This is a genomic window from Chryseobacterium arthrosphaerae (genome assembly GCF_001684965.1).
Lineage (GTDB): Bacteria > Bacteroidota > Bacteroidia > Flavobacteriales > Weeksellaceae > Chryseobacterium > Chryseobacterium arthrosphaerae.
The window spans coordinates 3343661-3401331 of record NZ_MAYG01000001.1 but is presented as its reverse complement, the minus strand read 5'-3'; the positions used below and the strand labels follow the sequence as shown (position 1 = coordinate 3401331).

Sequence of the window (57671 nt, the reverse complement as noted above, 5' to 3'; positions counted from 1 at the left end):
GGCGTTATTGGCAAAGGTATACCTGTTTATGAAAGACTGGAAGAATGCAGAATACTGGGCGAATGAAGTAATGACGAAAGGAAACAGAAACCTGCTGAATAACTATGCTGATGTTTTCAAAGCTGAAAATAATTATAGTTCAGAATATATCTGGTCTATACCAAGTACTCCGAAATTTAACGCCGTGGGCAGTATCCTTCCGGGGGTAATGCTTGAAAATAAAGGATGGGGAGAGTACAATGGCTGGGGATATTTTCAGCCTACAAAAGAATTATATGATGAATATGAAACCGGAGATCAGAGAAGAAGCACGACCATTCTTAAAATTGGAGACAAGTTTACCTTTAACGGAAAGGAAAGAACATATGCTTCTACCAATTCCCTTACCGGATATCAGTTTAACAAATATATGGATGCCTTCAAATATCAGCTGAACAGCGGCCACGTAAGCGCCAATGGTGATTATCCGTGTACAGATCTTGCAGTTCCTATCATGCGTTATGCTGAGGTGATCCTGATCAAGGCAGAAGCTTTACTGATGCAGGGGAAACCGGCTGACCAGGAAATCAATATGATCAGAACCCGTGCAGGCTTGTCTCCGAAAAACGGATGTACAATGGCAGACCTGAAACATGAAAGACGTTGCGAGCTGGCAGGTGAGTGGGCAGACAGACACAGGGATCTTGTACGTTGGGGAGATGCACAGGCAACGTATGCGAAGCCTCTGCATGGTATCAACGGACAGGTGGTCTGGGCAGCAAGAAACTTTAATCCGGCCATACATAATGTCTGGGCAGTTCCACAGGCTGAAATCGTCAACAGTCATGGAGTTATTAAACAAAATGAAGGCTGGTAAAATTTAATCTTATAGATAATCCATCATATCATCGCAGGAATTTCTGCGGTGATATGGTTTTTTCAAAGGTAGTATGAGCAGATTGTAAAGCGTTGTATTCTACCTGTAAACAAAAGATCAACAAAATGAAACTATCAAAAATATTGGCTGTAATGGCCTTAGCTGTTTTTTCTCAGAATCAGGCACAGAATTATCTGAATTATAATGTGGGAAATGCACATTCACATAATGATTACATGCAGGAAATTCCTTTCTGGCAGGCTTATTATGCAAATTTCGGTTCCATTGAAGCAGATGTGTACCCGGTAAAAGGTAAACTTTGGGTAGCCCACACGGAAAAAGAACTGTCATCAGACAGAACACTGGAAAATCTTTATCTTGACAATATTTCAAAACAGATTAAGCTGAATAAAGGAAACATTTATCCCGATGCCGGTAAAAAGCTGCAACTGCTGATTGATATCAAACAGGACTATAAGACAGCGCTGAGTATTTTAGTCAATACCTTGAAAAAATACCCGGAAATTACCGGAAATTCAGGTATTAAAATTGTGATCACAGGAGGAAGACCTCAGCCGGCAGATTTTAAAAACTATCCGAGTTATCTTTATTTCGATGGCGATCTGGATCAAAACTATTCAACAGATCAGCTGAAAAGAATCGGAATGTTCAGTGCAGATCTCCCGGGACTGGTAAAGTGGAATGGAAAAGGAATTCCAAGAGATGAAGAAACAGAAAAAATAAAACAGGCAGTGGAGAAAGCGCACACCCAACAGAAGCCAATGCGCTTCTACGGAGCTCCGGATTTTCCTAATGCATGGGTAAACCTTATGGATCTTGGAGTAGACTATATCAATACAGACCATATTCCTGATCTTAAAAAATTCATGAATGCCATTCCGAAAAATTTCTATAAAAATACAAAGGAGTATCCTGTGTATACCCCAACCTATAAAACAGACGGCGTCAGCAAAAAAGTAAAGAATGTCATCCTTCTGATACCGGATGGAACCTCTTTACCCCAATATTACGCTGCTTTTACAGCCAATAAAGGAAAGCTGAATGTTTTCAACATGAAATCTACAGGCTTATCCAAAACCAATTCTTCCAATGCTTACATTACCGATTCAGCACCGGGATCTACCGCATTTGCAACCGGAGTAAAAACCAAAAATACATTTGTAGGAGTTGATCATATGGGGAAGGCGCTGGCACAGATTCCGGACATCATTGCAGATAAAGGATTGGTTTCAGGGTTGATTTCGACTGGAGATGTAACAGATGCTACTCCGGCAGATTTCTATGCCCATTCTGATAACAGAAACAGCTCTGAGCCCATCCTGAAAGATTTTGCAGCTTCCAAAACGAAAATTCTGATCGGTGGACCCACAAGCGGCCTTACCCAGGAGAACCTGCTGAAATTTAAAGAGACCAAAATAGATTTATATCAGGATCTGAAATCGGTGAATAAAATCACTAACCGTACGCTGATCATCGATCCGCTGGCTTCACAACGGGTGTCTCAAAGAGGAAACTGGCTGGCTGATGCCTTTGATCTTACATTAAATGATCTGAAAAATAATAAAAAAGGATTTTTTATGATGGTGGAAGCTTCCCAGACAGATGGCGGAGGCCATAGCAACAATATTGAGCAGCTGGTAACAGAGCTTCTGGATTTTGATCATGTGGTAGGAAAAGCGATGAAGTTTGCTGATGAAAATAAAGAAACCTTAGTGATTGTTGTGGGTGATCATGAAACCGGAGGGTTGACCCTTCTGGACGGAAACCTTAAAGAAGGATGGATATTCGGAAATTTCAGTACCAATGATCATACTTCCATTCCGTCAAGTGTTTTTGCTTATGGTCCTAATTCTAAAGAGTTCACCGGATTGTTTGAAAATACAGAGATCTTCAATAAAATTATGGAGGCTTACGGAATCCGGAAATAATGTATTGAGTATTAGTTTAAACTCTCGCAGATTTTGGAGATTACGCAGATCATGTGCTTTAAAAAATCTGATCAATCAGTAAGCGAAAATCTACTATTTTTAAAAGCCGGATATTTAAAATTAAAAATAAAAAGGCTGTCTCTCGTTGGGGAGACAGCCTTTAAATATATCTAACAAAAATTGATCAGAAATTGGTCTTTACAATCAGCTCAGACAGTTCGGCATTGACAAAATCCATCGGCATAATTCCGTAAGTCCCTTTGGTATTGTTTTGAAAGAATGTTTTCAGCTTAGGATTAATGCTGTTGGAAACGGTAGGAATACTTGGGATTCCAAAAATTCCAGGTTTGTAACCACTTGTGAAGTTGATGAAAAGCTTCCCGGTGGTATCATTTTTTGCTTCATTCAGAAGGTTCAGTATTCCGTTCCATTTATCATCATTATTGGTTACCTTGTAATAATCCTGAACTTTAAGCTGTGCCGCAGAATTATTAATTTCAAAAGTGGTATTATCTGCCCATGATGTAGCATTGATTCCTTTAGCCGTGTTCGCAGAAAATCTCCTTAATAATTTGATCTTTCCTCTTACATCGCCAAGGTTGGGAATGGTAGTGCCCAGGTCCCATTTGGCAGAATTTTTCTGAACATAGGAATCAAAAGTCTGCTCAAAACTTCTTGTCGTATTGGAAGCGTCATACTCTTCTTTTACAGACATGATAATTGTTTCAGACGGATGGCTGTTCAGGAAAGCATAACAGGCATTAAGTACATCATCAAAATTCAGTTTTTGGTAAATTGCTCCGTGATGGATGGTAAAAGAGTTGTCGATATGCCTGCAGCGGATATCCAGAAAACGGACTCCCGCATCCAGCTGTTCAGCAATGCTGAGGTCTTGTGTTTTTGCCGTACCTGATACAACAGGGGCATCTACACGAGCTCCTGAATCATGCGTTCCGGGAATGGAAATTTTTGAAATGGAAATATTGTCCTGAAGATTAGCCATCCAGCTGTTCATGGCAACAGGAACCAAAGCCGCTTTAAGATTTGCTTTTCCTGAAGCTATAACCGTTTCATTGGAATCTCTTTCAAGAATGTTGTCGTTGGAACAGGAAAGTAACAGACTTGCAGCAGCAATACCAAGGCTGATTGCTGTTAAACGTCTCATGCTGTGTTTAAACATAGTTTTATTTTATTTTTATTGTCACTTAAAAATAAGAATATATCAAGTTATGAGGAGTTAATTTAACTTTAAGGGAAGATTAACTTGTTTTAAAAGACAGCGTGAAGCTATTTAGAAAATAAAAGACCGCTTTGAACCGGGAACAGGAAACTCATTTTCACCGGTTTTGAAGTCAGTCATTCTTATAAGATGCTTAAATTTATGAGTAAAAGCTTTGTAGAAATTTTCCTGAGGCGCTTTATCTCCCTCGAAGCATGGGTAATATTGTTCATCCACAATAGCTTTTCCTGTTGAGAAATTCACTTCATGAAGGATGTTGAATTCACAGGTGTCATCAAAATTTTCCTGTGAACCGATCAGGTAAAAATCATTATTCTGAAATCTGAAAGTATGCCTGTAAGCCAGGGTATGTCTGGAATTGGTATCCAATTCCTGGCGTATTGCCAAAACGTTGTTTTTTATGGAAATTTCGGGAGGCCCGTTGTATTCAGGACTGAAGCCCATTCCACTGGAAATGAGAAATCCGGAAGCTTCTTTCCATACCTTAAGGCCGTTGGCTGTATTTTTAAGAATATAGAGCACCCTTTTGTAATCTGCTTCAGGATATTCTTCTTTGGAAGCTCTTATATCAGTATTGAATACCATTACTGTTTCATCCCTGCCATCTTTATCAAGATCGCCCTTTGCTTCAGAAATTTTCTTATATCCTTTCGGAACTGAAAAATCTTTCAGGGTCTGGGCATGAGAACTAATGATCAGTGTGAAAGCAATGAACGAAAACAGCTTTTTCATATGGGTGATCAAGGTAAATTATAATCCCGTATCTTCTTTGAGAATCAGGTGAGAATCATCCAGACGGCACAGGCAGCCTTTTATTGTCTTGTATATTCCGTCAATATCTGTTTCTTTACCTTTGGCATCCGTTACGGTAACTCCCGTAGAATAAGATTCATCTTCCGCCTGATACGTTTTGAATATTTGATATTGATAACCATTGTTGGTAAATGTCAGATAATTGAGAGACATTCCTGCATTCTGTTTTCCGCCTCCTCGGTAATAGGAATTGTATTTGAATTTTTTCCAGCTTTCTTCTGTCCTTTCCGAAGGATATTCCATTTCTACACGATTCTTGCTCCCGAAACGCTACTGAATATATGCCTCTTTTTTATCTTTTACCAGGGTCATTTTCTTTCCATTTTTGGTTTCAAAAGAATAGATGATTTCTTCATTGGGAAACAGGTATTGTGCCCAAAGGGACAATGGAAATACAAAAGCAGACAGAAGAAGGTATTTTTTCATGATTGGGTTGGGTGTATGGAAGATAATACAGTAATCTGAAAAGATGCATTTCAGATTACCATATCATCAGCTTTTTATATTAATTCGTCATTATATCGGCAAGATCATTCCAGAACATAGGATATGATTTTTCCACCACATCCTCATCCTCGATATTGAGCTCCCCGATCAGGCAGTACGGAGCAAAGCTCATCGCCATTCTGTGATCCTGATACGTTTTGATTGAAATATTATCTTCCGGTTCTCCGAAGCTCACAGATTCTATGGTCAGATCAGTGATTTTTGTTTCAGCTCCCAGTTTTTTCAGTTCATTATATAAAGCCTGAAGCCTGTCGGTTTCTTTTACCCTTAAAGTTCCCAGTCCTGAAATCTCAAAAGGAATTTTTAATGCCGCAGCAGTTACACATAATGTCTGGGCAATATCCGGACAGTTGTTCATATCCAGAACGATCTTTTCAGGAAATGAAAAATCCTGCTGAGGTTCCAGTGTTATTTTATGCTCATCTTCGGAGAAAACAGTTTTGATCCCGAAGAAATCTTCATAAATTTTTGCAATGGCTGAATCTCCCTGGGTAGATTCTCTGTAAAAGCTTTTCAGGTGAATGGTTTCCCTTCCCAAAGCACAGATGGAGTAGAAGTAAGAGGCCGAGCTCCAGTCACTTTCCACTTCATAGCTGACTGGTGATGAATGATCATCCATAAACGGTTCTACTCTGATCGTATTTCCTTCAAAGCTGTTTCTGATCCCGAATCTGGTCAGAATATCAAGCGTCATTTCAATATAAGATCTGGAAGTCACTTCTCCCACAAGATTAATTTCCAGTCCGTTTTCAAGTTTACCTGCAATCAGAAGCAGGGAAGTGATAAACTGGCTTGAAATATTCGCAGGAACATGTACTGATGTCTCTGTAATCTTTTTTCCTGTAATTTTCAAAGGCGGAAAGCCTTCATTTTCCATATATTCGATTTCAGCACCAAGATCTTTCAGGGCGCTTACCAGATTTTTGATCGGTCTTTCCTTCATTCTTCCGGAGCCTGTAAGCACTGTTGTTTTTCCTTCCTGAATAGAATAATAGGAGGTAAGGAAACGCATGGCAGTTCCGGCGTGGTGAATATCTACAACATCTGTAGTCTCAGATAATGCTTTCTTTAGCAATTGGGTATCCTGAGAATTGGATAAATTCCCGATTTTTATAGTACTGAACAGACTTTCCAGAATCAATAAACGATTCGAAATACTCTTCGAACCGCTGATCTGTACTGTTTTATTTCCGATTAATGTTGATTTTTCCAGCTTCTTCATTATTTCATTTCTATTTTTAAAGACCTGCAGTCTGTTAAAGTTGTATTATTTTAATTCTTCCTTCAATTTTGGGGGAAGAGCCATCTGAACAGAACAAGAGTTCTTTTCATCGTATTTTTTAATTCTGAATTCCACCAATGCCTTTTAGCATCTTCCTAAATAAAAAACGGCCAATACAGGCAGACCCAGCTTTATGATTATTTCAATTTTTCATTATTCTGATGCCGGTCCTTATCACGATCCGTTTTGATCTTCATTTTTCTGTCAAAGGCATCCTGCAGATTCACTCCTGTCTGATTGGCTAAGCATAAGGTTACAAAAAGCACATCAGCAAGCTCCTCTCCAAGGTCTTTGTTTTTGTCGCTTTCCTTTTCGCTCTGCTCGCCATATCTTCTGGCAATAATTCTGGCCACTTCACCTACTTCTTCCGTCAGCATGGCCATATTGGTCAGCTCATTGAAATATCTTACGCCGATGGTTTTGATCCACTCATCGACCTGCTGCTGTAATTGGGTAATTTCCATTATTGATAAGCTCCAAGGGTAGGACTGGCAGTTCTGGATACATTCACGATATCAAAAGGTACGCTTCCGGCTACAGTGGTATTTCCTTTTCCTTTTGCCGGCGAAGTTGTTTTTACCCTTAGGTTCATTTTAGCCATAAAGTAATTGACAAACTGCGGATCTTCGTTTTTGATGCTCTGTACTACATTTACATTATTGTCAAAAGGGAAACCGGCTTCAGATGTTCCTGAATATTTTAACAGACAGTTCTGGATGAGAAACTCAAACTGCTGGCCCGGCGTCTGTTCAAAATGAATAGCGTTGTCCCTGTCAGAGTAAACAATACTGTTTCTTATATTAAGCTGCTGTAGAGCGCCCTGTTCCGTTTGTCCTGCATCATTCTTCCATTCATTGGTTGCAAAGATGCCTTTTCTGTCAAATGAGTTCATCGTCTTGGAATAATTGGCAATCGTAGCATGGGTATAGCTATGTTTCCCTCCTTTGAAGATTCCCACGCATGATAATCCGCAATTGTTCATCACAAGATTGCTGGCATTCACTGTAGAACCTACGGCATAAATTCCGTATTCAAAGAAAGTATGAATGAATGAGTTGCTGATATTGGCAGTATTCTGTCTCATATCAAGTCCTCTTGTTCCGCCGAAAAGTCTTGCATGGGTCATATTAAGAATAGAATTGCTTTCCATTCTGATGGCATTCCAGTTTTTGGAAATCGTATCATAATAAGGATCATTTCTGTCTCCACGGATGATCACCTGCTTATCCAGAGTTCCGTTGATATTTAAGACCGCTCCGGAAGAAACCTTCATTCCGCTGTTTTTATGGAAGTATACCTTGGTGCCGGGATCAATGTCCAGTGTCACACTAGGATTGATGGTAAGGTCCCCGTAGATGATCTTTGCCTTATTGTCACTCCATGTCGTAGAGCTGGAAATCACATTCGGATTGGTAGGAGTCTGGATAAAAAACTCAGCATCCTGTACTACAGAGAATAAAGTCACATGCTGCTGCCCGGCAGGACCTGTGAAAATAACTTTATCTTCAGCAATAGCTTCAGGCCCGGTAGCTTCAGGCGCTATTTCAACAAAAATATAAAGACTGTCTTTTTTTCTCAGAGGAACATTCTTAAAATCATATCCCGGTTTTCCGTCTACATTGATTCTGTATAATGAAGTAGCTCCCTTCTCAAGATTCACTCTTGGGATCAGAATATCCTTATCCTCATTATTATATACTTTTACAACATAGGTCTCTGAACGTACCTGATGATAAACCGTATCACAGAATACCGTGTCTTTTGAAAAACTCAATTGCTGTGAAGGCGCATCAAAAGTAATATCATCCTTATTACATGATACTGCTACCAGGAGCATCCAGAAAGAAAAAGCCAGTAATAATTTGAATTTCATTGAAATTAAAGTTTAAGTAGGTTTCAAATTTAACGAAAATACTTTAAATTTCTTATCAATAAAAAAATATTGAATAGGGTATTTGGAAATTAGAAAAAATGTTGTACTTTTGCAACCTAAAATTAGCAGAGAAATATCCATTACTATTTCGAAAGCAAACTTTAATTTTTTTAAAAATTGTATTATGAAAAACGGAATTCACCCAGAAAATTATAGACTTGTTGTTTTCAAAGATATGAGTAACGACGAGGTGTTTCTTTGCAAGTCTACTGCAGAAACAAAAGACACTATCGAGTTCGAAGGACAGGAGTACCCACTAATCAAAATGGAAATCTCTTCAACTTCTCACCCTTTCTACACTGGTAAAGTGAAACTAGTTGACACTGCAGGTAGAGTTGATAAGTTCATGAACAAATACAAAAAATTTGCTAAGTAATTTTTTGTACAATTAAAATATTAAAGTCTTCCAATTTTTGGGAGACTTTTTTTATTGTAAATTTGTTAACCTTGAATTTTAAACCTTAAACTTAAAACTGAATCATGCAGTTAGTATTTTCAGATGCACAATATTGGGAAGATTTTCTTCCGCTTACCTTTACCCGCCCGGTTGCAGCCATGAGATGCGGAATCCTTACCTTTTCCGAAAGATGGCAGAAAATTCTGGAAAATACCGAGGTGACTTATTTTACAGAAATGTATCTTCAGGATAAATTTAAAAGTCCGGAAGATAAAGAAAGCCTTTTCCTGGTACCGAATTTCCTCCCGACAGAGACTGTGATTCAGCAGATCAAAGACCTTAAAATGGGAGAAGCTCTGGTATATGAAGATGAGCTGATTGCTGCCCGAATCAATATGAAAGGATTTTCTCTGAACCAGATTGAGAAAATGACGGATATCAAAGAAGAGCTTGTGTTCTTTAAAAGACCAAAAGATCTGTTTACCTATAATCATCATGCCATTGATTTTGATTTTGATTTACTGACTAAAGGCAGGACTTCACAGGAATTATCCTCCACCAACGGCTTTATAGGAGATAAGAAAGACCTTTTCATTGAAGAAGGAGCTTATATTGAGTTTTCAACCATCAATACCAGGACCGGTAAAATATATATCGGCAAAAATACTGAAGTGATGGAAGGCTGTCATCTTCGCGGGCCTATTGCATTGTGTGATGATTCCAAATTTAACCTGGGAGCAAAGATCTATGGAGCCACTACAGTAGGGCCACACTGTAAAGTAGGAGGTGAAGTGAATAATATTATCATTTTCGGATATTCCAGTAAAGGGCATGAAGGTTTTGTTGGAAACTCAGTAATCGGGGAATGGTGTAACTTCGGTGCGGACAGTAATTCTTCAAACATGAAAAATAATTACGGAAATGTAAAATTCTGGAATTACAGAACCAAGGCCTTTGAAGACACCGGTTTACAGTTTGCAGGACTTATAATGGGAGATCATTCCAAAACGGCGATCAATACACAACTGAATACAGGAACCGTAGTAGGCGTAGCCTCCAATATTTTCAAGCCGGGATTTCCTCCTAACCTTGTAGAAAATTTCTCATGGGGCGGGATGAAAGATGATGAAAGATTCAAGCTGGATAAAGTATATGAAGTGGCAGAAAGAGCAATGGCCAGAAGAAAAGTAGTACTGACAGAGCAGGATAAAGCTGTTCTGAAGCATATTTTTGACACGTATTAATCTACTTATAATAAAAAACTTCAAATTTTTTGAAGTTTTTTTATTTTTGATGTAATAGATTATAAAGACAAGTTGTCTTACCTATAAGAAACAAAACTCATGACCCAGGAAACCTTCAAGAATACGGTGTTTATTCTCAAAGACGAGATGTATCGTTTTGCGAAACGGTTCGTCATGAGCAGTGATGAAGCAGAAGATGTGGTACAGGATCTCATGATGAAGTTTTGGCAGAAGAGAGACGAGCTTGGGCAATTTGGAAATTTCAGGTCCTATGCGCTGAAGTCTGTCCGGAACGAATGTCTCAACCGGCTGAAGCATCACGATGTAAAGATCGGTTTTGCGGATATGCAGCTGCATCGCTCGGAGCTCTATAGCATGGAGGTGGATAATCTTAAGGAACATATTGTAGGATTCATCAATCAGCTCCCGGAAAAACAAAAGATGGTGATCCACCTGAAAGATGTAGAAGAGTATGATATTTCTGAAATTTCTGAAATGCTGGAAATGGAAGAAAATGCGGTAAGGGTAAACCTTATGCGGGCAAGACAAAAAGTAAAAGAACAAATCTCACAACTGATGAGCTATGAAAAAAGATCAATTACAAGATAAATACGACGAAATCTTCCGGGATATCCGGGAAGAAAAAATGGACTGGAGCTTTGAAGATTTTCTTCAGAAGGCAGAAGGTGAAGAGCCTGAGAAAGATGCTGCTCCTATTATTCCGTTAGGAGAAAAGAAAAAACCTTCTTTTCCCAAATGGTTCTGGATGGCCGCCAGTGTAATGCTGATTTTCGGGATAGGATTCTTTTTTAATAATAAAAATACCGGTACAGATGTGCAGGACAGAGAAACCTTGGTGAAAAACGAAATTCTGAAACAGAAATCAGGATTTTTGGAAGAGAACAGTGACCATCAGGAACAGGTAGCAGTGAACCATACAGACTCTATTTCCGGAACCAAAAAAGATTCTGTTTTTCAGGAAAACCAGGTTGCAGAAAAAGATGTACTGGATGAAATTCTGCCCAAAAGAGGAAGACTTAAAAAAGAAACAAGGCCGAGATATGTTGACAACACCTCTGCTAAAAATAATAAAAACCTGAATGATTCTACAGCTTATGATGATTCTTATGTCATTGTAAACGGTAAAAGAATCAGCAGCGAAAAAGAAGCCATTGATGTTACGAAATACTCCTTCATGAAATTGGGAAGTGAGTTTAAAAAAACAGTAGCATCTTCTCAAAAAAATGAAAACTTTGACAGCGAATACTAAAAATCAAATCAATCCCATGAAAAAAATATTTTTTATAATAGCCATAATTTTAAGCGGTTTTGTAACTTCTTCGGCGCAGACTGATAAATTAAATAAACTTTTTCAGGATTTTGAAAAAAATGGCGGAGTTACATCCATCAACATAAAGAAGCCCATGTTCAAGCTGTTGAATACCATTGATGTGAACGATGCCTATGTAGGAAAAATAAAACCCATATTGAATGAGGTGGATGGTCTTAAAATTCTGATTATTCCCAAAGCAACATTCCCGGAGGATCTTGAAGATGATAATGTGGAAAATATTAAGCTGAACGAAGAGAAATCTGAAAAGGTAAACAGAGCATTGAAATCCCTTAATTTCAATGAGCTGATGACGATGAACAATGACGGTACTTCTATGAAGTTCTTAGCTGAAGAAGAAAAAGATAATTACCTGGAAAATTTAGTCTTCAACGTTGATTCTAAAGAAGAGAACATTATCTTTATTCTCAATGGGAAAATGAAAATGTCCGATGTGAATAAAATCATCAACTCAAGTGAGCTTAAAACCAATTCTGTTACAACTTCTGTGAGAAATGATCTTACTTCAGACAATACCTCTTCTTACCTGAATGGAGACAACAGAAATGTAGGCGAATTCTCAAGAATAGAAGCCAGTGTAGGAGTGAATGTGATCTTTAAGCAGGAGAATAACAGAAATGTAAAAGTAATTGCTGATGCAGATAAACTGCAGTATGTGATCACCAAAGTGGAAAACGGAGTACTGAAAATATATATTGATAACAAAGGGCAGCGAAATGTGAGGTTTAAAAATCTGAGCATCAATGTTTCTTCGCCACATATTTACGGGGTTAAAACTTCGTCGGGAAGTATCTTTACGGTACTTGATACTGTAGTGGAAAACAATATGGATATTGAAGCTGAGGCAGGGTCTGTTATTAAAGGGAACTTCAATATAAAGCAGGATGCTGCGGTGAATGTCAGTTCAGGCTCTGTTTTGAAAGCAGATCTTACAGCATCAAAACTGGCATTGAATATTTCAAGCGGAGCCAATGTTAACTTATCCGGCCAGGCAGCATCAGCAGTGATCGACGTGAATAGCGGATCTTCTACTAAACTGGAAGACCTTAAAATTGCTTCAGCAGTAGCAGAATCTACATCAGGAGCAAGCCTGTCCCTTTTCGTTACAGATAAGCTGAAAATAAAAGTCTCTTCAGGAGCAGCTGTCAAATTGAAAGGAAACCCTGAACTGGATGCTAAAGTGGATAAAATTTCAGGAGGCACCCTCAGACAAGTTAAATAAAAAAACAATCATGAAAACTCTTACCAACATTTTTCTGACCATTCTAACAATGGTGCTGCTTCAGTCCTGTATTGTTTCAGAAAAGCCCAATATGGAATTTTTCTCCAATTCAGCATACGATTTTAAAGGAGCAAAATTTACGAGTATCAATGTACCAATGGTTCTGGCCAAATCGTATATTAAAAAAGCTTTACGGAAAGAAGGTGAAAGTGAAGAGACGATCAACCTGGTGAAGAAAGCATCCAAAATAAAAGTTCTTACCGTATCCAACGGAAGCAAAGAAATACTTGATGATTACAGCCAATATCTGCATGACAACCGTTATGAAGACTGGGCAACTATACAGCATGACGGAGATCATATTAATATCCGGGTAAAGCAGGATGGTGATGCCATTAAAAATATGCTGATCACTTTGGGTTCCCGTACTGACGATCTTGTATTTGTAGATGTAAAGGGAAATTTTACCCCTGATGATCTCTCAAAAATGATCAGTTCTGTTACAGACAAATAATAAGAAATATTTAACCTCTAAACTACCTGGGCATGGAAAAGCTAATAAAAGAAGTCCGTATCCTTAAAATCTATGCTGTTTCGCTTACGGCTGTATGTATAGTATTTTTCTTTCTTGCATTCAAAAGTCAGTATGCTAACGAACGTTTTAAGGAAATCGATGTGGAACGCATCAATATTATTGAAAAAGACGGAACCTTAAAAATGGTGATCAGTAATAAAGAACGGCAACATCCGGGAATGGTGAACCATAAAAACATGAAGCAGAGAGAAAGAGAAGCGGGGATGATTTTCTTTAATTCGCTGGGAGATGAGTGTGGCGGACTTGTATATGATGGGAATAAAGAAGGGTCCGGAATGGTATACTCTGTAGATCAGAGAAATACAGACCAGATTATGCAGCTGCAATATTCCGAAGAAGCGGGCAAAGATAAAAAAAGAGTATATGGTTTAAAGCTCTGGGACCGTCCGGATGACTTTCCGTTAGAAGCCATTATAAAGTTTGAAGACTCCCTGAAAAAACTCAATGATCCTGTAGCCAGCAAAAAAGCATATGCAAAACTCAGGGAAGAAGGGAAATTAACCAATGAACGGTTTTTTGCCGGCAAAACAGCAAACGGAGATGTGGGAATCTTTATCCGGGATACTAAAGGGAAAGTAAGATTAAAATTATATATTGATAAAAATAACAATACCCATATCGAAAATTTAGACGAAAATGGAAATCCCATTAAATAGGATGTTTACCATTGAAAAATTAATATTCAACAAGTAGTTTCATACTTATCAATTATTTTGTACCGTAACCGTTCTTGAAAAAAGAGCGGTTTTTTGATTTAAGTTATTGATTATTAATTTTTATTTAAACTATCAAAAAGGATTTTCATATGTCATCAAAATAACCTAATTTTGCAAAGAAAGTAAAGATGTCTATTCATAACAAAATTGTAGAGACAGCCATCACTTTCGATGACGTTCTTCTAGTCCCTTCTTATTCAGAAGTTTTACCTAACCAGGTTTCATTAAAATCAAGACTTACCGACAAAATCACGCTGAATGTTCCGATAGTTTCCGCTGCGATGGACACTGTTACTGAAGCTGATCTCGCTATTGCCCTGGCAAGAGTAGGTGGTTTGGGCTTTATTCACAAAAACATGACGATCGCTGAGCAGGCAGCACAGGTAAACCGTGTAAAACGTTCCGAAAACGGAATGATTTCCGATCCGGTTACCCTTTCTAAGGACCACACTCTAGGTGAGGCTAAAGAGATGATGTCAAGATATAAAATCTCAGGACTTCCTGTAGTAGATGCAGATAATGTTCTGATCGGGATTATTACCAACAGAGATGTAAAATATCAGGAAAATCTTGGGATGAAAGTAGAGGAGATCATGACCAAAGAAAACCTGATCACTTCAGACAAAGATACCAACCTTGAAAAGGCAAAAGAAATCCTTCTTAAGAACAGGGTAGAGAAACTTCCGATCGTAGATAAAGACAATAAGCTTGTAGGTTTGATTACAATCAAAGATATCGACAACCAGCTTGAATATCCGAATGCCAATAAAGACCAGAACGGCCGCCTTATTGTAGGTGCCGGAGTAGGAGTAGGTGAAGATACCTTAGACAGAATTGAAGCTTTGGTACAGGCCGGAGTTGATATTGTTGCCATCGATTCTGCACACGGACATTCCAAAGGAGTTCTGGATAAAATTTCTGAGATCAGAAAAGCCTATCCTCATCTTGATATCGTAGGAGGAAATATTGTAACAGCTGAAGCGGCAGAAGACCTTATCAAGGCCGGTGCCAACGTTCTTAAAGTAGGAGTAGGGCCAGGTTCTATCTGTACAACCAGAGTTGTTGCCGGAGTAGGGGTTCCTCAGCTATCTGCAATCTATAACGTATACGAATATGCGAAGTCTCAGAATGTAACCGTAATTGCTGACGGAGGGATCAAACTTTCAGGAGATATTGTAAAAGCTATTGCAAGTGGCGCCGGAGCAGTAATGTTGGGGTCACTATTAGCCGGTACAGATGAAGCTCCGGGTGAAGAAATTATCTTCCAGGGAAGAAAATTCAAATCCTATCAGGGAATGGGAAGCCTTTCTGCCATGAAGAGAGGAGGAAAAGAAAGATATTTCCAGAGTGAAGCTAAAAAATTCGTTCCGGAAGGAATTGAAGGAAGAGTACCTCATAAAGGGAAATTAGAAGATGTGATCTTCCAGTTGACCGGAGGTTTAAGAGCAGGTATGGGATATTGCGGAGCAAAAGATATTGAAGCTTTACAAAAAGATTCCAAACTGGTAATGATCACAGGAAGCGGATTGAAAGAATCTCACCCGCATGATGTCATCATCACACAGGAAGCTCCTAACTATTCACTATAAGAATTAAAAATATTAATAAAAATGCCTTCGGAAACGGAGGCATTCTTTATTTAACCTTGATAAATTTAAATTTTGGTTTAATCACTGCGTTCAGAAAAGTCCCTTTAGATCTTGCCTTTCCGAATTTTTCGACAATACCGGGAGGTACCCGGAGATAATCATATACCGCCCCCGACTGATATATAATTCTCAATATTTCAGTTTCCGGAAAATATATGAAATGATGTACAACACTTGAAGGCATATGATAGACGTGCAAAAAATATTCCTAATTCATTGATGAATCTTTTAGACAGTAATAATAAAAAAACCATCGCAGAAGCAATGGTCTTATAGATACAAGTGGTATTGTCATTATAAAATAGAACAAGAGCCTGGCGGCAGATCTGCTATTCTTCTGCATCCTCCGGGGCCACAGCAAAAAATTTCAGCATCACCACATCCGAAATTCGGTAATTCGCTGTTGCACATTTTAAATCCACCCTTAATACTTTTTAAGCTTTCTCTTGAAACTTTTTTTAAATTTTTCATAATAATTGATTTTTTGATTTTTGCTTTATAGCTGTTTCTCAAATTTATATTTTTTTATCACAACTTATCAATGTTTTCAGGAAAAGTTTAAAATTATTTAAATGGAGATTTTTAGCAAGTCATCAATTAAAAACCTTCCCGAAAAACAGGAAGGTAAGTTGTATTATGTTTTGAACAGATCAAAAATATGATCCGGTTAATTTTAATCCGGTTAGGGAAACAGTACTTATGTATACTTCCAGCATCAATAAACTATTTATCCAGATTATCCTTAAAATCTTCGATCCGGAAATCGGTCAGGGCATTTCCTTTTTCAATTTTTTCTTTAGAATACAATCTGAAATCATTTTCTGTTTTCTCTAAAAGATAATCATAAGGTCCTACATGGGAAATCAGCTTTACTAAAACCGGGGAAATCTCGAGACAGATAAAAAGACCCATGATAAATGCTGCTGCCAGTCCGATAATGGCTGAATTTTTACCAAGCTCATCCAGTGCCTGAAGTCTGGCTGCAAAACCATTGAACTTGTCTTCAAAGGTTTCTGTGGATTTTCTTTCAGTTTCCAGATTGGTATATACCTTGGAAATTTCTTTGTCTAAATATTCCAGCCTTGGTGCAGCCTGCTTCTGATAATTCTCGAGGTCCTGTCTGCGCTGTTCTTTTAATTCCTGCTTACGTTTGGCATTAGGTCCGTAGCCTTCTTTTCCACTGGTAAGCCCCGATTGTTTTCCCAATATCTCCTTTTCAAGTTCTACAGAGGCGGAATCATAAGATTTCTGGTATTGCGCAATTTTCTCTGAGATCTGTTGTTTTTCCGTTTCAAATGGCCCGCTCTGCTGGAGAATTCTTCCGCTCATTTCACCCTGCAGCTGTTTTTTATTTCTCTGAATAATGGTATTCAGCTGTTTATTGACCTCCTTTTCAAAAATTTTAAGCTCAAGTGGTTTGGAAATAATGATTCCTAAAAATGTAGCAAGGATCAAGCGGGGAATAGCCATAAGAATCTGATTCCACCAGGTTCCTGTTTTTTTGATGGAAGAGACAATATAACGGTCAAGATTGAAGATCATCAGCCCCCAGAGAACTCCGAATCCTATAGCAGTCCAGACATCATCAAAGACTGTATACATGGCATAGCCTGCAGACAGAGTAGCAAATACTGCAGTGAAAAGTACGATCCCTCCGATCCCTGAAAATTTATTCCATTCACTCGGAGTTTTTCTTAAAATATGAATATTCCCGCCGGAACATATCATAAGAAAATGCTGGAACCAGTTTATTTTATGATCCCCCTGATTTATAGTTTGTTGTTTTGTTTTCATACCTGAAAATTTATACAAATGTAATACTAAAAATCATACCAATGTAAAAGATAGTATTATGTTTTACCAAGTAATTATTTAATTATTTGTAATATACTGAAAACAAACTAGTTGACTTTACTGTTCATACAGTATATTGCTGAGATAGCATTAATTGATATTTTTTTAATTAATTGATTGTCTAATTAAAAATACGACAAGTTTGACGTCGTTCTGAAATACTTTTACAGCAAATAGAAATATTTAATTTAAAATACACATAAATGTGATAAAATTCATATTAAATCATCTTAATGTGAGTCAGATATTGCGTTAAAAAATGTTAAATTTGGAAAGTTTTAAAAACTAATTGTTAACTCATAAAAAACACGGGAATGAAAAAAAAGCATCTCTGTGCATTTACCTTATGCACAATCCTTGGGCTATCCGCCCAGGAAGTGGTATGGCAGAAAGACATTCAATCCTCCACCCAGGATTTTCTCAGCCAGGTTACCACCACCATTGATCAGCAATACCTTATCACGGGAAGCTCTATCCAGTCCAAAAGCCAGTCGCCAGAAGCTAACAGCCAAAAGCAGAATAATGGTTACGATTTCCATCTTGTAAAACTCAACCAGCAGGGAGATCAGGTCTGGGAAAAATATTTCTCGGGGCAGAATCATGACTATCTGTCAGCCACCGTTACCACCCAGGACGGAGGCTTCCTTTTGACCGGAACCTCTTATTCTGGGAAAGGACTCGATAAGAAAGAGGATTCCAGAGGAGGATCCGATATCTGGTTGATCAGGCTTAATGAATTTGGGGATGAACTATGGCAGAAAACATTAGGAACTTCCTCAGATGAAGAAGCCCGATCAGTCATTCAAGCCACCGATTTAGGATTCTTTGTTGCCGGCAATGTCCAGAACTCATCCAAAGGCTACGGTTCCAAAGACGCTTGGATCACAAGATTAGATAAAGATGGAAAAGAACTCTCACAACTTATTTTAGGTGGAAAAGGTCTGGATGAAGTAGAAAAAATGATTCCCACGAAAGATGGCGGAGCCTTACTGGGAATTTATTCCAGAAGCTCCGAGGTCCGTGATTCAGGTTCCGGTATCAGAAACCCTGAAAGCAAATCATCAACGATAAGTACTGCTACCCGCAACCTTTCATCTGCCACCTCTACAGCCATTAGCCAGATGCCAAAAGCCAGCAGCAATTTCGGTGAAGGTGACTACTGGATTGTAAAACTGGACAAGAACGGAAAAGTAGAATGGGAAAAGAACTATGGCGGGAAAGGAGATGACCATATCAGAACTTTAGCTTTGACATCCACAGGTTATATCATTGGTGGCGAATCCAGATCCGAAAGATCAGGAAACAAAACAGTAGGTACCCAAGAAGGTACTGACTTATGGTTAATCGCGCTAAACGAAAGAGGTGATGAGCAGTGGCAAAAATCCTACACCTTCAAGAACCGAGATGTATTAATGGGAATGAGTGTGATTACAAAGAGCCAGGAATCAAGAACCAAGAGTCAAGATGTTACAACAGGAATATTGCTGGGAGGCTACACTCAGGCTGAAGGCAGAATAGAAAAAGATGATGAAACCTTCTGGATGCTGTACCTGGATCAGAATGGCAATGAGCAGTGGCGAAAACATGTGGCAGGAGAATCAAGGCAGAGAGAAGAAAGACTTTCAGATTTGAAACTGAACCGGGATGGTTCTATTATCCTGGCCGGGACCAGCGCCAAAGAACTGGGGAAAGAGAACTGGAAGATTGTGAAGCTGGGAGACAAGCAGGTCAGCCAATTGATCGAAAAACAGGATATCAAGATTTATCCGAACCCCGTATCTGATTATGCTTATGTAGAAATCGGCTTTGATTTCAAAGAAGCTGAAATTCTGTTGTATGATATGAGCGGAAGGCAGCTTCAGAGTCTGAAGACAAAGAATAATGTGACCAAGATCAATACGCAGAACCTTGTACAGGGCGCTTATCTGGTGACCATCAAAACGGATAATAACAAAACAGCGAATGCTAAGCTGATAAAAAAATAAACAAAAATGAAAAAAAATAGATTTAAGATTATTCTATTACTGTCATTATTTTCTATCTCAAAGTATCAATCACAGTCTAATATATCAGATAAACAAATATATAATATTGCTACTCCTGAGGTAGCAAATATGATGAGATATGTTGACTTTCCTGAACCTGATTTTATTGGGAAAAATAATATTTCAGTACCAATTTATACAATTGGGTTCGAAAAGTTGAACATTCCTATAGGACTTTCATATACTACAAAGGGAAATAGAGCTGCTGATATTGCTACGGCGGTGGGGCTGGGCTGGAATTTAAATGCTGGAGGAAATTTAACGGTTAAAGTTAATGATATGAATGATCTTACAGAGACATATGCCTACTATACTACTCCTGGTTTTGAGCCGGAGCAGTCATATGCCTGGCATCGACAGTCAAGAGGTTATCTGTCAACAGATTATCCGCAGGCTTTGAGTGATACACAGGATTTTAACTCTCAGTTGTGCATCAACCATAGAATATGGGAAAATGATGATAGATTAATTGATTCGGCTCCCGACTTTTACTATGTTGAAGCACCTGGGTTTAAAGATAGATTTTATTTTACAAGAATAAGTAATACTCAATTAAAGGCAAATTTTTTTATTTCAAATGCTAAGCTCAATAATAACGTGAATCTGAATATTAAAAGAGCATGTGGTTTCTTTGAAAGCACTAGCTTTGGTAATGTAGGGGGTGCCACTGTTTTCTATCAGCCGGATAAATTTGAAATAACAGGAGATAATGGATATCTATACACATTTATTGATTATGAATATTCAAATATTGTAGATTATCCACAGGATTTATCAAGTCATAGTATTCAGAAAGTTAACAGTTGGTATCTTGCCAAAATTAAAGACCCATTCTCAGGAAAGGAAATAAACTTTGAATACGAAAGTTATACTAATAATTATGAACATTTATCCTTACTCACCTTATTCAACTATATAAATTTTGGTAATTATGGAGTTTCCTTTCTTGACTTAAAACGACCTGTACGTGATCCTTTTCCTGATCAGGTTTTTAACAGACTGATATCATCGAAATTAGTTGCAAAGAGACTCAAAAAAATTATAACGGAAAAAGAAACTATTGATTTTAATTATGATATTACAAGACTTGATTATGGAGGCAATGCTTTGAGCAGTATTTTGGTGAAAAATAAAAATGGTAATACGATCAAGCAAGCCAATTTCAGTTATTCATATTTTGATTCCGGTAATTGTTCATCCGGAGATTATTATTGTAAAAGACTTAAACTTGAAAAAGTAGTTGATTCTTCTTTGGGTACTTATTCTTTTTATTATGATAATAATGTATTTCCTCCAAGAAATACGTCTAAAGTTGATTTTTTAGGTTATTTTAATAATAATACTTCTAATGTTGTTTTTTCAAAAAATGATTATCATCCTAATGATTTACGTTATTATCCAAATACAAAATTTTATTTCTATCCTGATCTGCCTAAAGATAATATCTTACCATTTCAACTAAGAAACAAAACTGCCTTTGCTACTTCATTTCAGATAGATAGAACTCCATCTTCTGTATCAAAATTAGGCTTGTTAAAGAAAATGATTTATCCTACTGGAGGTTCTTTAGAACTGGATTATGAGAATGATGATTTTATGTATGAAGGAGAAAAGTATATATTGGGAAGTACGAGAGTTAATATGATGAGATTATATGATTCTCAAAACACAATAAGTAAAGAAATTAAATATAAATATATTAATGAAGATAACACTTCTTCGGGACAGATCAACTTTATGACAACTCCTGATGAAACTATTAATATTGAGACTCCTTCTGGTATTGGATTTAATACAGGAGCTATTATTGGTTATTCCAGAATTATTGAAGAAACTACAGGTAAAGGGTATATTGAAAAAAAGTATTCTAACTTTAATGATCACCCTGATCAGATTATGAGTCCTGATCAGAATATTTCGACTCAGGAACAGAAAAATTTTATAAAATTTATGAAGTTTCCAAGTTCCTATATACAATCATTTGATGACAGAAGGGGCAAGCTGTTATCTGTTAATTATTATAAAGAGGGGCAGGTTACTCCCTTGAAAAAAGAAGAATATTCCTATGATTATCAAATCAGAAATTCTTTGAAAGTTACTAAACCTTTTTATTTTGCTAAAAGCATTGGATATGATGAATATTCAGCGTCTAACTATGTATTAACTTATTTTAGTAATCTTAAAAGTAGTACTAAAGAAGATTTTTTTCCGGGAGGTAGCATAAAAGAAGAAAATACTTTCAATTATGATGATGCACGATTAGTCTCAAAAAAAACAATAACAGCAGGGGATACCACGGAAGAATTTTACAGAAATGCAAAAGATAAGAATATAGCAAAATTGGTCAGTGCTAACGTTTTAGATACCCCAGTTGAAATTGAGAAAAAGAAAAATGGAAAATTAATAGATAAGCAGGAAACCAAATATGATATTCCTGTCTCAATTCTTCCAAGCTCTAAAATATCTTATGACCTGGAAAGTAATACTGTTATTACAGACATCAAATATGATAAATATGATGATAAAGGAAATCTCATCCAATATACCAATAGAAATGGAAGCACTGTTGGAATTATATGGGGATATAATAAAACTCTACCTATTGCTAAAATAGAAGGTAAAGGTACTGATCATTTTATGACAATGTTATCTGATGAAAGTAATGCATTAAGTATTGCTTCTGACAAAGATATTGATGTTGCTACTGAGGATCAGTTTAGAACAAAGCTTGACCTTTTCCAAAGCAGACAGCATAGTTTTGATGTTGCTATTACTACATATACTTATGATCCATTGGTAGGAATGACAAGTATGTCTCCTCCTTCAAAAATTAGATCATTTTATAAATATGATGCAGGAAATAGACTGGAAAAGGTGGTTGATGTCAATAATAATATTATACAGGATTATAAATATAACTATGCACCAATTAAGTATTATAGTAGCGAAAAAACTAAAAGTTTTATTAAGGATTGTGGATCTGGCAGTTTAGGCAGTACTTATACGTATATCGTCCCAGCTTACAAGTATTCCTCAACAATAAGTCAGGCAGATGCAGATCAGAGAGCGCAGGAGGATATTAATATTAATGGACAAAGTGCTGCTAATCTCAACGGAATATGTACTCCTGTGTCTTGCAGTCTTAATTTTAATTCATCAATTGGAATAGCTGGTGGCGGAAGCGTTTCTGTTTCTCCAAATTCTTATTATAAGGCATCTTTTGGATTTTCTTCAGGACCTAATTCTACAAATTTGCCGTGGACAACAGGTGTTAAAATAGCTACTATATATGGACCTTGTAAGCCAATAGCAGATTATTCTTCATATAATGGACAAGTCTTTTATACAATTAAATCTGATGGTGATGTTATTTTGAAGACGCATTCAGGTACTTCTAGACCGAATAATACATCATACAATTACGAATTATTTTTTCCAATAAACTAAAAACATATGAAAAAAATATTTATATTAATCTGTACGTTTTTTGTGAAAAATGTGGTATGTGCACAAATAACTGAGACTGAAAACTATATTCATAAACGAACTTATCTCGAGTCAGTAACTACTACAAGTACGACTGCCAAGCAAATTGAATCTATACAGTATTTTGATGGATTAGGCAGGTCAAAGCAAATTACTAACGTAAAGGCTTCTCCGCAAGGAAAAGATGTTGTTACTCATATTGAATATGATCAATTTGGAAGACAGATCAAAAATTATCTGCCGGTTCCACAAAATGGAACTTTAAATGGAGGAATTGTTTCCGATCCACTTGGAAATGCATCATCTGTGTATGGGGGAGAAAAGATCTATTCAGAAAAAATCCTGGAAAATTCGCCTTTAGACAGAATCCAACAACAAATTCGGGAGGGAAATGACTGGAGCAATAAGCCCGTGAAGTACGAATATAATACTGCTTCTGTTGCTGATGAAGTAAGAAAATTCACAGTAGTTACTACCTGGGAAAATGGTGCAACAAAATCGGTACTTGGGGAGAACTGGTTGTATACAGATAATCAGTTGTATAAAAATACAATAATAGATGAAGATGGAAACAAGAAAATAGAATTTAAAAATAGGAAGGGGCAGCTTATTATGGTTAGAAAAGATGGTGGAGCAAGCACCTATTATGTTTATAATGAATATGATCAGTTGGCTTGGATATTACCTCCTATAGCCAGTATGAGAGGAGATATTGTTTCTAACATTGTCAAACATGATGAATTGTGTTATCAATACCGTTACGATGGTAGAGGCCGCTTGGTTGAAAAAAAGCTTCCAGGAAAAGGATGGGAATATGTGGTGTATGATAAACAGGATAGATTGGTTGCCACTCAGGATGCCGAATTAAGGAAAAAAGGACAATGGCTGTATACTAAATATGATCCATTGGGAAGAGTTGCAATTACCGGAATATGTACTGGAGGTGAAAGACTACAGGAGCAAGGGCTTGCTAACGGATATGGCTTAAACAACGTTAATAGAATTAACACAGCTTTTTTCGAAAGGCAAGGTATGAATGTATATTATGATAATCCGGATAGTACTTACCCTAACTCCACAAAATGGGTAACATTATTATCTTTAAACTATTATGATACCTATCCTGCCTATAATTTTAATCCTGCATTCCCTGACAATACTCCTGAAATGACTGTTCTAACAGGCTCTCCTTCTTCGGATGGAAGAAGCACCAAAGGACTTTCTTTAATGAATCTTGTAAAGAATATTGAAGATGACAACTGGACAAAAAATTATACTTATTATGACATAAAAGGGAGAGTTGTCGGAACGCACTCTATTAACCATTTAGGAGGATACACAAGGGTATTATCTGATTTGGATTTTTCAGGCATGCCTAAAGTAACCATAACTAAGCATAAAAGAATTACTACGGATATAGAGAAAGTAATCACAGAAACATTTGATTATGATCATCAGAATAGATTACTTGTTCATAAACATCAAATCGATAATAATCCTGTAGAGATACTTACGCAGAATAAATATAATGAGTTATCTCAACTTGAGACCAAAAAAGTTGGTGGGATAAATATAGCAGCTCCATTACAGACTATAGGTTATAAATACAATATCAGAGGATGGCTTACTCAGATCAATGATCCTGATAATTTAGGAACAGATTTATTTGGGTACAAGATTAACTATAATAAAATAGAAGGATTAGAAATTCCTAATCAGGATTATCCGGATTTGAAAGTTAAAGCAAAATACAATGGTAATATTGCAGAAATATCTTGGAAAACATTAACAGAAGAGAATGAACCATTGAAAAGATATGGATATTCCTATGATAATCTCAATAGACTTTCTGCAGGATTCTATCAAAAGACAGGTCAAGAAAATTTTAAAGAATTTTTTGAGATCATTGATTATGATTTAAACGGGAATATCCAAAGACTCAAAAGATCAGACTTTGCTTTAGCTGGGACTAATATTGCAAGGGTAATAGATAACTTAAAATATGATTATACAGGAAATAAATTGGTGAAAATAACTGATGAACAGCAAAACCCATCAGGATATCCATATTTGGCAAATCCCAATACTCTTTTATATGATGATAATGGAAATATGACATCACATCCTGATAAAGATATTTCTTCTATTGAATATAATTATTTAAATTTACCTAAACAGATTACCCGAAGCTCAGATATTACTAAGTATGTGTATCGGGCAGATGGTACAAAGATTAAAAAGTTCTTTGGAAATAAGCTCGAAGTAGATTATTTAAACGGGTTTCAGTATAAGTCTACATTTGATTTTGAATCATGGAGTGGTGATGGAACATACAATCCTGATCCGAATGAAATACCTGTTGTAAAGCTGAGAATTATTCCTACAGATGAAGGGTATTTTGATGCACTTAAAGGGCAATATGTTTACAATTTTACAGATCACTTAGGAAATGTAAGGGTAAGTTATTCGGATACCAATAAAGATGGAATTATCCAGCCAAGAAGCTATATTGTGACTGAATGCAAACCTAAAATGGGATGTATGGACAATTGGAAAGATGGGGAAATTTTGGATATAAACAATTATTATCCATTTGGGTTGATACACAATTATAATGGAACTACACAGAATGCTTATCAATACAAGTACAACGGGAAGGAACTTCAGGAGACAGGAATGTATGACTATGGGGCAAGATTCTACATGCCTGATTTAGGCAGATGGGGGGGGATTGACCCAAAGAGCCAATATACTCATGAAACATACAGTTATGTTTGGAATAACCCAATACAGTTCATTGATCCTACAGGAATGATGGCTGAAACTTTTGGGATTATTGCCTATCCAAATCGTGATGGAGCTTTTAATGGAGAAATAGTGAAAGATAGTGATGGGGAGTTTATATGGAACGGAACAAACTGGATTGATACAAAAGATGGGAGCTCCTTAAGTACAACAGTTACTTTGATTGGAAAGGCAAAAAGTAGCGATTCTGGTCCTGGAAGTTTAGCATTGTCGGCTCTAATGGTTTCTCAATTTGATTCGCCGGCTCCAGGTCCTGCGGATGTTGTTGGTGCTTTTATGCTATTAGGTGCAGGAGTTTGGTGGACAGTCAACCAGTTTACAATTCCTAGCACAGGTTACACTACCATTGCAGACCCAGGTGCCGGAATGAGAAATCTGAATTCTGAATCTGATGCAGAAGATACGGATGTAAATGGTGTGAAAGTGCCTAAAGAAGAAAAAGATTTTGATGATGTGTGGAATGATGCAAAAGATGGAGACCCAACAAAAGGGAAATCTACCCAAAAAGAAAAAGATATAAGCGATTGGGAACAAGATTCGAAAATAAAGCTACAGAATGAAAAAGAAATAAATACTAAATTTGGGAAAGGAAGAACAGGTTTAGATTCAAATGGAAACAGGGTAAATGTAAGACCAGGAAGTAAAGGTGCAAATGGAGGAAACCCAACAATCGAACGAATTAAAAATGGAAGGTATCAAAAAATTAGATATAAATAATGAAAAATATTTTTGAGAAATGGAATTTTATTGATGATAGTGAGAATTTTTACATTGATACAATAGTCAACAATTCTGAAGGATTACATATAACAATATGTAGAGATAATATCTCATACAAGGTTATTTTCGAAAGTTATTTTTCTTACAGAATTTCTGATGAAAGTATACTTTTTAGAATTATAGAAAATAATTCTGAAATAATGGATAATAATATTTTTTATATTGTTGAAAATTCCAGCTATATTGATTTTTTAAAAGAAACAGGTGCTTTTTATGATGAAGTTGAAATGATACACTATGCAATATATACTGAAAATGAATGTGTTGATATAGTTGTAGACATTGGTAATATCCCAAAGTTTATAAAAGTATAAATAAAAAACTCCTCGCATTTTGCGAGGTTTTTTTATACTATAAAACTGCAACATTTTATTAAAGAAGTCTTTAAATTTTTTGGTGGTGAGCATTTTGTCAATGATTTTAAAGACGGTCGTTTTGTCTTCCTCGTCCAACTGCTGTATAAGTATTCTATATCGAGAAAACCTAATAAAACAAAAGAAGATAATAAATTAAAAGCCCAACTAGAAAAGCAGGTAAAACATTGGAAAGCAAAAGCGCAGGAAACAGGAGAAAAACCATAGTAGAAACGCAAAAGGAAATAGGTAAGAAGCGATGAATTTATATACAATTATTTTTGAATTTATGGGAGGCACATATTACAGGCGAAAAAAGCAATATTAAATGTTATAAAAAACAACATCGAAAATAAAGAACTTATAGATTTTAAAGAAGATCTTTTAGATGAATTTAATTTTTGAATAGAAGAGATTGGTATATCACCTTTAGATAAGTTAAGAAATGTTTGGTATTTTTCTTTTTCATATGAAGATGAATCATATCATTGTCATATAATTAAAACTGTTAATCTATAAGGAGCCCACTGGTTCGAGCGCCTTGCTCATTCCATAATAAACAACAAGCCCTTACTTTTTGTATGGGCTTGTTAGATTTAAAAAATAAAATAATATGGAAGAATATTTTTTGAAGAACCGAAATGAAAGTATTATTGGCAGCAGTTTCAATAAAGGTAAGGCTATTACAGGTATCATTTTTAATCCGGTAGATTACGTCTTAGATGGATTGAAATTCATCAATAATGCAAAAATTGAAAATGTAACTATAGAAACAAATGACTTTAAAAGTAAAGTTATGAAGGGAAAGATTCAGTCATATTTTGATGGTTCAAAGGATATAATCACAGGAAGAGTACCTGATAACTTTGAAGAATTATTTAAAATTATTAAGTCTTCAGATCTGTTATGTGAATTATCACTCAGTGAAGAAGAGATAGTTTATATTGGTAAAGTCATTGAGGTTTATGAAGATTCTATCGATATTGATTTTTTGGATACTGAATGTAAGCTAATGGACCATGCATATGTAGAATATGAGGATATTACTACTGTAGCAATATTTTCTGACTATTTAAATACACTTTCTACAGTGACAGAAAATAGAGAAATAAACTGAATGATTGATTACAGGTATATTCCTTGTCACTGATTAAAAACAAAACCACTGCATTTGCAGTGGTTTTCTATATTCTAAGAGGTAAATTACTTCAACCGGTCCGGATTCTGTTTCAAAAAACTTTCCCATCCGGAATAAGACTTGGTATCGGCAACCGTTCCGGAATTAAAATGGTGACATACCGCAACGGCGAGACCATCGGAGGCATCCAGGTATTTCGTAGGAAATTCCTTTAAATTAAGAAGATTTTGCAGCATCCCGGCTACCTGTTCCTTACTGGCATTACCGTTTCCGGTGATGGCCATTTTGATTTTTTTGGGTGAATATTCTGTGATAGGAATATTTCTGTAAAGGCTGGCAGCCATGGCAACACCCTGTGCACGGCCCAGTTTCAGCATACTTTGTACATTTTTTCCAAAGAATGGAGCTTCCAGCGCAACTTCATCAGGATGGAATTCGTCGATAAGAGACAGCGTCCTTTCAAAAATATATTTGAGTTTGGTTTCGTGATTGGGGTATTTTTTTAAGATCAGTTCATGGATAGAAACCATCTCCATTTTACCTTTCTTTACGGAGATAATACCAAATCCCATAACCGTTGTTCCCGGGTCAATCCCTAAAATTATTTTCTCTGAAATCATTGCTGCAAAGATATGATTTTCCAACTTCTTACGGGATGGAAAATTATCCGGAAAACATCCCGTGTTATCTTAAACTTTCTTAACTTTAATATCTGACAGGAAATTGAAAAATGAAGCCGGGAGTTACTACAGGATATGTCAATTGCTGATTTTTTTAAAAAAAACTGTTTTCATCGGGTTTAAAAGGATCATAAGAATTAACATAAAGCCGTTCCTTAAGGCTCATAACTTCCTTACTCCATCTTCATACCTCTTTCCTTTAAAATGAAACCTTAAATAAATGAAATATGAAAAATGCACTTAATTTATTAATCATTCCCGTCTTTCTGCTTTGTAGCTTTCAGAAGGAAAATATGGAACTGCAACGGACCGAAAAAGAATCTCTGTCTGCTCCGGCCAAAAGTGAGCGCATCATTTATCTTTTCTTTACAACAGATAAAGATCAGTCAGGTCATGAAAAAGTAATTCTTCAACACAGTAAAGTTTCAGAGGGAAAACTGAAATTGCAGCCCTCTTTTGACCGGAATGATGCCCGGAAAGGAGATTATATCATTACCGTTGCAGAGGCCGGAGGTAAAGAATTGAGCAGACAGCTTATCAAAGACCCTTTGAATCCTGTAATGGAAGTATATGAAAAAGAGGGGATTTCCAGACATAAAGCTTCCCTTCAAAGCACGGAATTCAGCGCCAGATTTTCTTATTCTGAAAATGTTCAGCTTGTAAAAGTAGAAAAAGTAACAGATGCAGGCGTACAGTTATTATTCACTCAAAAACTATAATCATGAAAAAAGCTTTATTATCACTTCTTATAAGCAGCAGTTGTTGGGCCCAGGTATTTGAAAAAGTACCGCTTTTACAGACCGGTGACAATAGCAAACGGGTTGTTATTGCTGTTTTAGGAGACGGTTTTACCGATACCCAGCAGGATGCATTTGTTACCTCTGCACAGGCAACCGTAAATTACCTGTTTACCAAAAGTCCGTATACACAATATAAAAATTATTTTAATGCGTATGCCGTGAAAGTTATTTCAGCCGAATCCGGGGTAAAACACCCGGGAACTGCAACAGACGTTACAGAGCCTGTAATCCCGGTGACCAATCCTAATAATTTTCTCGGATCTACTTTTGACGTGAATGTTCACAGATGCCTCTACAGCAATACCACCAATAAAGTAGGGCAGGTTTTGGCAGCTAATATACCTGATTATGACATTACCTATGTATTAGGGAATTCTACTGAATATGGCGGTTGTGGCGGAACATATGCCTTTGCATCCTTACATGCATCTGCCAATGAAATAGTTGTTCATGAAATGGGGCACTCATTCGGAAAACTCGCAGATGAATACTGGTTTGCCGGATCCCTTGAATCAGCTAATAAAACACAGAATTCAGATCCTGCTACCATAAAATGGAAAAACTGGGTAGGATTGAACGGAGTCGGAATATATGCCCATGCAGAAAGCCCTACATGGTTCAGACCGCATCAAAGCTGTGAGATGAGGTATCTTAACCAGCAGTTTTGTTCCGTGTGTAAAGAAGCTATTATTGAAAGAATCCATTCACTGGTATCCCCTGTAGATTCTTATACCCCTGCGAATGCTTCCTCTGTGGACGCTACGGCCAATGTTACCTTTACAGTCAATGAAATCTTACCCATTCCAAATACATTACTCAATTCCTGGAAACTGAACGGGACAGCGCTTACTGAAACAGGTAATACCATTACGGTCACCCCTTCTCAACTGAATAATGGTAACAATACCCTGCTTTTTTCGGTAACGGATAATAATCCACTTTTGAAAGTAGACAACCATAGTACGGTTCATTTTACCAATATCACCTGGACACTGACGAAATCTACCCTTAAAGTGTCAGAAGTAAAGGCAGAAGAGAGAAGATACAGCATCTATCCGAATCCTGCAGATGGAGAATTCTTTGTTAAAGGAAAACAGAACTTTTCAAAAAATATAAAAGTTGAGATTTATGATGCTTCCGGAAAACTGATTTCCGGCAGATATGAATTAAAAGACCCGGAAACCTTAAAGGTTGATATTAAAAATGCACCGGCAGGCAATTATCTGCTGAATGTCACAGATGATAAAACGCTCCTGATCTCACAGAAAATTATTAAAGAATAAACTTAGAAATAAGACCGGTGATTGCAGCCGGTTTTATTTTTTTACAATTCTCCAAGTTTTTTCTCAGCAATAGGAACCCAGTGGCCATCATGACGCAGTAGCAGTATTTTATCGACTAAGAATTTAGTTTTGTATTCCTTGTTTTGATACACTTCCCAGGCCCGGAGATAATTTTCCCATGTCAGGTTCCGGTAACCTACAGTCATGTGTGGAGTAAATGAATAGGCCATGAAGCTAAACTGTTTCTTCACCTGATGATAAAGAGCTGTTAAATGTTCATTCGGTTCAGGCTTTACGAAAATCACCGGGTTTTTCGGATTGGGGAAATTTCCAAAACCGTTCATCTCCATCTCAAAAGGAGACATTTCCGTATTAATCTTCCGGAACGCAGTATGGATGTCATTTTCCAGTTCGGCTTCTCTGGAAAAAGGAGGAAAAAGAGTAATATGGGCTTCATTACTTAAAGCTTTGGAATTATCATAGACTGTTGCCAGATCTCTTTTAAAAACCTTTATCTCTTCAATGATGTTATCAGGAGGGTAGATGGCAATGAAATACATCTTTTTCATAAAGCAATTTAATTTTTTTTTAAATAAATTTATATACATAAGAAAATTATGCATAAGTTTGTAATGTATAAAACGATTCCATGAAAAAGAACAGCCTATATAAAGGAACCTTACAGAATATTATTTTGAAACTGCTTTCAAAAGAGGTTAAAATGTATGGCTACCAGATTACCCAGCGGGCAAAAGAACTTACCCGGGGAGAGCTTGAAATGACGGAAGGAGCCCTTTATCCTCTGCTCCACAAACTGGAAGGCGATGGGATGATTACTTCTGAAATGCAGAAGATCAATGGCAGGGACCGGAAGTACTATCTGCTGACCGAAAAAGGGAAAAAACAGCAGGCAGATCAGGAAAGTGAAATGAAAAGTTATCTGGTTAACCTTCAAACCATCTTCAGCATATGATCACCCAGGCTCAGGAAAACACAATTACAGATTATCTTGTTTCAAAGAATCTTTCGCTGGATCTTTTAGTGGAGATCAGGGAACATATCATTCATCAGATTTTAGATTTGCAGTGGGACGAAAATCTCAGTTTTGAAGAGGCATTTTCAAAAGCAAAAGAATCATGGAATGGAGAGTTTAAGATGGTCAATTACTGGCTGTTTTTTCCAACAAAACTTCCTTTGATTGCCAGAAGAATCATCAGTGCGAAATATAATAGGATGCTTAGGAACTCTTTAGTGATCGGTGTATTCTCCTTAGGAATTAATATACTGCTGATGTATCTTTTAAAGAGTGAAGAAATGTATACGGTCATTTTCAGGATATTGAATGGTTTGTTTCTGCTAGCCCTTGCAGCTAGCTGGATTCTAAATTTTAAGATCTGGAAATACATGCGGACAGATTTTAAATACAGTGGAAAGTGCTTTTATACCTTGTATCAGAAAAATATGGGGTTAATGATCAGCTGTGCGGTAGGTTTGTCGCAAATTGTGACGAGAAGTGGAAGTGATGGCTATAATTTTTTCAGAAATGCGGATTATACTGACATTTCAATGGTTCTCTCCAGTTTACCTTTTTCCTTTATCATGCAGACAGCGACTGTTTTTGCGCTTTTAAATTTTTACGGCCATAAAAGAAACCTGTCAAAAATGCAGGAATTTCTTGGCTCTGCTGCTGATTAGAATTGAATAACACCTAAAATTACAAATAAAAACTACCATCCATGATTTTATATGCTATGGCTGCTAAAATCCAGCTTCTTTACTTCAATGCAAAGAAAACTAATGTGCTGATCTGAGTTGATTCAGTGTATTTTCAAGATGATCCGTAATCTTTTTCACTTCAATGTGTGGTTTGAAGATCATACTTTTACCTTTAGCCTCATCCGCTATATTGGAAAGGATAATGACAGATGTTTTCGTATCAGGATAATAGATATTTAAAGATGGAGATCCCTTGATATATCCGCTGTGAAAATAAGAATTGGGTTTGCCGATGTTCAGCATGATTCCATAGGCATAGCCCATTTTTCCAAAAATAGCATGGCGTCTTTCTGCACTTTTGGCCATAAACAGCTTGAGTGTTTCAGGTTTTAAAATTTTACCGCCATAAAGGGCATTGTTCCATATATGAAGATCCTGAATGGTAGAAAGTACACCGCCGGCAGGGGTTCCGATTTCTTTTCCGCCCAGTCTTTTAGGCATATTCGGGACTTCTTCGGAAGCATTGGCGTTCCCCAGATAGGCACTCGCAAAATGAGCTCCTTTAAAAATATCTCCGGTAGAAGAATGAGTCATACCCGCCTTTTTAAAAAGCTCCTGAACATTGTCATCATAAGATTTGCCGGAAACCTTTTCCACAATTTTTCCAAGCGCATTAAACCCGTCATTCGAATAAAAGAAATCCGAACCGCTTTTGAACATCAGTTTTCCACCCATCAGGTTCAGTCCCGATGTATGGTTAAGAAGTTGGTGAATCGTTATATTTTCATATTCTTTGTTCTGGAATTCCTTCAGGTATTTTGAAGCCTTATCCGTAACGTTCAGTTTACCCTGTTCCATCTGAAGTAAGATCAGAACTGCCGTGAATTGTTTACTTACCGATCCGATGGCAAAGACAGTATTGCTGTCGATCTTGGTTTTTCTTTTAAAATCAGAATATCCGCTTTCTTTTCTGTAAAGCGGTAAAGAGTCTTTAAAAACGGCAATGCTTCCATTGAAATGATACTTTTTGAAAACAGAATCAATCTGTTGTTCCAGCAAGGTCTTTTGAAAGGCTGTTATGGTAGAATCAACAATAGCTTTCTTATCCAAAGGAGGCTGGGGAGTTTCTGTCTTACAGGAAAATACAATGAAGATGAGGGAAAGGAATACTAAATTTCTGATCACGGGTGTTTTATTTTTTAAGATTGTTAATGGTATACCTAAAGATACGAAAATCTTCAGAAAGGCTTAAGGGAAGCAAAATGTGTGCTAAGATGCCTAAATACCGGAAAAATCTCCCTTTTTCTATCGGATATTATGAATGAATTACATTTAAAATGAAACTTTCATGACAGCAGTTACGGTGTACGATTACTTAATTATAATCCCCACAAATTCACGAATAATTTTTATATGATCCTCTTACAGAAAAAGAAATTCGTGAATTGGCAGCGAAAAGAGGTTTGTGGGATTATTTTGAAACCAGGTCACAGAACCAGAAAGTATACGCTCCATCCTCTTCCCCGGCTTCTGCTTTCGGTTTAGGATATGTTTTCTTTACTGTTTCCCCAATTTCAAACATGACCGGACTTTTGAAAACAGGTCCGTCAAAAGTAAACGTATGAAATTCTCCGTTTTCCCCACAAGGATCTACATTTTCAGGAAGGTCGTCAAGGAATTTTTCGTCAATAATCCTGCCTGCAAAACTTTTATCAAGATAGGTTCCGTTCACACAGGTCACAATGGTTTTAAAGCCGAGATGTAAAAACTCACGGATGAGGTCGGAAGTATGCTCTTTCCAAAGGGGAAATACAGCCTGCATGCCGATGGTGTTCAACTGGTCTTCCCTGTATTTACGCAGGTCTTCCAGGAAAATATCCCCGAAAACAGAATGAGTAATGCCCTGTGATTTTATTTCTGTCATTGTTTTGTTCATGATGTCCTGATATTCCTCCATAGAAGGCTCTTTCGGAAGTTCCATTTTTACAAGGGGAATACCAAGTGCTGTGGCTTGCTGTTCCAGAAGAGATACATGTACACCATGCATGGAAATTCTCTGGAATTCGTGATTGATGCTCGTCAGCAGGGTGGTAATTTCATATTGATCTTCCTGCAGTATTCTGTAAAGGGCAAGGGCAGAATCTTTTCCGCTGCTCCAGTTGAAAAGGGCTTTCGGTTTCATAGAACAAACATAGATATTTAATATTTTAAACAAAAAAACCTCAAAGGATTTCTTTGAGGTTTTTAATTTATAAAAAATGTACGACTACATATTTCTTCTGTACTTACCACCCACTTCAAACAAAGCGTTGGTGATTTGTCCTAGAGAGCAGTATTTCACAGCATCCATCATCACTTCGAAAAGGTTTTGCTGGTTGATGGCAGCATGTTGTAATGTTCTCAGTGCTTCTTCAGATTTGCTTTCATTCGCTTTCTGGAAGTTATGAAGAAACTCTATCTGAGCCTGCTTTTCTTCTTCGGTAGAACGGATGACCTCGCCTGGAAGTACAGTTGGAGAACCATCTTTTCCTAAGAAAGTATTTACCCCGATGATCGGATATTCTCCCGTATGCTTCAGCCATTCGTAATGCATAGATTCTTCCTGGATTTTCGAACGCTGGTACATGGTTTCCATTGCACCCAGAACTCCGCCTCTTTCAGTGATTCTGTCGAATTCAGTGTATACGGCCTCTTCTACAAGATCTGTTAATTCTTCAATGATGAATGATCCCTGAAGCGGATTCTCGTTTTTAGCCAATCCTAACTCTTTGTTGATAATAAGCTGGATCGCCATTGCTCTTCTTACCGATTGCTCGGTAGGAGTTGTGATCGCCTCGTCATAAGCATTCGTGTGAAGGGAATTACAGTTGTCATAGATCGCATACAGCGCCTGAAGCGTTGTTCTGATATCATTGAAATCAATTTCCTGGGCGTGAAGAGAACGTCCTGAAGTCTGGATATGGTATTTCAGCATCTGGCTTCTTTCGTCAGCACCGTATTTCAGTTTCATGGCTTTTGCCCAGATTCTTCGTGCTACACGTCCGATCACTGAATATTCAGGGTCGATACCGTTGGAGAAGAAGAAAGATAAGTTAGGGGCAAAATCATTGATATCCATTCCTCTTGACAAATAGTATTCCACATAGGTGAAACCATTGGCCAATGTAAATGCCAGCTGGGAAACAGGGTTGGCACCGGCTTCAGCAATGTGATATCCGGAAATGGAAACAGAGTAGAAGTTTCTTACTTTTTCTTTGATGAAATATTCCTGAACGTCACCCATTAATCTTAGAGCAAATTCAGTAGAGAAGATACAGGTGTTCTGAGCCTGGTCCTCCTTTAAAATATCAGCCTGAACGGTACCACGTACAGTAGCTATGGTTTTGGCTTTGATTTCAGCATATACATCAGCAGGAATTACTTCATCACCGGTAAGTCCTAAAAGCTGTAGTCCCAAACCATTGTTGGATGGAGGAAGTTCACCGTTATATTTCGGTCTTTCCAAACCTTTATCGTCAAATTTTTCCTTAAGTTTAGCTTCTACCTTAGCTTCTAAGCCATTCTCTTTAATGTATTTTTCCACATTCTGATCGATGGCCGCATTCATAAAGAAAGCCAATAGCATCGGTGCAGGGCCGTTGATCGTCATGGAAACGGATGTCAATGCATTTACCAGATCAAATCCCGAGTACAGTTTTTTTGCATCATCTAAAGTGGCAATAGAAACTCCCGCATTTCCGATCTTACCATAAATATCCGGTGGTAAAGCCGGATCCTGGCCATATAATGTCACAGAATCAAATGCTGTAGACAGACGTTTTGCAGGCATTTCTGCAGAAACGTAGTGGAATCTTCTGTTGGTTCTTTCCGGGCCTCCTTCTCCTGCAAACATCCTTGTAGGATCTTCACCGGTTCTTTTGAACGGATAGATTCCTGCCGTATAAGGGAAGCTTCCCGGAAGGTTTTCCTGGCCTTTCCATTTGATCAGGTCACCCCAGTCGTTATATTTTGGCAGTGCAATTTTCGGAATTCTCAAATGGGATAGAGATTCTGTTGATGTCTCCACTTTAATTTCTTTTCCTCTTACGAAATAAGAATAGAACTCTGCATGGAAAGCCTTTTTGGTATCATCCCATGTTTTAAGGAAATCAATATTTTCCTGCTGAAGTTCTTTTTCTGCCTTCTGATATTCAGCTTCTAAAACTTCATTGGAAATGATAGCCTTTACCCCTTCAATATGGTACATTTTTCTGGCCAGTTCAGCCTGCTTTTCAATGTTGGCATCATATTGTTTGTTGTTTTCTACAATTTCAGAAAGGTAGCGGACTCTTTTCGGAGGAATAATCGTTACTTCTTCCGTAACTTCCTGTTCTACAAAAGTCTTTAGGCTTAATTCCGGGAATTTTTCATTGACTTTTGAAACAAGTCTGTTGTACAGTTCAGTTGTTCCATGATCATTAAACTGAGATGCCTTGGTTGCATATACCGGCATATCGTCTAACGGGCTTTCCCATAAAAGGTGGTTTCTCTGGAACTGTTTTCTTACCGCCTGAAGGGCATCAAGTGCCCCTCTTTTGTCTGATTTATTTAAAGCGACAAGATCTGCATAGTCCAGCATGTCAATTTTTTCCAGCTGCGTAGATGCTCCATATTCAGGAGTCATTACATACATAGATACATCAGCAAAATCAGAAACCTCTGATCCGGACTGTCCGATCCCGGAAGTCTCAAGAATGATCACGTCTGGGTGGGCAAGTTTCAACACATTCAATGCGGAATGGATGAACGGAGAAACCGAAACGTTATTCTCCCTGGTTGCCATAGAACGCATATAGACTCTCGGGTCATTGATCGCATTCATACGGATTCTGTCTCCTAAAAGTGCTCCTCCGGTCTTCTTTTTGGAAGGGTCAATGGAAATAATGGCTATTTTTTTATCTGTATTGGAACGTAAGAAACGTCTCACCAATTCATCTGTCAAAGAAGATTTCCCAGCTCCTCCGGTACCTGTGATACCAATAATAGGGATGTTCAGGTGCTTTGATTCTTCATCGATGGCTTTTACCAATTCAGGTTTTTCTTCTGAAAAGTTTTCAACGGCGGAGATAATCTGTGCGATGCTTGAAGGGTTTTCAAAACTGATATCATCCAGATCTTTTGCTGTAACATCTTTTCCTGTTGCAAAATCCGATCTGTGTACCAGATCATCGATCATTCCCTGAAGGCCCAGCTCACGGCCGTCATCCGGAGAATAAATCCTGTCGATCCCATAAGACATCAGATCTTTGATTTCTTCCGGAAGGATTACACCGCCGCCGCCGCCGAAAATTTTGATCTGTGGCGAATTTTTTTCCCTAAGCAGGTCATAGATATATTTAAAATATTCATTGTGACCACCCTGATAGGAAGTTAATGCAATAGCGTTGGCATCCTCCTGGATCGCTGTGTTTACAACTTCTTCTGCTGATTTGTCATGTCCTAAATGGATCACTTCGCATCCTGTGCCCTGGATGACACGACGCATAATATTGATCGCAGCATCATGCCCGTCAAATAAAGACGCAGCTGTTACGATTCTTACCTTATTGGTTGGAGTATATTTTTGGGTTTCCATAAAAATTTTAGAAAGTTTCTAAGTTTTCAAATATAATAATAAAAAAACAACCCTGTGTTTGAATTTATTTTTATGATTTTCAATTGTTTATGTTGGGTTATTTAATAATATATCTCCAATTTCAGGTTTAGGAATTTCAAAGTCCTCAGGTTCGGCAGTTACAGAATTAAAAAGACTTGCAGGATTTTGTTTACGAATCGGCAGATCCTCCTTTACTCAAATTAAAATCTTTATTTTTGCACCATATTTTACAGACATGCAAAAAGCTTTGATATATTTCGCATTGGGAACAGTAGTGAGTTTCCTGATCAATTATTTCTTTTTAAGTTCAGAGAATATCGGACTGGAACTTTACTATGCAGTAGCCTTTGGTGCTGCCTGGGGTGTTGCGTATTACCTGGATACTCCGGATTTTACATTACCGAAAAAATTGGGACTGTCTTTTGTAGTGATGGGAATTCTGGTTCTGGTGGGAACTTTGATCTTTAAGCTTGAGTTGGCTATTCCATCCATTCTGAAATTTTCAATGGTCTTTGTAGCCTACTATCTTATTGCAAGCTTTAGAGGCAGTAAATCATTAAGGAAATAAAAATTAAAAAAAATAAGGCTGTCCAGTGTGACAGCCTTATTTTTTATTTAATGAATCATCATGAAACTGATCAGAGCCAGACCTACAAGCAAGAACATAAAAGCGAAGAAATTGATCATCAGTAATATCATTCCAACAAAAAAGCTTACAATTCCGTGTGCATGATAAACCCGCCTGTGAGCGATGAAGAAATATCCCATGCTATATATTATAAGTGCTGTCATTGCTAAATACAAAACAGCATTAATCACTTTAATTTCCGTTAACGCAGCCAGTTTTCCCAGCAGGAATATCAACAAAATAGTGAGGAGCAAAAAAGAGAAATAATGGAGTGTAAAGATTCCATGATCAAAATACCACCATTTTTTCTTACTGTGGAATATCCAAAGAAAGAATGCAAACAGGGGAAGATAAATGAAAAGTGCTTTGGGCAGGTTGTGAAAGGATTTTTCGATCATACCGTTCATAATCTCCTTTTTTGTGATTCCATGATCTCTGAGTTCATAGAATTTATGAACTACAGGTGTCTGGATAAAATCAAAAAAGCCCGGATTTTTTGCCGTAGCAGAATCATAGGATTTTTTTGTATTATACATTCCGTCTCCGGTCTCTATTGTTTTGTCCATATCCATCATTTCTTCCAGATCGGCAGAATCAGGAATTGCCTTGAGACTTTTAATCGCAAGAGAATCTTGTTTGGTCAGGATTTTTTTGGCCTGTATGCTATCTATCACCTTTTGTGTCCCAATAGGTTTTGCTATTTTTAAATGGGCGGCTTTGCTATGTTCTTCACTTTTCCGGTCTGAAGAACCCATATTCACCATAGGAAACAGGGCAAATACAAAAAACGTAATAAAACTGACGAAAATATACAGTTTAACGGGAGGTACAAATATCTGTCTTTTCCCCTGCAGATAAGTGTTGGTAAGCTTTCCCGGTTTGAACAGCAGGTTTTTTACGGTTCCCCAAAACTGGCCGTCATAATGCGTGAAGTCTTCAATAAAATGGGTAAACAGAAAGTGGAATGGCTGACGCCTTTCGATATTTTCCTGCCCGCAGTGGGGGCAGAAGCGTTCTTCCACCTGGTGTCCGCAGTTCAGGCAGGTCTTATCTTCTCGGATTTTTCCGTGGCTCATGGGTAAAACGTTTGGCGCAAATATAATTATTTCAGTATATAAAATAATGATATCATTAAGCTTTTGCGGAAATCTTTAAAGTATATGTAACAGAGAGAAGTTGGGAGTATAAAAAAAGAGTTGAGGGAACAAACTCTTTATTTACCATTTGTATTTTTAGAATCTTCTAAACGTTTTTTTTCATCGCACAACATTTTACAAGATTTATGCCAAAAGCTTAATTAATGTTAAAATCTATTGCTAGAGGGCTGAATAGCAGATATTCTATAGATTAAATAAAATATGTTTTTTCATTACAAAAATAATTTGTACCTTTGCACACCCTTTTAGGGGTAAATTATGTTTAATCTTTAACTAAAACGTGTGAATACATTAAGTTACAAAACTGTTTCAGCGAACAAAGCTACTGCTAATAAAGAATGGGTTGTGGTAGACGCTGAAGGACAGCCGTTAGGAAGACTAGCTTCTACGGTTGCAAAGATTTTGAGAGGTAAGCACAAAACGAACTTTACACCTCACGTAGATTGTGGTGATAACGTAATCGTTTTGAATGCTGGGAAAATTACACTTTCCGGAAACAAGTGGGCTGATAAGACTTACATCTGGCATACAGGATATCCTGGAGGACAGAAGTCTATGACTGCGGCTGAACTTCAAAAGAAAGATTCTTTAAAGGTATTGGAGAAGTCTGTAAAAGGGATGTTACCTAAAAACAGATTAGGAGCTGCTATCCTTAAGAACCTTTATTTATATGAAGGAACTGAGCACAAACATGAAGCTCAACAGCCTAAAACAATTAATGTTAACGAATTTAAATAATTAATTATGTCTATAGTTCACAAAATCGGAAGAAGAAAAACTTCTGTAGCAAGAGTTTATGTAAGACCAGGTTCTGGAAACATTACAGTAAACGGTAAAGATGCTAAAGAATATTTCTCTACAGACGTGATGGTTTACAAATTAAACCAACCGTTCATCCTTTCTGAGACTGTTGGTCAGTATGACGTTACCGTAAACGTATTCGGTGGTGGAAATACAGGTCAGGCAGAGGCTATCAGATTAGGTATTTCAAGAGCTTTATGCGAAATCAACGCTGAGTTCAGATTAGCATTGAAGCCTGCTGGTTTACTTACAAGAGACGCAAGAATGGTGGAAAGAAAGAAGCCAGGTCAGAAAAAAGCAAGAAAGAGATTCCAATTCTCAAAACGTTAAGATTTGCTGTTGGCGAATGGCTATTAGCTATTGGCTACAGAAATGTACTACATTTTATTTAAACTTAATCTCGGCGCAAAGCCAATTGCCAAAAGCAGGAAGCAGACCGCCAATTGCCCGTTACGTTTAGCATCCAAACGCTTCTCCCATCTAAAGAAGTTGTTGATTGTTTAAAAGACGGAAAGTAAACTAACAAAAACAGAAAACATGGCAAAAGCAAATGTAAAAGACCTTTTAGAGGCTGGCGTACACTTCGGTCACATGACTAGAAAGTGGAACCCAAATATGGCTCCATACATTTTTATGGAGAAAAACGGTATTCACATTGTAGACTTACATAAAACAGCAGTTAAATTGGATGAAGCGTGCAGCGCTTTAGAAAAATTAACTTCTGCAGGTAAAAAAGTTCTTTTCGTAGCAACTAAAAAGCAAGCGAAAGAAGTAGTTGCAAAACACGCTTCTGAACTTAATATGCCTTATATTACAGAAAGATGGCCAGGTGGTATGCTAACGAACTTCGTTACTATCAGAAAGGCTGTAAAGAAGATGAATGCTATCGACAAAATGAAAAAAGACGGTACATTCGAAACTTTATCTAAAAAAGAAAGATTACAGGTTGACAGACAAAGAGCTAACCTTGAGAAGAACTTAGGTTCTATCGCTGACATGGTGAGACTTCCATCTGCTGTATTTGTAGTTGATATCTTAAGAGAACACATCGCAGTAACTGAAGCTAAGAAACTAGGTATTCCAGTTTTCGGTATTGTTGATACAAACTCTGACCCAAGAAAAGTTGACTTCGTTATCCCAGGAAACGATGATGCTTCCAAGTCTATTGATATGATCCTTAGCGTAGTTTCTGAATCTATCAAAGAAGGTCAGTCTCAAAGAAAAGCTGATAAAGAAAAATCTAAAGAAGAAGGAGAAAAAGTATCTGCTGATACAGATGCTGATTTCGATGCAGAATAATTAAAGATTTTCTTTAATATAGGAAAAACGCTGGATTTAGGTCCAGCGTTTTTTTATTTGCTTATTATGAAGAAGACTCATTTATTTTTTATATGTATAGTTTCTTCTCAAATGTGTTCACAACTTGTAAAACAGGCTGAAATAAGGGCAAAAGAAAACCCACAATGTCTCAATGTGGATCTGTATTTAATTGCTTAGTTTAATAGAATAGGAGGTTGTAATAAATTTGGTAGACTGGTAAGAAGAATTGCACAGCATACCGGATAATCTGTAATTCTGGTTTTTGGTTACCATTGTATAACCTATCTTTCCGGCGCCTATGGGAATCTTTTTAAAGAATCCGTTTCCGCTTACGGTAAGTACCATATTGCATGGAGATCTGTTCTCTACAGAAATAGATGTTCTGGGATTACCAGGGTCATCACTATTCAAAAGATCGTTAAGTACCTCAGCAGTTTCAGGTTTATAGGTCTTCATCAGTTCATTATACTCTCTTGCTGTATTAGCTGCACTCCCGGAATTTCCGGCAGGATAGGAGGTTCTGACCGGATACCCGCCATAATTCACATTACAGCTGGCAAGGACTAATGAAACTCCGGCAAAGACTAATAGCTTTTTCATACCCATTTTATTTTTTTACTTTACTTTTTTTCAAAGGCTTTTTCCTGACAGTTTCCTTCTGTACAGGTTTTGGTTCTGTTTCAGGCAGCTTGGGATTGTCAATCGTCACAAAGATACTTTTTTTAATATCTTTCTGGGAGCTATACTTCATATCGCAGACATTACTGCTAAGACTGTATGCCCCTTTATTGATGACGATGAAATTTTCTCCGTGAGCAGGCACGGCAAGGTTATAATAATCTTTTCCTTCTATCCTGAGTACAATGTTGCAGTCTGAATTATTTTTGAATAAAAGGATGGCCTCTTTGCGGGTAATATCCTCATTGAACATCGCGTTCAGAAGCTTGACTGTTTTTTCCTTGTGTTCAGCAGATGATTCTACAATAAGCCGTTTAAACTCTTCTGCATCATCAGAACCGGGATTTCTCATGATACTTTTAGGAATATCTGAGATGATGGGTCTTGCTTCCATAGGCCTGGCTGTACGGGCCCCTTTTGTCCATTCAGCATTTTTCAGGGCGATAAGCTTAGGCTTCAGTACACTTCTCTTCGGATCATCCGGATGTGCGTTCTTTAAATATTCTTCAATTTCCCTGATATTTGTGCTTTTTAAGATGTCTTTACTGCTTTTTTGGGCATATGTAAAGCCTGGGAGTAGAAATGCGAAGAATATAATGGTTAAAAATTTTTTTTTCATCAATGTAGTTTATCTCATCAGCTTATCCGGAATTTTATATAGGTAATTGTTTTTCCTTTCGCTGAAAATAGTTCCTCGTAATACGTTTTGATATCTCTCAGATGTTCCGTGTCCGGATCATATTCGGGTGCTCCATAGATGTCGTGATGGGCTGATATAATTTCGTAACCTGCCCCCTGCAGATATCCCAGTGTGTAACCGTGCAGGAATTCTGAATCGGTTTTCAGATGAATGATTCCTCCGGGCTTCAGGAACTTTTTATACCGGTTCAAAAAGTCAGGATGCGTTAATCTATGTTTGGTTCTCTTGTATTTGATTTGGGGATCCGGGAATGTAATCCAGATTTCATCCACTTCATTTTCGGCGAAGAAATAATCAACAAGTTCGATCTGTGTTCTCAGAAAAGCAACGTTATTCATGTTGTTTTCTACGGCTTCCTTAGCCCCGAACCAGAATCTTGCTCCTTTAATATCAATCCCGATAAAGTTTTTTTCAGGAAATGCTTTGGCAAGTCCTACAGAATACTCTCCTTTTCCACAACCTAATTCCAGAACGACAGGATTGTCATTTTTAAAGAAATTTTCTCTCCATTTTCCTTTAAGATCAAAACCGTTTAAGGCATCTTCTCTTGTAGGTTGGATTACATTTGGTAATATTTTGTTTTCTGCAAATCTTGCTAATTTATTCTTGCCCATTGAGTTATAAAATGAGTGCAAAAATAGTAAATTTTACACAAAAAACTCTGCCTTTTACTTCAAAAGACAGAGATATGATGGGTTTTCTATAGAGGCTACTGGCTTCCCAGCGCTACAACGATGGCTCCCTGTATGGTTTTTTGAGAAGCATACTGTGCCCCGCAAACCAGGCTGGTGAAAAGATATTGCCCTTTTTGTATCACAATTGAACCATCTCCGTGTGCAGGTACAGCCAGTCTGTATTTTGTGGTACCTACACCTTCCATCCTTACAATAATGTTGCAGTCCGATTTGTTCTGGATCATCACAATAGATTCCTTGGCATTGGGATCATTATCGAAGAGGGAATTGAGGATTTTTACAGTTCTGTTCTGATGTTCTACAGGAGATACCGCCATCAGCATATTGAATTCTTCGGCTTCAGCATTAGGGATAGCAGCATTGGCAGAAGTATTTACAACGAAAGTGTTCTGAGCATTGCTGGGCGTGTAAACAGTGGTCGGCTGTTTTGCGGCCAACTCTGCCTTATATTTGGCGATCTGCTTCTGCTTGATGATGGCATTCATTTCATCAAAAGTAATTTTTGTAGAAGGTCTTCTTCGCAGCAAAGCAAGCATTTCCTGCATATCTTTTACTTTCTGATCTGCCGGATGAGCATTTTTGATGTATTCTTTCATCATTTCCATGACCCGTGGTTTCAGAACAGATCTTCGGGGATCATCAGGATGGGCATCCCTTAGAAAAGCATTGATCTCGTAGATGTTATTACTTTTTAAAATGTTGCTGTAGTCTTTCCCTCTTTTTTGGGCAGACAGGCTAAAAAACAAAACCGAGGCAAGAAGTAAAAGTATTTTTTTCATTAATTAATATTAGTTGTCAGTCTGTACTTCTCTTAATTTGTGTTTGGTCAATTAGTTTTATAGATAACGGAATACTGTGTTTTTTATTTTAAACACATGATTGTGATATAAAAATAAACATATTTTTGAATATTACGGAAATATATACTGTGAAAATTAAAAATCAAACAGAGTAGTGTTGAAAAACTTTTAGGAGGTACAATAATAAAGAACCATGCAATATTGCATGGTTCTTTATATATGTTTGTAAAGCCGGTCTTTTTATTTATTGTTGATGACTTCCTGAAGATGAGAATTTTTAAGTCTTCTCTGATAGATCGGAAGATACTTTTCAATAGGCACCTTGATGGCTTCAAAGTTTCCTGCCAAGACGTAAGGCTGAATATTTTCAGAAGTATACACAAACTGAAGGAAGTTGTCAATTAAATTTTCAGGAATCTTAAATTTCAGGAAATAATCCTTACCTAAATAATTTTTGATCTGGGCTACAGAACTGTTCATTCTTTCATAAGCCTGGTAACGTTGTTTTTTCTTTCTCTCCCCTGAAAGCATATCGTAGATACTCTCCAGACTGAAGGTAAGACCTCCGTCTCTGAACCCGGCTACTGGCAGTTCCGGAGGAGTTCCGTCACCTTTAGGTTCAGGAAGTCCGATGACTTTTTTAAGCGCATAGGCTTTATCTTCTTTCCTTAAAGAATTGACGTCATAACGGAGATTTCCCGTAGGCTTGAATCTGCTGAGTACAATTTCCTGGATCTCATAATAAGCAATTTTAAGTTCTACCAGGTTTTTCTGCTGCATCAGCTCAGGAGTAAGTTTGATGTCCTTTCTTTCAGTAACGATAGAGGTAAAGCGGACAACATCTCCCGGATTGGCAGGAATCGTAAAATTACCGTTGAAATCCGTAAGAACGGTTTTCTGAGTATTCAGATTGGTAACATATACCTGATTAAGATATAAAATCGAATGGTCTCTCAGGAATACCTCACCGGAATATGTTTGTGCATTAATTTTTGCCAGAAAAACCAATAGCAGCAGAGTAAACAGTTTCTTCATATAATGCGCAAAATTACATAGAAATACAGCAATTTCTGACTATTTGGATAAAGAATAGAGGTTAAAGTTATATTAAACTTTAGCATTAAATTGTTAATGAGTGTTATAAAGCAGGAACAGGCTTAAAAAATAGGGTAATTAAGTATAAAAAACGGAAGAAAGAAGGCTGAAAATTACATAAGGCTTTTTCCGCCTTTCTTCCGTTTTATTTACCGGTGCTTTACCAGCAGCCAGCTTGAATGTTTTATTGAAAGAGTAGATCCATATTCCGTCCAGGTGATGAAATACCAGTAAGTAGCGGTAGGTACATATCGGCCGCCCACTCTTCCGTCCCAGGTATATTGATTTTCAGGAGTACCTCTGAAAACTTCGGCTCCGTATCGGTCAAAAATCCGGAATACCAGATTATCATTGGCCATCAGGGCAGAATAGTTGATCACTTCATTATATCCGTCTCCATTCGGAGTAATAGTGTTGATCAGGTTGATGATCGCAAATGGTTTCTTCACGACCTCGCAAAACTTGGAGTCTCTTACAAATACAGTATGGGCACCTCTCGGTACATTGTAAAATACGTTTGAGCTTTGCCATACCACACCATCCAAAGAGTATTCATAAGGAGGAGTACCGCCCGTTACTCCAACTTTTACAGTGATTCCTTCTATCTCAATGGAACTGATTACAGGACTGGGTAATTCAGTAACATTCACATACTGTTTGTAAACACATCCGTTAGAGGTTAATTCTACCCAATAACTTCCGACAGGAACATTGGTGATCGAAGGTGTTGTAGCTCCGGTACTCCATAGGTATCTGTCAAATCCAGGACCGGCATCCAGTGTTGTTGTGGTTTTCGGGCATATTGCCTGATCTTTCAGCAGGTCAGATTTTTTAGGAACTTTAATCGTAATTTTGATTGTACCCACTTCCGGACAAACTCCATTTTTTTCAAAACGGATATAATAGGTCTGGGAAGCTGTAATATTGACTGTTGCGGCAATCGCATTCACATCATTTTGAGCATCTGCTAAAGTTCCATGGAATGTAGACGTGATGTTCGGATCTAAGGTAAACTGAGGAATAAACTGAGCCAGATTTACTGTTTTGATGCCATCCAGATCATCGTCACATACACTTTCCGTAACGGATTTGGTGATTAATGTAAGCCTGTTTCCGATGCTGAACTGTAATGGTTTAATAACTGTAGCACATCCGTCAGGAGAATCTACTCTGATATAGATAGTGGTTGTTGCGGTATAGCTCCAGCTGTTAGGAAGTGTATTGGTATTTCCGGCATTGGCATCCGTAAGATTGGCATAATACCTTACATTGGTAAAATAGGCAGGATTATTAAGAACGATCCCGGTAATATTGGATAGGATGACAGTAACGGTTCCGTCCAGATTATCATCACAGAAAACTCCATTGTAATTGTCCAGCACAATAGCTTTGTTGAAAAGTGACAGGGTTATCTGGGCAATACTTTTACAGCCGATATTGTTTTTTACAACAGCGTAGATGATTGTGCCGTTCGGAGCAGTATAGGTATTCGGCGTATTGATCAGTGCTGCAGGATTTTCAGCCTGTGCATCTGCTAATGTAGGGTAATAGGTGATGGTAACAGGACTGTTGTTGGTTACATTGGCCGTAGTGAGGTTAAATGTTCCCTGACCGTTAATATCACAGGCATGTAATGTTGCATTGGTTACGGTAAGAGCTAAAATATTAATGGTTACGGTTACCGTTTCGCAATCAGGGAAATCAGGATCATTTCCGCAGAATGTATAGGTAAATGTATCAGTTGCTGCAGTACCCGGAGTATTGGCGGTATAGGTGATAACTCCTGTGGCAGGGTTGATCACTGCAGTCCCAAGGGTAGGGGGAGTAGTGATGGCAACGGTACCTGGAACCGGAGTTTGTGTGGAATTGCTGAAGGCTGGTGTTATCGTCTGTGAAGTACATATGTTATAAGAGGCTGTACTCAGTTTTGTACAGCTTTGTACTTTAAACTGCTCCGTCACTAGAGGTGCACAGCTTCCCATTGTCACGGAACAGGTATAATATCCGGATTGGGTAGGGCTGAAGGATGAAGAGGTGGCACCGCTGATAAGGATGCCATTTCTGTACCATTGATAGGTATCATAGATGATAGGATCTACCGTAAGTACTATTCCGGGAGCACAGTCTCCACCTGATTTCAGGATAACCGGCTGGGTAGGAAATCCTGCAAAGAAACCTCCGTATCCTACAGCGTCACTTCCTGCAGTGATACCCGCAGTGATTGCTTTATTGGAAACAACTGTGATGGTACCGGTTACATTGGGAATTCCATAAGTAACCCAGTTTGTGGTTCCCGTCATATCATAAGGTCCTGTGATGGCCGGAGGTGTTGCCCCATTTACCGTAACAGTGGCTCCTCTTTCTGTAATCAGGTTAAGTTTTGTGGGAATATTAAGAATTCCGCCGGGGTTCCCGTTGGAATGAACAAAATTTTCATTGATGAATCCCAGCTCATTGATCTGTTTGGGAAGATAGCAGTTCAAAGCAGGAATAAAATTAAAACCTCCGGTAGCCACTTCGTTTCCTGATCCTGAATCACCGGCTAAAATCTGATAGACATAAGCATTTTTGGTGGTTTTGATGTACAGATTATAATGGCCGTTCCCCTGCAGGCTGTATTTCGTGTCAGGGATTACAAAATATTTTCCTGTATTCAGCGTAGCAACGGGCAAAACCTCATTATTGACAAATACCTGGGTATTATCTTCAGTAGCAATGACGACAGCGCCTTCCATATTGGCACCAATGCCTCCGTTACCTTTAACCAGAGCAAATTCGCTTCCGAGCCTGTTGACCGGAACAGCCTGATCCATTAAAATATCAGAGCTTGTAGGGTAATTTCCTGCATATTGTCCGTTAAAATTTCCGTTCGTCACATTCACGGGTTTGTCTGAAATAATTTTCGAACCAATAAAACCATTGAAGTTTCCGGCAATATCACCGATTCCGTCAATGATATAAGATTGCCCTTTGTTAAGAGTAAAGGTCATGGTTGGATTAGCAGCGCCGGTGGTCCCGTTTGAAAACTGTACCGCTGGACTGTACCCGGAAATGGTTACCGTTGTATTGTCTTCTGTAGCCAGTACACTGGTCATAAAGTTCAGAATGCTGTTGCTCACAGAGATAGGAACTGAAGCGGCAAAAAAGCTTTTTCCTGTAGAGGGAATTCCTTTTGAAGTAATAATTTCCGCATGATTGAATACTGAAAATCTCAGGTTGGCATAAAACGGAAACTCAGCCTTCAGGTACAATCCCTTTGTAGTAGGAGTAAACAGGTCTGTCTGCTGGGTCGTGATGATATAATTTCTTAATACATCAAATTTCTGGGGATTATTTTTACTGATATTCACCGTTCCGATCAGGACATTATTGTTGAAAATACTGACCGGGAAGGGAGTGGTTCTATTGGTAGATAAATAAAGTTTCTGGTATGGATTGGGCGCTCCACTCCTGTCAATCATCGGGGCAAACCAATGTTCCCTGTCCAGTTGGGCGAAAGCAGAGGTGAAAATATAAAATATAAGTAAAAAAGATAGAATTTTCTTCATTCAGTATTAGTCTTTATCACAAATTTAATAATAAAAAGCATTGTACGCTTGAAAATATGATAAAAAAACCACGATTTCAAAATCGTGGTTTTAAAAGTATAGGATTTAAATACTACTCTCTGTTTTTCACCATAATCCAGCCGGTGTATTTTACAGCAGTATGTTTATTATTGGGCTCGTTCCATCCTATTTCATACCAGTAGTTTCCTGTAGGAATTCTTTTACCTCCGGAAGTTCCGTCCCATTTGTAGCCATTGGTTTTATCAGCCTGGAATATTTTGCTTCCGTAGCGGTCAAAAATATTACAGACCAGATTGTTTTTCACAGCCAGGGCTGAGTAATCGATAAAATCATTCTTACCATCTTCATTAGGCGTAATGACGTTGATCAGATTAGGAACGGTAATGTCCACTTTGATCGGTTCACAGTTATAATTATCCTTTACATATACACTTACATTTCCTCTCGCCACATTCGTGAACACATTGGAATCCTGCCAGTTGATATGATCAATGGAATATTTATAGGGTGGGGTACCTCCTATTACATTAACGGTTATGGTATTGTTTGAAATATCAATATCCGAAATAACAGGCTGTTCAGAAGCATAGACTTTTACTGTCTGCATCGTTACACATTCCCCGGTCTTCAGTTTTACCCAATAAACCCCGACTCCTACGTTATTGATCATCTGAGTAGTTGCTCCCGTGCTCCATTCATAGCTTTTAAAGCCAGGCCCGGCGTCAAGGGTTGTTGTATCTTCCATACAGATGATTTTATCTTTAAGAACATCGGATTGTACCGGAGGGAGTACAACAAGTGTTATCACTGCAACGCTATAGCATCCGTTTGCATTGATTACTTTTACATAAACCACTCCGTTAGGGGCAACATAATTGGCCGGAGTTAAAATTTCATTTGTTCCTGCGTGGGCATCTGTAAGCGATGGATAATATTTTTTAGTAACTCCTGTTGCTGTGGTGACATTTACATTGGTAAGGTTAAATAAACCTGTTGCAATATTAGAATCAAGGAAACAGGTTCTTACAGTGGCATCATTTACTTTAGGATTTTCAGAAACTGTAAGGTTAAGGGTTATCTGTTCACAATCTGTAAAATCAGGATTATTTCCGCAGAACTGATACACGATGGTGTCTGTCCCGAAATAGCCGGAATTAGGTGCATAGCTTATAACCCCTGTAGTAGGATCAAGAACCGCATTGCCATGAGCGGGAGGAGTAAGAATTGTTACTGTTCCCGGAACGACGGTTTGAGTAGAGCTGGTGAAAGTAGGTACAATTTGTTTAACCCCGTTACATACCGTGTCATTCATCGTTGTTTTTTTAAGACAGGTATATACTTTATATACAGGAGTAATAACCGGAGGACATGACCCAACGGTGATTTTTACAGAATAATTTCCTGATTGTGTAGGAGTATAACTGTTGGCATTGGCACCTGGAATAGGAATGTTTTCTCTATACCACTGGTAGGTGTCAAAACTGTCATCCACTTCCAGAACAATTCCCGGAATACATTCCCCATTTTGTTTGGCAATAACAGGAATAGAAGAGAATCCTGAGAAATATCCGCCGTATCCTACCACACCACTTCCTCCGGAGATCCCGGCGGTTACAGCTTTGGTAGAGGCTATGGTAACATTCCCAGTAATATCCGGTACGGAATAAGATACCCAATTCGGAGTACCTGTTACCGGATAAGGTCCCTGTGCTGCGGGTAATGGAGCTCCGTTTACAGTAACTGCGGCCCCTGTTTCTGTTAAAATATTCAGCTTTACAATATGTCCGCTGAGGGTAGTAGAATAGGGAAGGTCTTTGATTTTTCCGATCTCATCAATCTTTCTTGGAAGATAGCAGTTCAATGGAGGAATATAGTTAAAGCCCAATGTGGCATTACTGGCTGCTACTCCGGCCATCAGCTGGTATACATATACATTTTTAGTGGTTCTGATGTACATGTTATAATGATTGTTCCCCTGATTGATGTAATTGGTATTATTAATTTTGTTGACCCGGTAGCTTTCACCTTCTGCCAATGTAGCAACCGGGGTTGTACCGTTATTGATGTATACCTGAGTGCCTCCTTCTGTGGCCACAATCAGGGCATCTTCCATTCTCCGGCTGATGTCTCCGTTTCCTTTTACCACTACAAATTCATTCCCAAGACGGTCTACCGGAACAGACTGGTCCATGATAATATCAGACCCCTGGTAAGAGCCGCCGGCTGCCATGGCAAATTGGCCATTGAAATTTCCGTTGGTTACTGATATGGGTTTGTCGGATTCAATCTTAGCACCGATAAAAGCTTCTTTGTTGACCGTCTGATTCCCTATTCCTTCAATAATATAAGACTGACCTTTATTTAAAGTAAACGTAAGGGTAGGATTGGTAACTCCCGTCCATCCGTTGGTAAAAATAATATTTGAAGAATAGTTGGAAACCGTTACATGCGTATTGTCTTCCGTTGCGAGGATTCCGGTAGTAAAATTATAATCAGCATCGAGTTCTTCAATAGGAGCTGTTACGGCATAAAATTTTGTACCGATTCCCGCCTTTCCTTTGGATGTTAAAATCTCGCCATGCTGGCTTACCGAGAACCTGTAGGTTACGAAATAAGGTTTGGTGCCTTTGGTGTATAAGCCTTTGTTTCCCGGAGTGAACAGTTCCCCGTTGGTACTGGCTACCATTCTGTTTAAAGGAACGTTGAAAGTCTGCGGAGATCCTTTACTTATTGTGACAGTCCCCAGCACGGTATTGTTACTGTAGATATCCACACTGAAAGGTGTAACAGAATCTGTAGAAAAGTAAAGTGCCTGCATAGGAGTGACTACTTTGCCAGATCTCGCTGCCATGGGTGCAAACCAATGCTCTGTGTCTCTCTGGGCAAAGAGCAGATTGATGGTGGCAAAAAATAATAGAAAAAAGGGTAAAGTTTTTTTCATAGATTGTAGGATATTATGGTTTTTACAAAAATATAAGAATAATTGATTGGTTTTTGAAATATTTTAAATAATCTGTTAATATATTAATAAAAAAACCACGATTGCAGTAATCGTGGTTTTTTTAACTATAGTTTCAGTAGATTATTCTCTGTTTTTTACAAGAATCCAGCCTGTGTACTTGATAGGAGTTTTGTCTTTGTTAGACTCATTCCAGTTAACGTGATACCAGTAAGTTCCTGTTACAAGTTTTTTGTCGAAATGTCTTCCGTCCCACTTGTAGTTGTTGAATTTGTTTCCTGTGAATACCATATTTCCGTATCTGTCATAAACTACAAACGTAAGATTTTCTTTGTAAGCTAATTCGCTGTAGTCGATGAAGTCATTTACATTATCTCCGTTCGGAGTGATTGCGTTCAACAGGTTAGGAATTGTGATCTCTACAGATATAGGCGTACAGTTGTTGGCATCTTTCACGTAGAAGGTGTGCTGTCCTCTGCTTAATCCTGTAAATGTATTGGAATCCTGCCAGTTGACAGTTCCGTCAACAGCATATTTGTAAGGAGGTTTACCACCGTTTACAATAACTGATGCACTGTTGTTATTGATCTCAATTGTCTGGATTACCGGATCTTCCACTTTTCTTACTCTTACAGTCTGTGTAAGGAAACATCCGTCTTTACCAAGAATTACGGTATATTCTCCAACGCCTACGTTTCTGATTCCCGGAGTATTAGCTCCTGTACTCCATTGATATGAGTCATATCCAGGACCCGCATCAAGATTGGTTGTAGCATCAATACAGATATACTGATCTACCAATACCGGAGACTTCTTGATTGGAAGTGTGATCAACTGAATTTTTGCATTAGCTGTACAGCCTTCAGCAGTTGTTACTTTCACATATACAAATCCTCCGGTTGAAGGGAAGTTGTCAGGTGTTGTTATCTCGTTGATTCCCGCTGTAAGGTCATTCAGTGTACGGTAGTATTTTTTGGTAATAGCTCCGTAATCAGAAAGCTTAGCCTTAGTAAGATCGAAGTATGCGTAAGGATCTACATCATACCAGCATGATTTGATCACTGCATCATATACAATAAATGGTACTACAGTCAGGTTTAAAGTCACCTGTTCGCAATCTGTGAACTCTACTGAATTTCCGCAGAATTTATAGATGATTTTATCCGGACCTAAATATCCTGTTGTAGGAGTATAGGTAATTGTTCCGTTTGAGTTTACTACAGCTGTACCATGTGCAGGCGGTGTTAAAATTACTACTGTACTTGGAACCACTGTTTGGGTTGATGAAGTAAATGTAGGAGTAATAATTTTAGTTGAACAGGCATTAAGCGTCTGTGTTGTTTCTTTTAAACAGTTCTGTACTTTATAAACAGGTGTTGTAACAGGAGGACATGTTCCCATTGTTACTCTTACCGTATAATTTCCGGATTGTGTAGGAGTGTAAGTATAAGACGTTGCACCTGTGATGGCTACACCCTCACGGAACCATTGGTAAGTTTCATATCCGTCATCTACTTCCAGAATAATACCAGGAACACATTCTCCTGTCTTTTTAGAAATAAGAGGGATGGATGAGAATCCTGCAAAATAACCTCCGTATCCTGCGGTACTATATCCACCATTGATCCCGGCGGTTACTGCTTTTGTAGAGGTGATTGCAATATTTCCTGTTACTCCGGTTATTGCGTAAGTTACCCAGTTTGTGTTTCCGGTTAGCGGGAAAGGCCCGTCAGTTGCTGCAGGAGGGTTATTATTTACAAGTACGGTTGCTCCAGCTTCTGTTAAGATATTTAATTTTACAACTAAATCTCCCTGTGTAACACTTGCTCCTCCTGTTCCAAGAGGCATTTCATCAATTTTTCCGATTTCGTCAATTTTTCTTGGAAGGAAGCAGTTCAAAGGCGGAATATAGTTGAATCCGTTAGTAGCAGCATTATTATCAATACCAATAAACTGATACACGTAAACATTTTTAGTCGTTGAAATGAACATGTTCTTGTGATTGGTTGCCCCAGGCGGAGTAACATAACTGGTTTCATTGATTCTATACCATTGTCCGGCATCCAAAGTAGCGGCTGGAGTCGTAGAATCATTCAGGTAAACCTCTGTATTGTCTTCCGTAGCAATGATAAGACCTCCTTCCATGTTCAGTGAAGGCTGCGTAGATCTTGTTTTTACCATTGCAAAGGTATTTCCAAGTCTGTCTACAGGAACCGATTGGTCAAGAACCGGGTCTGTTCCACTTGGAGTGGCTGAGAAGTTACCGTTACAACTTCCGTTGGTAAGGGTTATAGGTTTGTCAGAAACTATTTTGGCTCCCATAAAACCATTTTTGTTAGCATCCTGGCTACCTGATCCTGCGTAAATGAAAGACTGCCCTTTTTGTAAAGTGACAGAATGGGTATTACCGGTAACTGCAGATCCATTGATGAACACTACTCCTGGAGTATTGTTCCAGGTTACCGTTACATTGGTATTATCTTCAGTAGCAAGGATTCCGGCTGTAAAGTTATAATAAGAATCCAGATTTGTATTAGGACTTTGGGCAACAAAGAATTTCTTCCCTATCCCGGCCTTTCCTTTACTGGTGATAACCTCCCCATGGATGCTCTGAGCTAATCTTAAGCTGCAATAAAAAGGTTTTGCACCCTTTAAATAAAGCCCTTTGGTACCCACATTGAAGGCTTCTGTAAGCGTTCCTGTGGAAATAAGGTTATTGGTTACTTTGTAAGTTTGCGGGTTTCCTTTACTGATGGTCACGGTTGTAACAACAGCGTTGTTATTGTATATGACTACATCAAAAGGAGTTACCGAATCAGTGGAAAGGTATAGCATATTTGTATAGCCTCCGAAACTATCATAGTATGGAGCAATCCAGTGCTCGGTATCCCTTTGTGCAAAAAGAGTATTAATTGTAAAAAAAATTAATACCAAACTGAGTAGAAATCTTTTCATGTTTATGGAATTAGGATTTCTACAAAATTAAAATAAAAAATGAAATACTTTTAATAAAATATAAAGAAATGTTAAAAAATTATTCCCTATTTTTAATTAAAAGCCATCCTGAATATGAAACTGGTAATTTTGTGTCAGGCTCTGTCCATTGTATTACATACCAGTAAGTTCCTGTAGGAAGGCTTCTGCCGTTGGATTTTCCGTCCCATATATAGTTTTTATCAGAAGATTTGTATACCGAAGCTCCATAACGGTCTGCAACTTCAATCATGACATTCTGTTTTATTCTTAATTCAGAGTAGTTTAATACATCATTGATACCGTCTCCGTTCGGAGTAATGGTATTGATGAGGTTGATGACCAGGAATTCTTTAGTCACATGACTGCATCCGTCTGCTCCTAATACATATACAGTATGCAGCCCTCTGGATAATCCAGTGAAGACATTAGAGGTCTGATAATTGATTCCGTTTAATGAGTATTTATAAGGAGCAGTTCCTCCGGTTACAAAAACCGTAGCCGTAGAACCTGTCACATCAATTCGGGAAATACTGGGAGCCTGAGATGCTGTTACATTTACAGTCTGGCGATATACGCACCCGTTGAATCCTAAATCTACATAATAAGTGCCTGCCCCCACAGAAACAGATTGGGAAGTAGCACCGGTACTCCATAGGTATGAAGTAAAGCCTGGGCCTGCATCCAGCATGATTTTCTCATTAGAGCAGATAACCCTGTCAGTAAGGGTCGCAGATTTTTTAGGCGCTTTCAGATTAAGAGTCAGAACAGCGGTATTAGGACATGCTGTACTCTGGAACCTTATATAAAAGACACCACCTGCGGCTGTAAGTACCTGTGATGCTGCAATAGGATTGGTTCCGGTTTGGGCATTGGTCAGTGAAGAATAAAAAGACAGCGCTACCCCCGGATCAGTGGTGAAAAGGTTTTTATAATCATTAAGATTTACAGTTTCAGATCCATTAAGGTCATTGTCGCAGATTTCAGCTTTTGCATTACCGGTTATCAGAGGTATTTTATTTCCGATGGTAAAGTTGATCTGTCCTAAAGCAGGAGGGCATCCCCCTACATTGGCAGATACTCTTACATATACGGTTGTATTGGTTGTAAAAGCCCAGTTGACAGGAAGCGAATTGTTATTTCCTGCATTGGCATCTGCCTGGCTGAGGTAATATCTTACCTGGAAATTGGCAGGATTGGTTACAATCTGCGGAGTGACAGTGGCAAAATTAACATTAACAATACCTTCAAAATTATTATCACAAATAGTTGAGTTGAAGTTACTGGTATTAAGATTTGGAGTGGGATAGGTATCTAAAGTGATCGTAGCTGTTTGGGAACATCCGTATACAGAGGTTACTTTCACATATACTGTTCCGGACGGTCCTGAATATGAAGCAGGAACCATAATCTGACCTGTAAGGTTGGCATTGGTGAAATACGTTTTCGTGGCAGTTGGGTCCGCGGTTACAACAGCCGTAGTAAGGTCAAATGTACCATTTCCGTTGGCCGCTGCACATGAGCTCATGGAAGCATTGTTCGTTTGCAGTACATGGGTGTTGACTACAATATTAAAATATTCAAACGCTGCAGGATTGCCATCCCCCTGAATGTAATAAGTAAATGTATCTGTGATATCAGCTGTGATGCCTGGATTAGGTGTATAAACAATCTGTCCTGTTGTTGGGTTGATGGTAAGCGTTCCGTTGGTAGGCTGTACAATTACAGCGGTATAGGCAGGGTCAACAGTCTGGGTAGAATTGGTGAGCACCGGATTGATCACCTTGGTATTACATGATCCGATATCGTAGACTGTAGTGGTGATCGGCGGACATACTGTATGGTCATAGGGAGCCGTAAATCTGGATTCACAATTGTTTTTAGTAATGTAACAGGTATACAGTCCTGAACCATATAAATCAGGATTGATGGTAGGGTTGGTCTCTCCGGCAATTATAGCACCGTTA

At 38.0% G+C, this 57671-nt stretch carries 48 protein-coding genes (2 of these 48 running past the window's edge); 23 read left to right on the top strand and 25 right to left on the bottom strand.

What is annotated here, in order from left to right; genetic code table 11:
• Both BBI00_RS15220 and BBI00_RS15215 read left to right on the top strand, forming a co-directional pair.
• Nucleotides 1-856 carry the 3' portion of a RagB/SusD family nutrient uptake outer membrane protein gene (locus BBI00_RS15220; RefSeq protein ID WP_065399544.1) on the top strand. It extends 653 nt beyond the left edge of the window, so only the last 856 of its 1509 coding nucleotides appear in the window; its start codon lies beyond the left edge, outside the window; its stop codon occupies nt 854-856.
• Between the two features lie 125 nt (nt 857-981).
• A complete protein-coding gene (locus BBI00_RS15215) occupies nt 982-2805 on the top strand; it encodes an alkaline phosphatase (protein ID WP_065399764.1) in 1824 nt (607 codons plus the stop codon).
• Between the two features lie 184 nt (nt 2806-2989).
• Here BBI00_RS15215 and BBI00_RS15210 read toward each other — a convergent pair whose 3' ends face one another.
• The 7 genes from BBI00_RS15210 to BBI00_RS15185 form a co-directional block, all read right to left on the bottom strand.
• On the bottom strand, nt 2990-3970 hold the full coding sequence (locus BBI00_RS15210; RefSeq protein ID WP_065399763.1) for a phosphatidylinositol-specific phospholipase C: 981 nt from the start codon (nt 3968-3970) through the stop codon (nt 2990-2992).
• Nucleotides 3971-4096: 126 nt separating this feature from the next.
• Nucleotides 4097-4777 carry a hypothetical protein gene (locus BBI00_RS15205; protein ID WP_065399543.1) on the bottom strand — a complete coding sequence of 227 codons (681 nt, stop codon included), beginning with the start codon at nt 4775-4777 and terminating at the stop codon, nt 4097-4099.
• Nucleotides 4778-4795: 18 nt separating this feature from the next.
• Nucleotides 4796-5101 carry a hypothetical protein gene (locus BBI00_RS15200; protein WP_065399542.1) on the bottom strand — a complete coding sequence of 102 codons (306 nt, stop codon included), beginning with the start codon at nt 5099-5101 and terminating at the stop codon, nt 4796-4798.
• A gap of 27 nt (nt 5102-5128) precedes the next feature.
• On the bottom strand, nt 5129-5284 hold the full coding sequence (locus tag BBI00_RS23380) for a hypothetical protein (protein ID WP_165602532.1): 156 nt from the start codon (nt 5282-5284) through the stop codon (nt 5129-5131).
• Nucleotides 5285-5363: 79 nt separating this feature from the next.
• Nucleotides 5364-6587 (bottom strand): 3-phosphoshikimate 1-carboxyvinyltransferase, encoded by a 1224-nt coding sequence (locus BBI00_RS15195; RefSeq protein ID WP_065399541.1) that lies wholly within the window; start codon nt 6585-6587, stop codon nt 5364-5366.
• Between the two features lie 197 nt (nt 6588-6784).
• Nucleotides 6785-7111 (bottom strand): nucleotide pyrophosphohydrolase, encoded by a 327-nt coding sequence (locus BBI00_RS15190; protein WP_034692883.1) that lies wholly within the window; start codon nt 7109-7111, stop codon nt 6785-6787.
• The gene (locus tag BBI00_RS15185) at nt 7111-8520 is read right to left on the bottom strand and encodes a hypothetical protein (RefSeq protein ID WP_065399540.1); all 1410 of its coding nucleotides are present in this window, start codon (nt 8518-8520) and stop codon (nt 7111-7113) included. The genes BBI00_RS15190 and BBI00_RS15185 overlap by 1 nt, the downstream gene beginning before the upstream one ends.
• A gap of 184 nt (nt 8521-8704) precedes the next feature.
• On the opposite strand from BBI00_RS15185, the gene BBI00_RS15180 reads away from it, so the two are divergent.
• From BBI00_RS15180 to guaB, 8 genes are all read left to right on the top strand, one after another.
• Nucleotides 8705-8956, top strand: coding sequence for a type B 50S ribosomal protein L31 (locus BBI00_RS15180; RefSeq protein WP_027375398.1), 252 nt, complete (start codon nt 8705-8707; stop codon nt 8954-8956).
• A gap of 104 nt (nt 8957-9060) precedes the next feature.
• Entirely contained in the window at nt 9061-10221 is a 1161-nt protein-coding gene (locus BBI00_RS15175; RefSeq protein ID WP_065399539.1) for a putative sugar nucleotidyl transferase, read from the top strand.
• A 99-nt stretch (nt 10222-10320) separates the two neighbouring features.
• Complete coding sequence (locus BBI00_RS15170) at nt 10321-10830, top strand: RNA polymerase sigma factor (RefSeq protein WP_065399538.1); 510 nt, start codon at nt 10321-10323, stop codon at nt 10828-10830.
• A complete protein-coding gene (locus BBI00_RS15165; RefSeq protein WP_065399537.1) occupies nt 10805-11491 on the top strand; it encodes a hypothetical protein in 687 nt (228 codons plus the stop codon). Before BBI00_RS15170 ends, BBI00_RS15165 begins: the two co-directional genes overlap by 26 nt.
• A 16-nt stretch (nt 11492-11507) precedes the next feature.
• A complete protein-coding gene (locus tag BBI00_RS15160; RefSeq protein WP_065399762.1) occupies nt 11508-12794 on the top strand; it encodes a DUF4252 domain-containing protein in 1287 nt (428 codons plus the stop codon).
• Nucleotides 12795-12804: 10 nt separating this feature from the next.
• Nucleotides 12805-13308, top strand: a complete 504-nt coding sequence (locus tag BBI00_RS15155; RefSeq protein WP_065399761.1) for a DUF4252 domain-containing protein — start codon at nt 12805-12807, stop codon at nt 13306-13308.
• Between the two features lie 32 nt (nt 13309-13340).
• Nucleotides 13341-14045, top strand: a complete 705-nt coding sequence (locus BBI00_RS15150; protein WP_065399536.1) for a hypothetical protein — start codon at nt 13341-13343, stop codon at nt 14043-14045.
• 188 nt (nt 14046-14233) lie between these two features.
• Nucleotides 14234-15694, top strand: coding sequence for an IMP dehydrogenase (guaB, locus tag BBI00_RS15145; RefSeq protein WP_065399535.1), 1461 nt, complete (start codon nt 14234-14236; stop codon nt 15692-15694).
• Between the two features lie 46 nt (nt 15695-15740).
• Here the strand turns inward: guaB and BBI00_RS15140 are convergent, their stop codons facing one another.
• The 3 genes from BBI00_RS15140 to BBI00_RS15130 all read right to left on the bottom strand — a co-directional run bounded on the left by BBI00_RS15140 (nt 15741) and on the right by BBI00_RS15130 (nt 17548).
• Nucleotides 15741-15938, bottom strand: coding sequence for a KTSC domain-containing protein (locus BBI00_RS15140; protein ID WP_065399534.1), 198 nt, complete (start codon nt 15936-15938; stop codon nt 15741-15743).
• Between the two features lie 110 nt (nt 15939-16048).
• On the bottom strand, nt 16049-16225 hold the full coding sequence (locus BBI00_RS23375) for a bacteriocin-like protein (protein WP_165602531.1): 177 nt from the start codon (nt 16223-16225) through the stop codon (nt 16049-16051).
• A gap of 252 nt (nt 16226-16477) precedes the next feature.
• Entirely contained in the window at nt 16478-17548 is a 1071-nt protein-coding gene (locus BBI00_RS15130) for a DUF4407 domain-containing protein (RefSeq protein ID WP_065399532.1), read from the bottom strand.
• Nucleotides 17549-17922: 374 nt separating this feature from the next.
• On the opposite strand from BBI00_RS15130, the gene BBI00_RS15125 reads away from it, so the two are divergent.
• The 5 genes from BBI00_RS15125 (at nt 17923) to BBI00_RS15105 (ending at nt 28194) form a co-directional block, all read left to right on the top strand.
• On the top strand, nt 17923-19593 hold the full coding sequence (locus BBI00_RS15125; protein WP_065399531.1) for a T9SS type A sorting domain-containing protein: 1671 nt from the start codon (nt 17923-17925) through the stop codon (nt 19591-19593).
• A 6-nt stretch (nt 19594-19599) separates the two neighbouring features.
• On the top strand, nt 19600-23100 hold the full coding sequence (locus BBI00_RS15120) for a DUF5977 domain-containing protein (protein WP_123902289.1): 3501 nt from the start codon (nt 19600-19602) through the stop codon (nt 23098-23100).
• 6 nt (nt 23101-23106) lie between these two features.
• Complete coding sequence (locus BBI00_RS15115) at nt 23107-26661, top strand: DUF6443 domain-containing protein (RefSeq protein WP_065399529.1); 3555 nt, start codon at nt 23107-23109, stop codon at nt 26659-26661.
• Complete coding sequence (locus BBI00_RS23105) at nt 26661-27038, top strand: hypothetical protein (RefSeq protein WP_065399528.1); 378 nt, start codon at nt 26661-26663, stop codon at nt 27036-27038. The genes BBI00_RS15115 and BBI00_RS23105 overlap by 1 nt, the downstream gene beginning before the upstream one ends.
• 652 nt (nt 27039-27690) lie before the next feature.
• Nucleotides 27691-28194, top strand: a complete 504-nt coding sequence (locus BBI00_RS15105; protein WP_065399527.1) for a hypothetical protein — start codon at nt 27691-27693, stop codon at nt 28192-28194.
• 86 nt (nt 28195-28280) lie between these two features.
• Here BBI00_RS15105 and ruvC read toward each other — a convergent pair whose 3' ends face one another.
• Nucleotides 28281-28835 (bottom strand): crossover junction endodeoxyribonuclease RuvC, encoded by a 555-nt coding sequence (gene ruvC / locus BBI00_RS15100; RefSeq protein WP_065399526.1) that lies wholly within the window; start codon nt 28833-28835, stop codon nt 28281-28283.
• Nucleotides 28836-29122: 287 nt separating this feature from the next.
• On the opposite strand from ruvC, the gene BBI00_RS15095 reads away from it, so the two are divergent.
• Both BBI00_RS15095 and BBI00_RS15090 read left to right on the top strand, forming a co-directional pair.
• The gene (locus BBI00_RS15095) at nt 29123-29614 is read left to right on the top strand and encodes a hypothetical protein (RefSeq protein WP_123902288.1); all 492 of its coding nucleotides are present in this window, start codon (nt 29123-29125) and stop codon (nt 29612-29614) included.
• Between the two features lie 2 nt (nt 29615-29616).
• Nucleotides 29617-30978: a T9SS type A sorting domain-containing protein gene (locus BBI00_RS15090; RefSeq protein WP_065399524.1), complete on the top strand. Its 1362-nt coding sequence runs from the start codon at nt 29617-29619 to the stop codon at nt 30976-30978.
• Between the two features lie 41 nt (nt 30979-31019).
• Here BBI00_RS15090 and BBI00_RS15085 read toward each other — a convergent pair whose 3' ends face one another.
• Complete coding sequence (locus BBI00_RS15085; RefSeq protein WP_065399760.1) at nt 31020-31547, bottom strand: 2'-5' RNA ligase family protein; 528 nt, start codon at nt 31545-31547, stop codon at nt 31020-31022.
• 80 nt (nt 31548-31627) lie between these two features.
• Between BBI00_RS15085 and BBI00_RS15080 the strand changes: the two genes are divergently transcribed.
• Both BBI00_RS15080 and BBI00_RS15075 read left to right on the top strand, forming a co-directional pair.
• Entirely contained in the window at nt 31628-31951 is a 324-nt protein-coding gene (locus BBI00_RS15080) for a PadR family transcriptional regulator (RefSeq protein WP_065399523.1), read from the top strand.
• Complete coding sequence (locus tag BBI00_RS15075) at nt 31948-32673, top strand: hypothetical protein (RefSeq protein ID WP_065399522.1); 726 nt, start codon at nt 31948-31950, stop codon at nt 32671-32673. The genes BBI00_RS15080 and BBI00_RS15075 overlap by 4 nt, the downstream gene beginning before the upstream one ends.
• 99 nt (nt 32674-32772) lie before the next feature.
• Here the strand turns inward: BBI00_RS15075 and BBI00_RS15070 are convergent, their stop codons facing one another.
• The 3 genes from BBI00_RS15070 to BBI00_RS15060 form a co-directional block, all read right to left on the bottom strand.
• Nucleotides 32773-33879 carry a serine hydrolase domain-containing protein gene (locus BBI00_RS15070; protein ID WP_065399521.1) on the bottom strand — a complete coding sequence of 369 codons (1107 nt, stop codon included), beginning with the start codon at nt 33877-33879 and terminating at the stop codon, nt 32773-32775.
• A 286-nt stretch (nt 33880-34165) separates the two neighbouring features.
• Nucleotides 34166-34876 carry a Dph6-related ATP pyrophosphatase gene (locus tag BBI00_RS15065; RefSeq protein WP_065399520.1) on the bottom strand — a complete coding sequence of 237 codons (711 nt, stop codon included), beginning with the start codon at nt 34874-34876 and terminating at the stop codon, nt 34166-34168.
• 84 nt (nt 34877-34960) lie between these two features.
• The gene (locus tag BBI00_RS15060; RefSeq protein WP_065399519.1) at nt 34961-38308 is read right to left on the bottom strand and encodes a methylmalonyl-CoA mutase family protein; all 3348 of its coding nucleotides are present in this window, start codon (nt 38306-38308) and stop codon (nt 34961-34963) included.
• Between the two features lie 256 nt (nt 38309-38564).
• On the opposite strand from BBI00_RS15060, the gene BBI00_RS15055 reads away from it, so the two are divergent.
• Complete coding sequence (locus BBI00_RS15055) at nt 38565-38897, top strand: hypothetical protein (protein WP_065399518.1); 333 nt, start codon at nt 38565-38567, stop codon at nt 38895-38897.
• Nucleotides 38898-38944: 47 nt separating this feature from the next.
• Here the strand turns inward: BBI00_RS15055 and BBI00_RS15050 are convergent, their stop codons facing one another.
• Nucleotides 38945-40033 (bottom strand): DUF3667 domain-containing protein, encoded by a 1089-nt coding sequence (locus BBI00_RS15050; RefSeq protein ID WP_065399517.1) that lies wholly within the window; start codon nt 40031-40033, stop codon nt 38945-38947.
• Nucleotides 40034-40396: 363 nt separating this feature from the next.
• Here BBI00_RS15050 and rplM point away from each other — a divergent pair, with 363 nt between their 5' ends.
• The 3 genes from rplM (at nt 40397) to rpsB (ending at nt 42214) form a co-directional block, all read left to right on the top strand.
• The gene (gene rplM / locus BBI00_RS15045; protein ID WP_027375420.1) at nt 40397-40852 is read left to right on the top strand and encodes a 50S ribosomal protein L13; all 456 of its coding nucleotides are present in this window, start codon (nt 40397-40399) and stop codon (nt 40850-40852) included.
• Between the two features lie 6 nt (nt 40853-40858).
• Nucleotides 40859-41245, top strand: a complete 387-nt coding sequence (gene rpsI, locus BBI00_RS15040; protein WP_047373582.1) for a 30S ribosomal protein S9 — start codon at nt 40859-40861, stop codon at nt 41243-41245.
• A gap of 207 nt (nt 41246-41452) precedes the next feature.
• Nucleotides 41453-42214, top strand: coding sequence for a 30S ribosomal protein S2 (gene rpsB, locus BBI00_RS15035; RefSeq protein ID WP_062675707.1), 762 nt, complete (start codon nt 41453-41455; stop codon nt 42212-42214).
• A gap of 186 nt (nt 42215-42400) precedes the next feature.
• On the opposite strand, the gene BBI00_RS15030 is transcribed toward rpsB, so the two are convergent.
• The 9 genes from BBI00_RS15030 to BBI00_RS14990 form a co-directional block, all read right to left on the bottom strand.
• Nucleotides 42401-42835: a DUF6759 domain-containing protein gene (locus BBI00_RS15030; protein WP_065399759.1), complete on the bottom strand. Its 435-nt coding sequence runs from the start codon at nt 42833-42835 to the stop codon at nt 42401-42403.
• Between the two features lie 7 nt (nt 42836-42842).
• Nucleotides 42843-43532, bottom strand: coding sequence for a DUF6759 domain-containing protein (locus BBI00_RS15025; RefSeq protein ID WP_065399516.1), 690 nt, complete (start codon nt 43530-43532; stop codon nt 42843-42845).
• Nucleotides 43533-43549: 17 nt separating this feature from the next.
• Nucleotides 43550-44227: a tRNA (guanosine(46)-N7)-methyltransferase TrmB gene (gene trmB, locus BBI00_RS15020; RefSeq protein WP_065399515.1), complete on the bottom strand. Its 678-nt coding sequence runs from the start codon at nt 44225-44227 to the stop codon at nt 43550-43552.
• Between the two features lie 95 nt (nt 44228-44322).
• Nucleotides 44323-45087: a DUF6759 domain-containing protein gene (locus BBI00_RS15015; RefSeq protein WP_065399514.1), complete on the bottom strand. Its 765-nt coding sequence runs from the start codon at nt 45085-45087 to the stop codon at nt 44323-44325.
• A gap of 261 nt (nt 45088-45348) precedes the next feature.
• Nucleotides 45349-46143: a hypothetical protein gene (locus tag BBI00_RS15010; protein WP_065399513.1), complete on the bottom strand. Its 795-nt coding sequence runs from the start codon at nt 46141-46143 to the stop codon at nt 45349-45351.
• A 209-nt stretch (nt 46144-46352) separates the two neighbouring features.
• Nucleotides 46353-49751: a T9SS type B sorting domain-containing protein gene (locus tag BBI00_RS15005; protein ID WP_065399512.1), complete on the bottom strand. Its 3399-nt coding sequence runs from the start codon at nt 49749-49751 to the stop codon at nt 46353-46355.
• A 112-nt stretch (nt 49752-49863) separates the two neighbouring features.
• The gene (locus tag BBI00_RS15000; protein WP_065399511.1) at nt 49864-52713 is read right to left on the bottom strand and encodes a T9SS type B sorting domain-containing protein; all 2850 of its coding nucleotides are present in this window, start codon (nt 52711-52713) and stop codon (nt 49864-49866) included.
• 141 nt (nt 52714-52854) lie between these two features.
• Nucleotides 52855-55686, bottom strand: a complete 2832-nt coding sequence (locus BBI00_RS14995; protein WP_065399510.1) for a T9SS type B sorting domain-containing protein — start codon at nt 55684-55686, stop codon at nt 52855-52857.
• Nucleotides 55687-55765: 79 nt separating this feature from the next.
• A protein-coding gene (locus BBI00_RS14990) for a T9SS type B sorting domain-containing protein (protein WP_065399509.1) crosses the window boundary here: on the bottom strand, nt 55766-57671 show its 3' portion. The gene runs 1436 nt beyond the window's last position; only the last 1906 of its 3342 coding nucleotides appear in the window; its start codon lies beyond the right edge, outside the window — the gene reads right to left on this strand; it ends in the stop codon at nt 55766-55768.

Bases quoted from the DNA above. Each gene is read 5' to 3' on its own strand.
- ruvC (WP_065399526.1), bottom strand. From the start codon at position 28,835: ATGATTTCAGAGAAAATAATTTTAGGGATTGACCCGGGAACAACGGTT.
- BBI00_RS15150 (WP_065399536.1), top strand. From the start codon at position 13,341: ATGGAAAAGCTAATAAAAGAAGTCCGTATCCTTAAAATCTATGCTGTT.
- BBI00_RS15165 (WP_065399537.1), top strand. From the start codon at position 10,805: ATGAAAAAAGATCAATTACAAGATAAATACGACGAAATCTTCCGGGAT.
- BBI00_RS15160 (WP_065399762.1), top strand. From the start codon at position 11,508: ATGAAAAAAATATTTTTTATAATAGCCATAATTTTAAGCGGTTTTGTA.
- BBI00_RS15125 (WP_065399531.1), top strand. From the start codon at position 17,923: ATGAAAAAAAAGCATCTCTGTGCATTTACCTTATGCACAATCCTTGGG.
- BBI00_RS23380 (WP_165602532.1), bottom strand. From the start codon at position 5,284: ATGAAAAAATACCTTCTTCTGTCTGCTTTTGTATTTCCATTGTCCCTT.
- BBI00_RS15185 (WP_065399540.1), bottom strand. From the start codon at position 8,520: ATGAAATTCAAATTATTACTGGCTTTTTCTTTCTGGATGCTCCTGGTA.
- BBI00_RS15005 (WP_065399512.1), bottom strand. From the start codon at position 49,751: ATGAAGAAAATTCTATCTTTTTTACTTATATTTTATATTTTCACCTCT.
- BBI00_RS15065 (WP_065399520.1), bottom strand. From the start codon at position 34,876: ATGAAACCGAAAGCCCTTTTCAACTGGAGCAGCGGAAAAGATTCTGCC.
- BBI00_RS15090 (WP_065399524.1), top strand. From the start codon at position 29,617: ATGAAAAAAGCTTTATTATCACTTCTTATAAGCAGCAGTTGTTGGGCC.
- BBI00_RS15030 (WP_065399759.1), bottom strand. From the start codon at position 42,835: ATGAAAAAGCTATTAGTCTTTGCCGGAGTTTCATTAGTCCTTGCCAGC.
- BBI00_RS15210 (WP_065399763.1), bottom strand. From the start codon at position 3,970: ATGAGACGTTTAACAGCAATCAGCCTTGGTATTGCTGCTGCAAGTCTG.
- BBI00_RS23105 (WP_065399528.1), top strand. From the start codon at position 26,661: ATGAAAAATATTTTTGAGAAATGGAATTTTATTGATGATAGTGAGAAT.
- BBI00_RS15195 (WP_065399541.1), bottom strand. From the start codon at position 6,587: ATGAAGAAGCTGGAAAAATCAACATTAATCGGAAATAAAACAGTACAG.
- BBI00_RS15205 (WP_065399543.1), bottom strand. From the start codon at position 4,777: ATGAAAAAGCTGTTTTCGTTCATTGCTTTCACACTGATCATTAGTTCT.
- BBI00_RS15095 (WP_123902288.1), top strand. From the start codon at position 29,123: ATGAAAAATGCACTTAATTTATTAATCATTCCCGTCTTTCTGCTTTGT.
- BBI00_RS15115 (WP_065399529.1), top strand. From the start codon at position 23,107: ATGAAAAAAATATTTATATTAATCTGTACGTTTTTTGTGAAAAATGTG.
- BBI00_RS15055 (WP_065399518.1), top strand. From the start codon at position 38,565: ATGCAAAAAGCTTTGATATATTTCGCATTGGGAACAGTAGTGAGTTTC.
- BBI00_RS15215 (WP_065399764.1), top strand. From the start codon at position 982: ATGAAACTATCAAAAATATTGGCTGTAATGGCCTTAGCTGTTTTTTCT.
- BBI00_RS15175 (WP_065399539.1), top strand. From the start codon at position 9,061: ATGCAGTTAGTATTTTCAGATGCACAATATTGGGAAGATTTTCTTCCG.
- BBI00_RS15120 (WP_123902289.1), top strand. From the start codon at position 19,600: ATGAAAAAAAATAGATTTAAGATTATTCTATTACTGTCATTATTTTCT.
- BBI00_RS15180 (WP_027375398.1), top strand. From the start codon at position 8,705: ATGAAAAACGGAATTCACCCAGAAAATTATAGACTTGTTGTTTTCAAA.
- trmB (WP_065399515.1), bottom strand. From the start codon at position 44,227: ATGGGCAAGAATAAATTAGCAAGATTTGCAGAAAACAAAATATTACCA.
- BBI00_RS15075 (WP_065399522.1), top strand. From the start codon at position 31,948: ATGATCACCCAGGCTCAGGAAAACACAATTACAGATTATCTTGTTTCA.
- BBI00_RS15130 (WP_065399532.1), bottom strand. From the start codon at position 17,548: ATGAAAACAAAACAACAAACTATAAATCAGGGGGATCATAAAATAAAC.
- BBI00_RS23375 (WP_165602531.1), bottom strand. From the start codon at position 16,225: ATGAAAAATTTAAAAAAAGTTTCAAGAGAAAGCTTAAAAAGTATTAAG.
- BBI00_RS14995 (WP_065399510.1), bottom strand. From the start codon at position 55,686: ATGAAAAGATTTCTACTCAGTTTGGTATTAATTTTTTTTACAATTAAT.
- BBI00_RS15190 (WP_034692883.1), bottom strand. From the start codon at position 7,111: ATGGAAATTACCCAATTACAGCAGCAGGTCGATGAGTGGATCAAAACC.
- rpsI (WP_047373582.1), top strand. From the start codon at position 40,859: ATGTCTATAGTTCACAAAATCGGAAGAAGAAAAACTTCTGTAGCAAGA.
- BBI00_RS15000 (WP_065399511.1), bottom strand. From the start codon at position 52,713: ATGAAAAAAACTTTACCCTTTTTTCTATTATTTTTTGCCACCATCAAT.
- BBI00_RS15085 (WP_065399760.1), bottom strand. From the start codon at position 31,547: ATGAAAAAGATGTATTTCATTGCCATCTACCCTCCTGATAACATCATT.
- BBI00_RS15025 (WP_065399516.1), bottom strand. From the start codon at position 43,532: ATGAAAAAAAAATTTTTAACCATTATATTCTTCGCATTTCTACTCCCA.
- BBI00_RS15015 (WP_065399514.1), bottom strand. From the start codon at position 45,087: ATGAAAAAAATACTTTTACTTCTTGCCTCGGTTTTGTTTTTTAGCCTG.
- rpsB (WP_062675707.1), top strand. From the start codon at position 41,453: ATGGCAAAAGCAAATGTAAAAGACCTTTTAGAGGCTGGCGTACACTTC.
- BBI00_RS15155 (WP_065399761.1), top strand. From the start codon at position 12,805: ATGAAAACTCTTACCAACATTTTTCTGACCATTCTAACAATGGTGCTG.
- BBI00_RS15010 (WP_065399513.1), bottom strand. From the start codon at position 46,143: ATGAAGAAACTGTTTACTCTGCTGCTATTGGTTTTTCTGGCAAAAATT.
- BBI00_RS15080 (WP_065399523.1), top strand. From the start codon at position 31,628: ATGAAAAAGAACAGCCTATATAAAGGAACCTTACAGAATATTATTTTG.
- BBI00_RS15060 (WP_065399519.1), bottom strand. From the start codon at position 38,308: ATGGAAACCCAAAAATATACTCCAACCAATAAGGTAAGAATCGTAACA.
- BBI00_RS15050 (WP_065399517.1), bottom strand. From the start codon at position 40,033: ATGAGCCACGGAAAAATCCGAGAAGATAAGACCTGCCTGAACTGCGGA.
- BBI00_RS15140 (WP_065399534.1), bottom strand. From the start codon at position 15,938: ATGCCTTCAAGTGTTGTACATCATTTCATATATTTTCCGGAAACTGAA.
- BBI00_RS15170 (WP_065399538.1), top strand. From the start codon at position 10,321: ATGACCCAGGAAACCTTCAAGAATACGGTGTTTATTCTCAAAGACGAG.
- guaB (WP_065399535.1), top strand. From the start codon at position 14,234: ATGTCTATTCATAACAAAATTGTAGAGACAGCCATCACTTTCGATGAC.
- BBI00_RS15200 (WP_065399542.1), bottom strand. From the start codon at position 5,101: ATGGAATATCCTTCGGAAAGGACAGAAGAAAGCTGGAAAAAATTCAAA.
- BBI00_RS15105 (WP_065399527.1), top strand. From the start codon at position 27,691: ATGGAAGAATATTTTTTGAAGAACCGAAATGAAAGTATTATTGGCAGC.